This window comes from Gammaproteobacteria bacterium (assembly GCA_019911805.1).
GTDB lineage: Bacteria > Pseudomonadota > Gammaproteobacteria > Thiohalobacterales > Thiohalobacteraceae > JAHJQQ01.
Genome location: JAIOJV010000077.1, coordinates 1 through 57,671, shown reverse-complemented (window position 1 = coordinate 57,671; position 57,671 = coordinate 1). Strand labels below are relative to the sequence as shown.

The following is a 57,671-nucleotide window of genomic DNA, read 5'->3' as shown; positions in this document are numbered from 1 at the left end:
TGACTTCCAGGCATCACGCACTTGTGTAGCCTCAAGATTTGCACAAGCATCAAGAGAGTTGAATATTTTCGTCCTCGCCGAAAATGGGGTCATCAAAAACGTGGTACCTTCTCGCGCTGCCAGAGAACAGAGATTCTGGATCAATATAGGCATCAAGTTGCCAACAGGATCTGCAGCTGACAGCGCATTAAGAACTGGTCAAAGTGAGGCGACTGCTGATTCGGACGGATCAATTTGGAGTGCAAGCGACTCCGCCTCCCGTTTTGCGTGCTACGAAGAGGCTATTGTGTTGGAAAAATGGGGGCAAACTTTCTCAATGCTGACGCTGGAAACGATCTATGACACAGGGCGTAACTCCCATCGGGAGTCTTCAGATGAAGATGAACTACTACCCGAACTAACTGGCGAATTGCCATGGCCAAAACGATAAAACGTCGTTGACCACAGTTGCGCCAGCACCTGACACACGATGATACACATCCAAGCACGCACCCATGAGCGCATATTGGCTCATCAAATACTGATACTTCAATTCCCACGATTGCCTGCAATCCGCTCTGCGATAACATAAACCGCCTCAAGCTCGCTGCAGTTCCGCTCACGCATGATGGCGCCACGCTCCGCCTTCTCGTGCTTCTCGGTCATGGCCAGTGCCAATGACAACGGCGGCGGCACGTTGCGAAGCAGGGCTTCGAGATTGTCGGAGAGCACCACACCCTCGACGTATTTACCGGGCTCCTTGCGGGCCGAGAGTAGCAGGCTGCGCTGCACGTCGGTCAGGTCCTTGAAGCGCGCGATCTGCTCGACTTCTTCTTTGGGCATGACCAGACACAGCCACCACTCCATCATGTTGAGCATCTTGCGACTGGCGTCGGGGAAATCCTCGAGGTTCTGGGTGGCGATCCAGAACCAGGCGCCGAGCTTGCGCCACATTTTGGTGATCTTGACCACGTAACGGGCCAGCAAGGGATTGGTAGTGATGATGTGTCCCTCGTCGGTCACCACCAGGGTGGGCCGGGCGTCGTGTTGGTGGCGCTCGACCAGATCGTTGATGTGGCTCATCATGGAAATGTAGGCCACGGTGAGCTGATCCTCGTAACCTTCCCGTGCCAGCATGCCCATTTCCAGGATGGTGACATCGGCCTCGGGCCAGCGGGTGCCTGGCCGGTTGAAGAAATGGCCGGCCAGGCCGGAGCAGAACAGCGCCATGCTGTCGCCCATCTCGATCGCGCGGTTGCGCCGGTGTTCGGGCAGGTTTTGATCGTGTCCGATGGCGTGCAAAGCGGTGACTACATCCTCGGTGATCACTTGATCCCTGCCACTTTCTTTTACTGTCTTCGCAGCCAGGAAAATGGCATTCCGTATCAGTAGCCGATCGGCCCGGCTCATGCGCGCGTCTTCGCGCTCGTCCCCGCCGGTGATCATGATCCGGGCGGCGATTTCCATTTCACCTAAAATATCCCGACCGCCACCTTCACTTTCGAGCTCATCGTCGTCATCGATCAGCTCCTCCGGATCCTTGGGAATGTGTACGCGGCGTTCTTTATCCAACACGCGTAACGCATCCGCGAACGGTGGCAAGCTTACATCTACATTCGGGTTCAAGGTGACCTGGTTGACGGAGACGTCGTGGGCCTGGAAGTGCTGACCCAGTAACGAGAATGAACCACCTGCCTCAATGATGAATATACGTGGGCGGTACATTGCGGCCATCTGTTGCAGCAGATAAACCAGGAGTGCCGATTTGCCCGCCCCGGTGGGACCGAGGATCAGCATATGAGCGTTCTTCTTGCGGTCGGCCCGATGCAACGGATCGAAGGTCAAGGGTTCGGCGCCACGGTTGAAAAAGACCAAGCCTGGATGACCGGTTCCCTTCGATCGGCCATACAGAGGTAACAGATTGGCGGCATGACTGGAGAAGACCAACCGTGAACGGCGACTGGACTTGTCCATCGACACATCATAGGCCATCGGCAAGTTACGCATGTAGCTGTCCAGTGCAAGCAGATCCGCTTCCTGCAGTATCGGTTGCAGGCCATTGGGCAGCAGTAATGCATTCAGCTGATTCACATTGGCGCGCAGTGACTTGGAATGGTCACCGCGCACGTAGAAAGCAATACCCAGTGGATAAAGCTTGTTGCCCTGTGCCATCTCCCGCTCGACGAGTTCTGCATCCTCGCGTGTCAGTGCGGCCTCGGCGGAATCGCCCACGGCGGCACGCTTGACCTGGGCGATGTGGTTGCGGGTGAAATCCTGCGGTTTGACCGTCAAGGTCAGTACCATCACGGTGTGCTCCGGCAGGCGATCGAAAAGCGAGAAGACGTGGTCACCGGCCTGACGTTCGGCAGTCATGTGCCCCACCTCCGGTGCCCGTCGTAATCCCTGGATCGTAACCACGGTGTGCGGCAGACCATCGAACCACCATGTCGAGGTTTCGTTATCCGAACGCGGCATTGTGAGTGTGAGCCGCTCGGCCAGGTCATAGCCAAACGGGAGGTCCTCGTCGCCGGGATACGGGGCGACCTCTAACAGCTTGTCGGGATCACCGTCTGCGATCGCGGGTTTTGGATTGAACCACTTGAGCAACCATTCGTAGAGATCCTTGCCGGTACTCCGTCGCACGCGAATGCCAGCCGAGGCCAGTGAGGCGACCCACTTGGTCGCCACATCGTTCATTGCTTCTTCGACTTCGATAGCTGGAGGCAGCTTTCCCTTTGTTTTCAAGCGGCGATAGAGTGTCGCGCGTACCCGGCGTACTTGTCCACGCCAGTGGGTACCCGTTACGGCGGTATCCTCGAACAGGCCGCCGGCACGGGTTATCCGATCCAGGTGCTGCGAGAACGCGTCCTGAAAATGCCGGGTGAATACCGTGCCCTTGGCACCCGGCTGTGCATAGGCCGCGACTTCTTTCTGAAAACCTTGCAGGCTCGGTTCGTCCTGCACATAGACCTGTAAAATCCAGGGGGCATCATCGTCTTCGGGAATGGCATCGGTGAGTGCCGTCTGGATGGCATCGCGCAGTTGCGTCATGAACTGGGGTGTACGGGCCTCGGTACCGACGGGAAGGATCTCGAACAAGGCGCCCACGCTGACGCCGTCTTCCAGCAGAAAGGTGCGACTGTCCGGGTCGTACTCGACCCAGGGCAAGAGATCAGTAAAGGACGGTGGACGATCATAAAGACGCTTGACCGACGCCGTGGTGACGGGCGCTTCCGCGGGATCGTGAGCCTGCTTCGATGATGCGCGTGACAGAAACTTTGCCATACTCACTGCCGTAGCCGTTGGCTCGGCACTTCACCGGGCAGTGCGTACTCGACCCGCTCATACATCGGGAACGTCGTGACGTAGCCGGGTACCGGCACCTGCTCGTTGCCCGCCAGATGTGGAAACACATACATCACCAGGCTCGGGTTCGGCACTCTGGGGAAGGTGGTGTCGATCTCATTGTAGGCCTCTCGGGTATAGCCATGAAGCGCGCCCTCACCGTCGACAACAGGACGATTTCCCAGCGCCTCACGAACCACCAAGGGATCGTGCGCGCCCATCTCCTGGATGTGTTGCTCGTAGATTGCTTTCATCGGAGGACCATCCTGGGGCAACACCGCGTCCTTGGTACTGGCGCAGCCCGACAGTACGAGACTAATCAAGCCGAGTGCGGAGATAGGGGTTAACAGATTTCGCATGATTGAGTTTCCTGCCTTTAAGATCGAGGTCGATGGGAAGTTCACGGTCGACGTGGATGGCGAGTCGGGTGCCGGCCGGCACGAACACGGCGTCGAAGCTCTGGGACTGGCGTTCCAGCAGCCACTTGGCGACTTCGTCGCTGCCACCGGCAATGGTCTTGCCGAGCACATAGGTGCCGACATCACCGGTGACATTATTGGTTGCCGCGCCGGCATCACTGACAACCGAGGTGGTCTCGGCCGCGGCCGCCGCATCGGCCGCCGCCTGAACGGCCATGACACCAATGCGCTGGGTAAGAAACGCCGGTGCGTTGGTCTTGCGATCACCGCTGATGCACGGGATACCCTGTTGGTCCGAGATCCAGCCCAGGGGGCGGTTGCTACCACCCGTCTGGCCACCGCGGTCATCACCGGAAATCGTGCGAATGGTTCCGTCGTCGAAGACGAAAGTGACCGAGTCAAGCCGGCCGGTGACGCAGGACAAGGTCCAGTCGCCGATCGCCGTGCCGCTCCACACCATGCCCTGAACACCGGGCACGCTGAGACCGTTGGCGGCCAGATTGTCCGCCCCTGTGATCACCTTGAACGGCATGGGGTCGCTCACCTGCCCTCGCACCGGCACCCGGCCGACCAGGGCGGTCATCGCCGTCGAACCAATGAGTGTGGCATTGCGCGGGACGGTATACATGGGACGCACGGTCTCCAACTCTCGTGCGAGGTTGCCGGTCTGTTCACGGGCGCTGCTCGCTGCACTACCTGCTGACTGGCTAACCTGATGCAACAGACCGTTCCCATTCGCCGCACCCGCATCCGTATCGATGGCATCCAGCGGATTGATCCAGACCAGTCCGGTGAAAGGTTGTGCACCCGTTCTGCCACCATCGAATCCCAGTCCGACCGGAATATCGCCGGCGCTCTGGGTCGATTTCCCTGATGACAACGATTGCGACAAGGCATCCACCCGCGCCGTCAGTGAAGACAGCACACTCGAATCCATGCGCTGGCGCGCCTCCTGATCGTGCTCGCGCGACAGCAGTTCACGTTTGACGCGCGTCGTGACGTTCTCCTCGATTTGGACACGATTGTTCAGCAGCTGCTTGTTCTCGTTATGAAGCTTGGTGTTGTTCTGCCGCAAGGCTTCGACCTCGGCAGTCATGGCCGCGACATTGGCCGTCAGTGTCTTGATGGTATCCGCCGGTGTATCGGCATCCGGCACCGGCGCCTGCGGCACGGTGTCCATCACGACATGGTCATTTGGCTCATTCGAGCATGACTTGAGGGTGACGAACGCCAGCATGAGCACCACCACGCCGGCGAGAAGGGGTAACAGTCGATTACTGGTTGCTATGGCCATGGATACCCCCTATCGCGAGGCCGCGAACGGCCGTGCCGAAATCAGGTACACGGCCGTGGTGTCTGCCTCACTGCCAGCGGCCAATAGACGATTGTGCTGGAAGGCCGCGGTTAGCCAGGCACCACGCAGGTTGCGCGGATCCAGTGTCTGTGGTTGTTCGCTACGGTTAGTCAATTTGACGGCCGTGACATACAGACCGCCTGCCCGCCACGACACCAATGGCGCGGCATCGACCGCGGCACCGCGTAGCAGGTGGATGGAACCTCGCGCCACCGGCACACGCACGATGCCCGGCCTGTCTTGTACGAGCCGCGCGGGGGCATAGAGTTGTTGGGCCGCGAAACGGGTCAGGGCGACATAGTTGTATTGCGCAGTTGTCTCGTTGCTATCGACGGATAGATTCGTTTGGCCCGATTTGTTCTCACCCACCTCCTTCACGAATACCTGCACGGGATCCGTCTGGCCTCCCTCTTTCGACGCGGACACATCGAAGAGATAGATCTGTCCACCGTCGACTGTGCGCACCAGCACACGGGTGGCGTCAAAGGGCGCGTTGGCGAGTAAGTACACCGTACTGTTGACGCTCTGGGTACGCAGCAATGGTTGCAAGGTTGCAGGCACACCCACCTTCACCGATGCCGGGAAGTGTACCAAGCGTTCGTGGCCCACCTTGAGGTCGAGATGGATGGGCGTTTTTTTCCATTCGATGCGCTCGGTGATTTGAGATTCGGCATACACAAGGGCGTGCACAAACAAAAGACCGAGTCCTATCCAGTACGTCACGCCGCGTTTATTGTTGGTGGTCAACATGTCTTAATCTCTAGTCCGTCAGTTGTCTTTACCGGTTTTATCGCCAATTTCAGATTCACTCAGCCGCCGGGGTCCGCTCGCTGCAAAACCATCCAGCGCCAGGCCCCAGGGATTCGACTCCGGATCGATAGAAAGACGCACGACGCGAAGCGGATAACGGATGGTCGTTTTCTTCACGGTCATTCCTTTCACCGACTCGAACAGGTCAATGTCCAGCCACACCACCCAGACACCGGGTGCAAGCACATCCACCCGCTGTTCCGCATAACCATGACCGGGCACCTCCTGCACGCCACGTACACGGTAGGCCAACTCACCCTGTTTACCTTTCAATTCCATATCGGCGATGAGGTCGGCCCGATAGCGCGGCGTGACATACGGCGAAATACGAAAGATCGCTTTGCCGTAATCCTGCGCGCCGTCTTCCGACCAGTGGTTGAGCTGCTGGAAGATATAAAAGGCGAAGGCGTAGACGTTAGCCGGCGGCACTTCGTCGATGCTCTGCGTTGCACCGGAACGAAGATCCGGCGGGACGTGCACGGTGAGATACCTGGGTGACTGACTCCAGCCAAACCAGAGTGCGAGGATAACGACAATCTGCACACCGATAATGATCCACAGCGAGCGCAGATGAGAACGTACGTTATCGATCTCGTACCGGTAACGTTGCATCCCAGGTCCTCCCGATATACCAGGCGCCACTGCGCCGAACAAATGATGAACGACGCAAGCCATGATCATCCAGCCAAATCATGATCTGTTGCTGATAATAACCGTCCGGTCGGCCACGCTTGAGACGTTGAAACAGACTGGCCGTCACAATGACCGTGGCGACCACACCCACCCCGGCGATGCCGAAGCCCATGGTGACCGCGCCCATCAACCATGCCAGGAGGAGACTGACAGGTAACCAGATGAGCGCAGCCACACCAACAATGACGCCCAGTTCGGACGACGAACAACCCTTGAAGATCGCCGGCTCAACATTGAGCCGGTCAGCCAGAATGTCCCCTCGATGTGCCATCCTTTTAGATGACGCCCGCGGCTTCAGTCAGCAGGTAGCTGGCGAAGATCAGCACAATCGCGCCGACAATGCCCAGCACACCGACCTCGGCCCACTCGGCCTTGCCCTGTCGCGCCTCATTGAACTTCGCGAACCCAAGATAGGCGATCCACAGGAAGCCGAGCACGGCAATGGCCAGCCCCAGCACGAGGCCACCATCCTTGATGTAACCCGAAATGAGTGCGATCCAGTCACCCGCCGCCGGCGCCGTACTGGGTGCCACCGGCGTCGGCAAGGCCGCCCATGCAGACTGATATGTGGATGTCGCCAACAGCCCAATTGCGGCTGCACCTTTTTTAAGTTTTTTCATCATGATTGCTTTTCCTCCGAGGTAACGGGGGCCATTCCCCGAATTATTAATGCAGTGATGGCAAACGCCTCACCGCAGATAAAATCCCAACACCATGAGCACAATGCTTGCGCGCAGTGCACTCCAGATCACATCGAACAAGGCCGCTTGACCGTTCTGCCAGGCCCGAAATGTGCCCAACGTCACCCAGATCACCCAGACAAAGGCGAGTACTAGCACCACGGATGCGATAGCTGTCAGCAGCGTCGGGGCGGTGACTCCGGAACCTGCCTGAAATGCGGTGTTCTGAGCGGGCGTCATGGTCATCCATCACTGGCGATAGTCGCCACGCAATGGCGGGAAAGTTCGTGGCTCTGCCCGAGGCACATCGATGTGTTCCTGAATACCCTGCCGGATTCTGGACAGGTCCTGACGCAACCAGTCGTAGCGGAGCCGAATACGGGCGTCCGGGTTAGCTTGAGCCTCGGCTTCACGGATCAACGGTTCGAGCGCTTCAAGCTCATGAGCAATTCTCGCCAGCGCCGCACGTTCACCATCGGTATCAGCGAAGGCGATTTGAGTCGGTAATGCAGTAGTGAGAAGTCCTGCTATCAGGACATGGGTAATTCGCATCGATGTCTTCCCCGTGTTGTGCATGAAGCGCATGGTGGGGCATCGGGAAAGAACGGGCTACGGAAAATCAATTCCGTGTCGTGCGGGGTTTTAATCGAGGGTGGCGGTGAATATGGATCTTCTTTGTGTGGCACCTTACGGTGAGACCTGAGCCCTGTAATTACGGATTTGCTCCCCAGGTGTAAGACTTGCTTTGGTCTGGTATAAGACTCTTAGTCAGCTACGAGCCTTTTCGTCTCCTGACTGGCTTGCGTTTCTTGCCTAGAAACTTCGAGGCCTGATTCTTCTCCCAGATTTCGTGCATCGTTGGAAATGGATTTCGGGCGGCTAGTCGCGCCACACGCTCCAGCACCTTGATGATAGGACGGTTCTCAATCCTGCGCCGTGAATCCGGCGACATCATATGTTCAATCAGGATCTCGCTTAATTTGATTTTCTGAAGGCCATATTGAGCCTTGTCCTTATAAAGTTTTTGCAGGCTGGAACCCGGGTTAGGATCTTTCTTACAAGCGGTCACTTCAGCAGCGGTAAAACTTGCATATCCCTGTGCCAGCTCGTTCATTGCGGCAGCAATTTCACTGCACGAAAAGTTATCGAACTCGAATGCATCTTTCCATATGCTGATATATTCTGGCCGCGTTACATAACGCTGCTTGCTATGGATGGACTTGGATTTACGTGACTCCTGTTTGAGCCTTTCCGCGTAATTCTCATTGTCGAGTATAAGAAACGTGAATGTCTGATGATGATGCAGATAATCGACGAGCCTAAGGATTGCCCTGAAACGGTCTTCCTTTTTTGACCCGGTCGCCACGTCAACGCTACCAAGCACGATAATCTCGATCCCATATACGCCGGGATGGACGCCGAAATATTTTTCAAAGATCTTTTGCACCGCGACTTCTTCGCTCTGGCCTTCCACAATGAGCGAGAGCTTCGGCTGGGGATTGAGCCCAAAACGGTTGACCACGAAATCAAGATAACGGCGTGGATCTTGGCGGACAGGTAGCTCAGGGATATGGGTAATAATCGTCCCGGTGACTTCGTTCGGGTTTGGCAGTTCATCCTCATATAAATCTTTATAGAGAAGACGCAACATGTGGGCACCGGCGCGTAGCGTCTCAGCCCGTAAAGCATCTCCTTTCAACTTTGCACGCTCACCAACAGCGACAAACTGCGTAAGTTGATACCATCGCTCAAGAGGATCGCAGTGCGCTTGCGCAACCGCGAGACCATTGTAGGCATGGTGCAGCTTTTCACGTGTTACTCCGAATAGTCGCTCCGCTGTCTCCGGGTTCCAATTCTGAATCTCGTCATGCCACTTCCAGTCAAACCCGTTGACGCTGATCCAATGATCCGAATAGTGGCCTCCACCCACCTGTATCGTTCTCTGGTCACCCTGCGTCTTTGGAAAATAACGGTTGGATATAAACTGGCATAGCAGCGCCACGCTACGGCGGTACTCGTGTGTTCGCAGACTCTCCAAACGACTTCCTGCATACTGCATCCAACTTTCGCCATTCTTCTGCCAGTCGATACTCTGCACTTCATTTCGATCCAGATAGGAATCCAGTTGAACCTGAAGTGTCAACTCTTGGAGAACGATATGAAGATAATCGATTTGAAAAATGGAGTAATAGCCTTCCTGCGCCTGATCCTTATGATCGGGGACTTTATAGGCGAGGCGAATGCCGGAAGTATCCCATGCCCATTTCTTGGTAAACCAGTTATTACCCTTGCGGACCGGAATATAAAATGGCGGCGTATCTTTTTTTGGCGTCCTTACCCGGAAAACCGGGGCAAACAAGCCCAGACGTTCGAGCCGTAATAGACGCTCTCGATCAATTGACAGACCACGCTCACGACAAAACTTGATAAATCGATCCGTACCCAGCAGTGGGCAAGCGATGACAGCACCGGCCTCTACAATGGCCCGTCCCGCGTTGACAGGAAGAGTAAGCAGCTTATCGTCAACAGCCCTCTCCTTATTCGCCTGAGATTTCGTCATTGCCATTCCTTCGCCAACATTAAGAAAGAGAAAGCGCCGCCTTCAATTCCTCATGTTCAAAGGCTGATGCCATGCGATCGATCTCGGCTTGCGTCAAACTCAGTCGCGCAGCCTCTTCGCGCCAGGTTGTCACAGCCTTCCCGACCTCGGCGGCGATCACGCGAGCCTTACCTTCATCCAACTCGAAATAACCCACCACACTCATCGCCAGATCCAGCGAAGCTGTGCCGTCATCGAGATCGATGGCCGTTGTCAGAATGCGTGGTTTAATATCCGTGGGTACCGGATTGAGGTCATAGGCCGGGGCCAAGCGCCAACCGTCCGGGCCGGTATAGAGGAAGGCGTGATTACGCAAGTGGTCATCCGTGTTGGAAATCAGAATATTGAAGACGATACGTCGCCACAGCTCATGCATATCCTGTTTCGGGCTGGCGCCATAACGGCGCAGGGCATCGACAAATTCCAGGTAACTGCGTGACTCGTTGTCGCTGGCCCCGAGCATACTCATGGCTGAAAGAAACGGAATGCGCTGCCCTTGTTCCCGGTCGAACCGACGCAGCAACAGCACCGGCTTGTTCAGTACGTGTTCAATTCGCCAGTCGGGCACGGGGATACCCGCCTTTGCCGCAAGCCGAAGCGCAACCGCCTCCCACAGAACCGTATTGATCTCGTCGTCCTTGTGCGGAAACTTGGCGATGGCGAGATGACCGTCCCGGTCGCGAACAGACGCCTTGGGACGCGCACCGCCCAATGATGAGCCGGGGGCCAGCAGCAGACGCAGATCCTCGTCGCTATCCGTGTCACCCACGACATGCTCCGCCGCCGACAGCAATTGAGGCAGATCGATCAGCGGCGGTATGCGAGCGGCTCCATGTTCGGCAAGAAACGGGCCGCCCTCCTGCCTGGCAAAGCGAAGGGCGCCTTGTCGGGCTTCATCATCAACCATGAGCAGATAGTCGAATTCCATCAAGGTGCGCGGCGTCTCTCCCGCGCGCTCTGCCCGTCGCCGTTCAGCCCGGCGCATCAGCACCCGCCCCCAGCGGTCGGGCGCGGAGTCGCCGATGGTACCGAACAGGGGTTTACCTGAAGGCGTATGAAAGGGACCCGGACCCAGCGTCAGAGCCGGTTCCAGGGAGAAACGATCTGCATTCTCAAGCCAGCCCGGATCATATTCGAACGTGGCACTTTCCCTGCCTTTTCGCACGCGCGCCCACAGTCGCCCAGCCAGATGCGGCGTACCAGCAATATCCACATAGACGTACACTTCTGTTTCCATCACGCTTTACTCTTCTGTCCAGACCGAGGCGACTTGCGGATGCGTTGCGGCAAACGCTCCTCTTCAAGCCCAAGACCCACCGTATCCGTCTTGGCATCAGCGAGATCACCCAACCGCTCAGCCATACCCAGGACAAAGAGCACATTGGCATAGTTACCCAGCGAAACGCCGGGGTCGCCCTTTTCTATCTTATTCAGGGTTGTCCGGCTGATAGAAGCCCGTTCAGCCATGACAGCCGTTGAAATACGCCGCCTGAGCCTGGCATCACGGATATCCTGTCCAAGCTTACGCACCGCCCGCCTGACCGGAATCGGCACCATCAAATCTAGTTGGGTTTTGCTCATGTTTCGTCCATCTTTATGGTCACTATCCTATATAGTGTATATAATTATGGACATTATATCAATATATCTACAGTAACCACCCAAATGACAATAATCGTTACGTTCATTATTCTGAACGTAACTTGATTTAACACCCAGAATTGTGAACATTTCCAGGATATTATGGGCCCCTGGCCAGGATCACCTGCATCAGGGAAGTTGCTCCATCCCGACCGTGTTTTTCAAAGGTATTTCTTAAACGTACTCGCGGTCACTGCTACAGCAAATGCAAACAGTGCGGCGAATGGAATCACGATAAAGGTAGGATGCAGGCTGAACGGAAGTGCCAGATACGTTACCCAGGTGATCACTACCAGTGGTAGCACTGCCTTCTTGGCATAGTGGTACACGAATGAACTCTCTCGCCCTCCTCCCCAGCGGCGAAGATCCCGTCGCACCAGACCGTCAACCAAAGCCAGCAGACTGAACAACAGGAACACCGGTGTCGCCAAACTGAGAATCGCTAGGCGTACCGAGAACACCTGGGTCACCTGCATGGCCGCAATTACAAATTCAGCGAGTGGCCGGTAGATCTTGTGCAATGTCGGCCGCATGCCTTGCTCTTCCTGTCGTAGTGGTGGAGAGACCCAATGGATAAAAGCCACGACTCTCGTAACCTCAAACAGGTAGTGATAAGTCCCATCGGCCACCTCTTTGGCGAAACGGGCAGGATCTGATGTCACGACGCTACGGCGGAAGTCGGTGTCCAGATAGCTGATCTCCTTAGCAAGCATTGTGCGACTGTGGTCGAGGCCTTGCTCCGGCCACCAGAGCACCATACCCACCCACTCGACGATGATCGAAAACAACAGGGAGAAAAGCAGCCACAGGATCGCTTGCGAGATCGTTGCCAGACCTCTGGTGAACAAGCCCTGCTGAACAGCTGTTCGCCGCGGATCGGTGGCTGTTTCAGCCATCGACACCATCCGCTGGCTCGCTTGGCTCCGAAACGTCGGCAACGGCCATCCACCACGGCTCCTGCACGCGGTACCACTGGTCGTTGGTGATATAGGTCCGCTCCATCTCGTTGGCGATATCCGCCAGACCCGCCGGCATGGTGAGATCCCCGCGGGTATCCGGGAGTGGCATGCGCAGTTTCCAGAGATGGCCGCCCTCTAACAGCGCAAAGGCCTGGCCTTTGGGCAACGCCACGAGCTCCGCCGGTGTCAGCATGGGGACCTCCGAGACACTGATACGATCCTCGTTGCGGGATTTGAAATCCACCCCGGAACCCGGATCAGACGAATCGTCCACGCCCGATACGCTCATCAGGGTAAACACCTCGACCTTCGGCAGCTGGTCAGTCAGCATCTCGGCGGTGGCCAGCTCCTTGACCCGCAGCATGATCAGCGTATTGAAGTTACCCGCTACCTGCCCGGCTTTGGCGCGACTGCCAATGCGGGCCTCCACGTCGGACCAGGTCTGGGTGTAGGCCGTGACCTGAAAACCGGCACCGCCGGCCTTGTTCAACAGCGGCACGAACTCGTCGCCGATCAGTTCATTGAACTCATCGGCATGCATGGAGATTGTCGGCATGGTGTTTGAGGTAACCTGGGTAGCACTGATCGGATCGACGTCCACGCCGTGTTTGTAAATATGGCCGGCCACCGATACCAGATCGGCAAACATGGAATTGCCCACCGCACTGGCGACGGTGGTATCGGTCAGTGCATCGAGGCCGACATAGACAATAGCCTTGCGACGGATGACATCCATCCACTCGAAGATGGGACGTGAATCGGTCTCGTCCAGATAATCCGGCGATATGAGTTCCGCGATCTTTCCGGTGGTGAGCTTTTCCATCAGCGGTCCGACGGAACTGACGATCTTGTCGAAGTAGGTCTTGTCGTATTTGAAGGCGGACACCAGACCGTCGAGCACGGGATCGTAGAGATCCTGCTCCTGCAGATGCCGCATCAGTGCGATGGCCTCGTTGTTGCGGCCGCGCAGCGAGTTGGGCAGGTTACGTTCCTTGATGTTGGCGGCGATCTCGGCCACCTTCTCCTGCCAATCCTCCGCACCGTGCTGGCGCAGGTGCGCCCGCGCGTACTCAACGAACAGCGGCTCGATGTCGTTGATGTAGCGGCGGACCTGGTTGTAGTCTGGCCGACGACCCAACGCCACCAGGGCGCGGGCGATGATATTGACGAAGCGCCAGGCAAACTCTTTGAAGGCCGCGGAGTTGCCCTCGCTCGGGAGTTGGTTGGCGATGCGGGTTGCCACTTCGGTGATGCGCGAGAAGTTTCCGATGGCATTGTAACGGGCCGAGACTTCGGGGTAACCGAGATGAAACATGTAGAAGTCCTTGGCGCGTCCCGCCCGCTTGGCCTCGGCATATACCCGCCGCAGGAGATCGGCGTCCCCCTTCGGATCGAAGACGATCACCACATCGCCGCGCCGGATATCCTGGGTAATGAGAATCTCGGCAAGCCGGGTCTTGCCGACGCGTGTCGTACCCAACACCAGCGTGTGACCGACGCGCTCACCGATATCCATCCAGACATCCTGCTCGTCGGGTTCCACGGCATGCAGGGCCGGTTTTCCACCGACCGGCGGAAGCGGCGCCAGGGGATTCCACCAACCGCGCGAACGAAGATAGTGGGCCAGTAAATTCAACAGCGGTATCGATTCCCACGCCACTTCCTTGCGACGTGCCCATTGATACAGGCGTCTCGGTTGCACGTAGTGTTGGACCTCGGGCCGGAGGGTGTCCCGCAACCGCTGGGTGTGCTGTTGGGTCCAACGAAAGCCTTTGCCAAGAAACAGTTTATACCGACTGAGCGGGATCTTGTCGGCACGTAGTCGGTAGGTGGGTAACCTGCGCATGTTGCGTTGATACCGCATGACCCTCCAGGCCTGCCTGGCCCGGATCATTCCGATCAGCATGAGCGCCGTACCGGCGCTGTAGGCCACGCCCGGTGGCATCATCAGCGCCCAAGGGGCCAGCATAGCGATGGCCGCCGTTGCGAAAGCCACTAACGTCGACCACAATTCGACCGGAGGGCGCAGCAAGGCCTCGATGGGATGCGTACTCACTGCTCGATGCCTTGTGATGACACCAATACCGGATAGTGCGAGATGTTCAGGGCGGCCGCGATATCAGCCGCGGATGCCGGCATGATGGGTAGCCCACCTGACAAATTGGCAGTGGTCTGCAAATCCTCCCGCGTCTCTGCCTGGACCAACATGCCTACGGCGCCGATCGCCTTGAGGCGTTCCCGGTGGTTGACGAGCCATTGCCTGGACCGGGGATCGGAACCGATGAGAAAGAACGGACGGGCAAACGGTCGATTATGCGCCCGCGATTGCACCGTCCCCGGACTCAGTCCAGGCGAGCGAATCGGCAACAGTGCTTGAATGTCTGCGGCACCGAGCTTGGGGCTGCGGATTGGCTGGCTATTGGTTGCTCGCTCGCTGGACTCAAGTATCTCAAGATACGGTGCCAGCGATCGGGTTTGGCCACTGTCATAGATCACGGTCACCCCTGCCCATGCACCCAACGGGATCATGGCCATTACCACCAGTACGATACTATTCCTTATATATTGGGCCATTGTATTGCCTCGCCATTTGGATGTGTTACCCGTTTACTTCCAGCCGCTGCCAATGACCGACGACCCGTAGTCGGTAGCGTTGCGCACGCACCGAACTCTTAGGGGAGTGATAGCAACCAACGCTGGCCCACCAATCGCGCCGCTGCTTGAAACAGTCCTGTAAGATCACTGCCGCGATCCGCAAGTTGTGATACGGATCCAGCGCCTGCCAGGTGTTGCCCAACTTGTCTTTGTGATACTTCCAGCTGACCTGCATCAGGCCAATATCAATGGATTGCTCACCGCGGGCGAGAAAATAATTGAGAGCATGCCACGCACTTTTGCGCGAAGAATAATAATGTCCGCGTCCGGCGACATTGAGCGTCCATGGCCATGGACGACGAATGCTATTGTCGTTCGAACCCATGCCACTTTCCGCCAGGGCGATGGCGTACAGAACCGAATAGGGAATTTCGTATTCGGCCGCGATTGCGCGGTAACCGTTTGGCACGTTTTCTCCGCTCCACCCGGCTGTCGACCAGACGACCCCGAGCACGGCACCAAGCCAAACGCCCATGGGTCGTGCCCGAACCATAGTCAGAGCTCCGAGGCGTGAAGCACCGACAGGTCCTTCCCCTGCCGTCTTAATATATAAGGTATCTTTCCTTTCCCCTGAGTGAGTCTCTCGAGTACACCCGCCTCGTGGTTGAGGGTGACACGGCGACTGCGCACCCACTCGGGTTTGATCGAATGACCGGCCGCCCAATCTCTCACCGCCTGGTCATCACCGGACTTCACGCCAGCGATATAGATATCGATACCCGTCACCGCATCAATGCGTTTGAGGAGCTTTCCCAGCAATGCATCACAGACAGGGCAATCCGTCCGGGTGAAGAAAAGCACCCGGTCTCCAGGCTGCAACAAACTCGTCTTGTCGGCGCGTGGCAAACGATCGATATCGATCAACTGTTCATTCGGATACAAGCGCTTTCCGGCCTCATCGTACGCACGCTGAAAAGCCAATATCCGGCTCACATCCTCGCGCATGGCGCGTGTCCACAGCTCGGCATAACGACGACGCTCACCCTGGTCACGGGCATGAATTCCCAATACCTCGATGGGTGAGATCGTCGACGGGCTGATGCTGCCGCGAATGCCCTGCATCAATTGTTTGTAGCGACGCCATTCCGTTTCCGACAGTTCCCATAAACGGGAACGTGCCCGCTCCGATGACGTCAATGTATTTTCATCCGTTGCCGAAACACTGTTGTCGGATTCCTTCACCTGGGTGCCGGACACCTCTACGGCGAATGCCGGAACCGATATCACAAGCGCCAGTATCAGACTTGCCAACTTCAATTGATTACTCATCCGGGTACGCTTCCTCACTATCGCTAGCACCTATCGTCGCTGTCTCCTTCTTGTTTTTATATGCAGCGGTTAGATCTCGATAGATAACAAAGTGACGGTCTGCCAAACAGTCTGGTAATTGCGTATGCTCAACACCTCCTGCTTCAGCACCTTTACCTGGCAGGTCTTGTTTCACATTCACCGCCGTAGATATTTCCACGCCTGCAGGATCATCATCCGCATCATCACTGGTTGCAGAACCTATTGAGAAGGCGCCGAAGAACAAAAGAATCGCAACAAACACTTCCATTGGCATTACCTCCGTAACGATGCCGAATAATCCTGTCCTGCAGGACCACGAAACGCGACCTGCCCCTTTGCCCGATCGATATGTGTCACATTCCAACCGGACCGTTGCTCACCTTCACGTAAGAAAGTGACTCGACCGTCCTGGGAGATTGCCACGTAGACAGCGTCGTCCCACAAGTCGATGGCGTCGATGTGAAACGGCGGCTTTGCCGCTGCGGATTTTTGCTTCTTCGCCACCTGTTTTTTCGCTGCGATCTTGAGTCCGCGCACGTCTTTGGCGATGGCCTGTAATCGGGACTGCGCGGCGTCGATGCGTAGTTTGAGATCCTCGTTACCTTTACGCAACTCTGCGACCGACTCATGAATCGCGCTCACAGTATTGGCCAATCCAGATAGCTCCTGATTCATGCTCGAATGATCGGCCCGTAAGGAATCGAACCACTGGCTGATCCGCTCTGTCAGACTTCCGATGCTGCGCTCGATCGTATCGAACGTCCCACCGGTCTGTGGAGGGGTCTTGCCGATGGTCATGCCATCGATATCCGCACCGATGCCACTCGCCATTGTCTTGTCGAGCGCCGCCACACTCTGCCCAACCGCCGCTGCTTCTTTCCGCGGGCTGTCGATCTGGCCCCGCACTATCGCGAGCGCGCCGATCGTGATCACACTGATCACGACGGCTACCAGGATCGTCTTTTTCGATGACCGGGCCGACTTTGCTTGTACTTTGTTCTTCTCGTGCACGGCATTCCGCTCCCGGTTATCCGGCTGCTCCACCTGTGTCTCATTCTCCATCTTGCGGGTCCTCTGTTTTCAAACTGGGATCCGGTTCGTGCGTGGCTGTCCTAACCGGCATGCATAATTCAAATGAGATCAGCCGATGCACCGGATCCTGCACCAGGCGAAACACAGGTCCTACCAGTGTCTCCAATGCTTGCTTCAATAAGATGGGCCCGAGGTTTCGGTGTACGGCGGGCAAAGACAGCGCCAACAAGTCTGCCGTTGCGGGATTCGCTGCGTCGTGGTCCGCCAACCGGTAACCGCTACGCTGCAAGAGGTAGTGCACCGCTTCACCGAGCGTCTGAATGCGTTCTGGAAACCGGATAGTGATGGTCGTAGACAGCAAGTCTGCCTGTGCGACGGTCGGCATGGCGCGCAGCGCCGAATATCTGCCGACCTGTACTTCACTGGCATGCAGTTGCTGGCTAATGGCTACACATGGGCCCATCACACCAAACACAAAGACAAGTGATGACCGGAAATTACGAGGCATGTGGATCTTCATATTCAAATCAGTCTCAATCGTGTGAAAACAAAAATTCTCATTCATATTTGAGCCGCTATCATTGCGCCGCTTACCAAGACTTGAAACGGGAAATCTATTCAGTCATCAGCGCGGTTTCTCGATCGGCCTGTCAACGACCAAGATAGATCGATGTGATCTGCTCGCGTTCGTGTCCCAGTTCCTGGCTGATCGTCAGTCGCGCCTGCCGGTCGATGGTCTTTTGTTCATGGGTCAGTGCCTTGACGGTTGGACCGCCTGCCGCCGGTGCCATCCATCCGGTCAACTCACGGTATCGCTGTTGCGCATAGGCATGTCGCAGGCCGTGCATTTTTGAAAGACCGGCATTGGCGGTATGTCGCTCGTAGATCCGGAGTTGTTGTCGGTAGTTGCGCGAACTGGGGATAAGAGAACCCCTTCCGGCGAGTAAAGCCGCACGGTTAAGCACCGCACGTTGCGCCTCGTTTCGCAGTGGGATCACACGTGATTTTCCTCCCTTGGTCCAGCTCTCCTTGAGTGCAATGTGGTCGCCTCGATCTGCGAAGCTCGGCTGAAACTTCATGGCCTCTTCGCGCCGCAGGCCGAAGGCCTGCTGCAATTCCAGACTCATCCGCACATGCTGATCGCGGACCTTTTCCAGATCCAGTGCTGTCACCGTCTGCGCCTTCGATAGGTTGGTCACGAATTGACGATCCGGGATACCGTAATGATCGTTCGATCGAGCCACGACATTCTGACGATTGACCTTTTGCGCCCACCACCGGATGACGGTCAACCGGTTCTTAATGGCGCCGACCGATAGGTCCCCTTCCTGCCAGTGCTTCACCAATGCTTCAACATGTTTCGGTTTCAACGACTGTGCGTTCATCTTTCGATAACCCAGTGCACGGAGCTGGTTGGCGATCAGCGTCAACTGACGTTCCCGATCCGCCTGTGTTCTGTAACTGCCGTCACGATTCCGCCGGCAGAGTTGTTTGAGTTGGTAGTTCAGTTCTCTCATAGTGTTCTCGTTTTCAGGTAAGTGTTTCTGACCACCCAGGGGCCGTAGCCGTCGGGGTCCGCTAACGCGGAACAGTCATGGGACACCACTCCCATTCGACCTGAATGTGCCTGGTCACAGGCAACGCGGGTTCCCCCTGTTGGGGTTGGTCCGCGTAGACCAACATACCCATAGATGGGCGTTCTTCGATCATGGTTAGATATCACCTCCTTTTAATGAGGCGGAAATACATTTCCGCGGTTTGTGGAATATAAGCGTCGACAACATCACCTTTGGTGGTCGTCTCGGCTCGTTGAGTGGATGCAGGCTGGCGCCTGCGGATAAAGCAGACCTTGCGGTCCGTTCTGGCTGGAAGATGGACCAACGGCAAAAAGCCGTAGCGCGTCTAATGGTCCGGGTGCGCTCAATTGCCACTGTACACGCAGTGGCCACGGTTAAAATCGATCAGAGGGCGGCAGTATAAGAACGCATCACGCGCCCGTCACGCCGAAATCCAGCCGCAAAGCCGCGTCGTTTCCAGGTTTGCCGCCCTCGTCACTACCCCGCTGTGCTCGCTAGTGACGAGGGCGCTTCGCTGCAATTCAAGCTGCCCGCCAGGCTCTCGCCTGTCATGCAGCTTGAAGTTTGTTATTCGCGCAGGCTTTCAGAACGAATTGGCCTGACCCACAGGGGTCCACAGGCGCCGCTGTTCGCGGCCCCGCCCTTGGCTGCGCGAGTGAGAAGCTCGCTACACCGTGGCGGGCAGGACCTGTGGACTCTGTGGACAGCCTCAATTCTGATTCGACGGACGGTGGAGAAGGTAGCGGTAATGTAGCACGCCGGACATTGGCAGGATGGTTACACTGTAACCACCCCCTCTGACAATAGCTCAGGTGTCTCTGCTTGTTACATGGCACAAGGTGTCGCCCTGATGCAAAAGTGCCGGCCTCGTGAACGCGCCTGTCCAAGAACCGATACGATTCAACTGTCTCCTATTCTGAGCAACCGCAAGCTATTTACGATTACGATCAGGCTCGCTCCCATATCGGCAAACACTGCCATCCACAATGTGGCATGCCCAAGCACAGCCAGAACGAGGAAAATCGCCTTTAGACCTAGAGCTATAGTGATGTTCTCCTGGATAACCCGCAATGTCGATCGGGATAAATGGATGGCAAATGGCAGCCGGCTGAGATCGTCACTCATCAACACCAAATCCGCCGTTTCCAGGGCAGCGTCTGATCCAGCCGCACCCATGGCAATACCCGTCGTTGCCGCGGCCATAGCCGGGGCATCATTGACACCGTCGCCGACCATGCCAACCTTTATGTGTTGCGCAACGAGGTCCTTGACTGCCTGCACCTTGTCCTCAGGTAGTAACTCGGCCCTGGCTTCGTCGATACCCAGCTCACCTGCGATGGCCTGTGCGGTGCGCCGGTTGTCGCCAGTCAGCATCACGATGTGTTGAATGCCAAAACGACGTACTCGTTCCAGGCTGCTTTTCGCCTCAGGCCTAGGCTTGTCAGCGATCGCTATGAAACCCATGATCATATTCTGATCGCCCAGGATGACCACGGTTTCTCCCTCGGCCTCGTGCTTGTCCAGTACGGCCTCGACTGCAGGTGAACACAAGCCCCGTTCTTCGAACAGGCGGTGATTTCCCAACAGGTAATCTTGCCCTTGAATACGCCCCTGAACACCACGCCCCGTCAGGGCCTGGAAATTTTCGACCGGTTCCGTATGTACTTCCATAGATTGAGCATGCTCGAGTATTGCCTGTGCTAGGGGGTGCTCGGAACGGGATTCCAGAGTGGCCGCAATGCGAACCAGATCTTCCTCTGCAGTCGCATTGATCACCTCGACATGCCGTACTCGTGGCTTGCCTTCCGTGAGCGTGCCGGTCTTGTCGATGGCAAGCGCTTTTAGATGCCCGACATTCTCCAGGTGTACCCCGCCCTTGATCAACACACCCGCGCGTGCTCCTCGCGCCAACCCGGAAACGATGGCCACCGGCGTGGAGATCACGAGGGCGCAGGGGCAGGCGATGACCAATAGCACCAGGGCACGATAGAACCAATCACCGAAAGGCTGGCCAAACAGTAACGGCGGCAGCAAGGTAATCAGGGCAGCCAGTATCAGCACAATCGGCGTATAGATCCGTGCAAAGCGATCAACAAAGGCCTGGGACGGTGCGCGCGCCGCTTGTGCCTCTTCGATCAGATGAATGATGTGCGCCAGGGTGGTGTCGGCCGCCTTATGCGTCACCCGCACGTCGAGGCTCCCTTCACCATTGATGGACCCCGCGTAAACGCTGTCACCCGGCGCTTTATCCACCGGCACGGACTCGCCGGTGATGGGGGCCTGGTTAATGGCTGAATGACCAATCACAATCTCGCCGTCCAGCGGTACCTTCTCGCCGGGTCGCAATCGGAACAGGTCATCGATCTGGGCCTCGTCCACCGCGACGGTGACCTCCTTGCCTTCACGCAACACGCGCGCCACGGGTGGCGCCAGTTCCATCAGGGCACGCACGGCATGCCGGGCGCGATCCATGGCACGGCCTTCGAGCAGCTGGGCGAGCGCGAACAGGAACACCACCATGGCCGCCTCATCCCACGCATCAATGAACAACGCACCAACCACGGCGACACTCATCAGAAAATTCATATCCAGCGCGCCGTGGCGCGCGGCCGCGACGCCCTTGCGAGCAATGAACCAGCCACCAATCAGGATGGCCAGCGCATATACCAGCTTTTCCCACGGGCTGGCAGGTTGGATGAAATGCAGCGCCAAACCAATGGCGGTGAATACACCCGCTGCGAGGGTTGAGACCAGTCTGCCATAACGTAGCCAGAAGCCGACGACCTCCCTCGACTCACCGAATGGCACCGCCTTGAGGCCCACTCTATCCAAGGCAGCGATCAAATGCCCAGCCGGCAAGATGATGTTGTCATGGACCACGGTTAAACGCTCGGTCATCAGGTTGACCTCAAATCGCTCCAATCCCGGCAATCCGGTTAGTGCCTTTTCCACCAGCGCCGTTTCTTCCGCACAATCCATGCCCTCAACACGCAACACGCTCGTGACCCGATGGGCACCCTCAACGATGCCGTAACCCAATGTGCGCACCGTGTCGCGTACCCGATCTACTCCATCGGGTGAAAGCACCTGTGCCGACAAGGTTTCTCCGGCGAAGTCGACATGGACCTCAGTCACCCCTGGTAACTCACTCACCACCTTCTCGACCTTGGTGGCGCAATCAGGACAATCCATGCCTTCGATGCGGCAATGAAGGACCTCGGGTTGTGATTTGTTGTGGAATTTATTTGCCATAGTGGTGAGCCCTATTGCTATAGAGTCTTCGAAGACGCCGCTTCTCTTCCTTGAATGTACTATATTTCATATTGTTTATTAGCCAACCGAACGAATAAATCTCCGACTTCTCTTATAACGATTCATGGGAATTTGCATAGTGGTGCGTCACCCGGATGGTACTTCCCGATGGCGGAATTTTTCCCAATTTTGTATAAAACTTTGCGTATCGGGACTTGATACTGTGCCTCCGATAACTGGTGTTCATCTGCTCCAGCGTAGTACCTGAGGGATCAAGCACTTCAACATCAATATGCCCCGGGATGGGACCCCGCCCGACTGGCCGGCGTCTCACCTCACCGCGCAGCGTGACCTCATCTCCTTCCTGAATGACACTTACGAATCCAATTGTGCCACGTGCAGAAGAGACCTTTTCGATTTTCACGGTATGGTCACGGATGAGATCACTGCCCATCGTGGCACAACCCGTGAGTATGCTGAAAGTAATTAGAGCGACTATCGTTGCCAGCGTGTTATTGTAGCTATTCATCCTGTATCTCCTGTTTTGAAATCTTGTTCGATTATTCATACATGCTGTCTTGCGGTGAGCCTGCCAATCCCAGACGTTCAATACGTCCGCGGGAAAAGGTGGTGTACAATGCTGGCAACACGAACAGCGTCAATAACGTCGAGGACACCAGTCCGCCGACCACGACCGTCGCCAACGGCCGCTGCACCTCCGAGCCCACGCCACTAGCCAGCAACATGGGGATGAGACCCAGGGCGGCGATGGAGGCCGTCATCAGTACCGGCCTGAGACGAGACAACGCGCCGGCAAATACCGCTTCACCGAGCACCAGCCCACCTTCGATCCGTTGATTGATGGCGTTTACCATGACGACGCCGTTGAGCACCGCCACACCGAACAAGGCGATAAAGCCGATAGAACCAGGCACGGAAAGATATTGGCCTGAGAAGAACAGCGCGGCGATACCCCCGATCAATGCCAGGGGCACATTCAACATGATTAGCATGGCCTGTCCCACTGAGTTAAAGGCGAAGTACAACAACAAAAAGATCAGCCCCAATGATAAAGGCACAACAATCATTAACCTTGCTTGCGCGCGTTGCTGGTTTTCAAATTGCCCGCCGAAGACCACACTGTAACCAGCTGGTAAATCGATTTCCGAGCGAATGCGTTGATCGATCTCGGCCACCAGTCCACCCATATCCCGACCTTCAACATTAGTTTGAATCACCACGCGCCGTTGTACATCATCGCGGCGGATTTGCGGCGGTCCCGATTCGATCCCGACTTTTGCGACGTCACCAAGGCGCACCCAGGCACCGTCTGCCGCCTGCAGGATTAAATTGCGAATAGCTTCGGTGCTGTTGCGATATTGTTTGGCCAAGCGCACATAGATGTCATAACGTTCATTACCGCGAATAACCTGGCCGGCTTCCTGTCCACCAATAGCGTCACTGACCAGACTCATCACCTGATCAACGGGTATGCCATAACGAGCCAGTTTGTCGCGGTCCGGGCGCACCACCAGTTGTGCTTCGCCCTCTGTTTGTTCCAACGCGACACCACGCGTGCCCTCGACCTTTTTCACCAGGGACTCGATCTCTTTGCCCTTGGCGACGAGCACATCCAGATCCGCACCAAACAATTTGATTGCAAGTTGGGCCTTGACTCCAGACAGCAATTCATCCACCCGTGTGGCGATAGGCTGGGAAAAGTTAAACAACAGACCTGGCATCACCGACATTTTTTCTTCCATTAAGGCCTGGAGTGATTGGCGGTCCGCAGCAGATTCCCATTCATCGACCGGTTTCAGGCCAATAAAGATTTCGATATTGGAAACCGGTTCCGGATCACCACCGACCTCGGCACGCCCGACACGACTGGACGCGTATAACACTTCCGGGAATGCCATTAATTGTTGTTCCAGTATTTCTGCCACACCAAGTGCCGTATCTAAACTGGATGAAGGTGCTAAGGTAATGCGTACATTGATGGTACCTTCTTCCAGTTCCGGCACGAACTCGGTACCCAAAAAGGGCACCAGAACTAGTGACGCGACGAATAACCCGATAGCGGTTGTTACCACCCATGATTTTCTTGCCAGCGCCTGTCTTAAACGCAGACGGTATTGTTTTTCGATGGGTCGCAACACCGGACTCGTTTTTTCAAGCACGCCTTGTTTGAAAACATAAGAGGCCAGAGCCGGTATGACCATCAGCGCCACTAACAGGGAAGCAAACATCGCCAGCACGATCGAGATCGCCATCGGCTGGAACAATTTGCCTTCCACACCTTCCAGACTGAACAGTGGTGCAAAGACGATGGCGATGATCAGTACCGCAAAGAAAACCGGACGTCCCACTTCCTTGGCCGCTTCCTGAATGCGTAGCGCTATACCATGGCGATCACTGGCGGCATCGTAAGGATGCTCATCACCGGGCGCGAGTTCCTGTTGAGCATGTGCGTGATGCTCTCTGTCAGGTGTGGTCAGGTGACTGAAGATATGTTCCATCATGACCACCGAACCGTCCACCATCATACCGATGGCGATGGCCAGTCCTCCCAGTGACATCAGGTTGGCCGAGATCCCCCAATAGGCCATGGCCATCAGTGCAAGTCCGATCGAAATGGGGATGGACAACAACACCAACAGGGTCGCGCGAATATTCATCAGGAATAACAGCAAGACGATGATGATCAGGACAAAGGCTTCCAGCAGGGCCTTGCTCACGGTATTCACCGCTTTACTGACCAGATCGGACTGATCATAAAAAGGATCCAGGATCACACCCTTGGGTAAGGCTTGTTGAATCGCGGGCAGGCGTTCCTTGATGCCATCAATCGTTGCCTTGGTGTTGGCACCCATACGTTTCATGACGATCCCCACCACGACTTCACCCAACTGCTGTGGCTTACCCTGGCCATCTCGCAGAGTCATGGTCACCGCACCCTGACGGATCTCTGCACCAAAGCGTACGCTGGCGACATCGCTGACCTTGACCACGTTACCGTCGTCCTGTTTCAGCGGGATATTGCCGATATCACGCAGGCCGTCATCGCCGCTGCGAACCCAGCCCACACCACGAATAATCAATTGTTCATTACCACGGTCCATATACCAGCCACCGGCATTGCGATTGTTGGCTTCCAGTGCCTCAGCGACATCCCGTGGTGTCAGGTTAAAACTCAACAAGCGCTGTGGGTCGAGTTGTACCTGGTATTGGCGGACTTCACCGCCGAAGGACAGGACTTCGGTAACACCGTCTACGGGCATAAGCAATAACTTCACCACCCAATCGTTCAAACTGCGTAAGGTGAGCGCGTCATATTGACCGGGTTTTTCCGAACGGATCATGTACTGGTATACCTGACCCAGACCCGAGGTGTTCGGCCCCATGGCGGGGATGCCGACACCGGCGGGAATTTGTTCACGTGCCGCCTGCAATCGTTCGAAGACCAGTTGCCGTGCAAAATAAATGTCCGTGCCTTCTTTGAACACAACGGTCACGCCCGACAGGCCTGTCTTGGAAATGGAGCGCACTTCTTCCACATCGGGCAGGCTGTACATCACCGCCTCAATTGGGAAAGTGATCAACTGTTCCAGTTCTTCAGCGGCCAACCCCGGCGCCTCAGTATTCACCGTGACCTGTACGTTGGTTACATCGGGAAAGGCGTCAAGATTCAGCTGGGGTAAAATCAAAGAGGCACCGAACAGCATGGCGATCAGGGTAAGCACCACCAACAGGCGGCTGCCAACGGCAATATCAATTAATTTATTTAACATATCGAGCCACCCTTAATGGTTGTGGATATCAAAGCCGCCTTTCGCCAGTTCGGACTGGACGAAAAACGCACCCTGGGTGACAACACGGGCACCGGGTTTGATGCCTTCAATGATGACCTTGCCATCACTGACACTTTTTACTTCAACTTCAACGGCTTTAAATTCACCTGCTTCATCCTGTTCCACCATGACTTGCCAGTCGCCATCTGCGCTGCGCAATACCGCCGCTTCCGGTACCTGTAATGCCTGAGCCTGGTTACGTGTTGTGATCAGTGCTGTCACAAACATGCCAGCATGAAGCTGGTCATTAACATTACCGACTTCAAGACGAACAGCGGAGGTACGAGTGGTTTCGTCTAGCGTGTGGTGAAGCTGAACAACTTTGGCCGGGATGCGCTGCTCGTCAAGCATGACCTCGGCAGTATTGCCAATATCAATTTGCCCTGCGATGGCCGGGTTGACCCGTGCCTCGACCCACATGACAGACTCATCAGCAATCACCATAAGCTCATACCCGGCTTCAACGCGCTCACCGATGATGAATTTATCATGCAGGATACGCCCGGCCTGTTGTGCCACCAGTTTGAATGAACCGTCAGCGCTACGCTTTTGCGCGAGCAGGGCCTTGATTTCCGTTTCACTCATGCCAAAGGCCTTCGCATTGGCATAGGCCTTTTCGTAATCCACTTGTGTGGTAATGTAACGGCGCTCTGACACCACCTTGCGACCGAGTTCCTTTACCCGTTTCCATTCCTTGTCGGCAAGAAGGAGTTGACCCTGCGCCTCGGCCATTTCCACGCTGGACAAGGTCAACAGTCCCTGACCTTTTTCAACGTTATCACCAAGGCGCGCATGACGCGCCACGACTTGCGCTGCAATTCGCGAGGTAACTTTTACTGTTTGGTATTCATTGAGCTTTACTTCACCTGGCGCACGTATCATCGCACCCACTTCACGCAATTCAAGCGAGGTGACTTTTATACCAGCAGTTTGAAGTTGTTGAGGGCTGAGCTTAACGATACCGGCTTCTTCCTCATGATTATCGCCTTTATGGTCATCGCCATGTTCGTCTTCAACCTTTTTATCGTGGCCGTGGTCATCACCTTCACGATGTTCCGTACGCGATTCGGCGGTGGTCTTTTCATGAGTCTCATTTTCGTCACTACAACCGCCCAATAGCAGAGTTGCCAGGAGTGTTATTAAAAGTATTTTCATGTTCATCTCAATTCTTCCCCGTTACGTTGATATCCAACCAGGTGTTGATTTGGGCTGTTTCGTAGAGCCAGTTAAAGCCGCTTTTCCACGAACGACCGCGCAGTTCGATGCCTGCCGCTTGGGTATCAATGGCCTGTTTTAGTTGCACCAGATATTCGGCGGTACTCATATCACCAGCACGCCACAAGCGCTTGATGAGTTCCAGTTGCCGGCTGACACTGGTCCGGCCATTGGTACGCCAGTTATCCCAGGCCTTTTGCAATAATTTGAATTCTTCTGTGCTGGCCAGAATACGGCCACGGTGATCACGATAAAGTTGTAGAGCCGACTGTTCACTTTCGATTAGATCCTGCTGCGCGGCATCCACTTCTGCGCTGAAGGTATTCCTGACATTCAGGGGTATTGTCAATGTCAAACCAACGAGACTTTCCCTGTCTTCCTTACCACCGCGTAATGCGATCGTCGGATCCCAGGCACGTTCACTCTTTCGTAACGCAACGGTGTACCGGCTTGCCGCGACCTGCGCTTGTTGTGCGCGCATGGCGGGTAACTGTGATAACCAGGATTCGATATCGCTTGGTAGCCTGGGCGTGGGCAAGGATTCTGGTAGTGCGGGTAAAACATTGGGTAAATATCTAAAAAGGGCGCGTAATCGCTCCTTTGCAGCCGCCGCTTCGGCCAGTGCCTGGGCATGACGCGTTAGTGTTTCGCTGTAGGCCAGGCGGGCCAAATTGAGCTCGACCTGGTTAAGGTCCCCGGCCTTGTGACGTTGCTCAGCAACATCGGCGAACTCTTGCATCAGCTTGAGACTGTCTTCGACCAGCGATGCCAGTTTCCCTTGCGTGTCATTATTGGCCAGTGCAACCAGCAAATCCCGCGATAATCCCTGAATCGCTAATTCATATTCTGCGTTCGCTTTGCTGAACTCGGCTTGTGCAACAGATGTGCGTGAACCACGCTGATCACCCCAATCAATTTTCTGACTAAGTTGCATGGTCGAGGTACGGATATTGGTGTCTTCGGTGTCCAGTTCCAATTCCGGGTTATAGACCGCTTTATCCGCCGCCTTCAATCGAGCTCGCACCGCCTTGAGGTTGGCTTTTGCAGCCTGCATTTGAGGATGTTCAGTTAAACTACTCTGAATAAACTGGCGCAATGAGGCTGGCGCTGGTTCACCAAGATTCGTCAACGTGCGATCTTGATTGGGGTTACTCCATGTCGGGTTTGCCGATCCACTTTCAGCGGCAGCCCATGGAGATATGATCAGCAGCCAGCCCCACAGGGCGAACTGCATAATTGTTGTTGCTTGTTTCATGCACAAAATCCTTTAACCACGATAAAACACACGCCACACACGAGCGCGGCGTACCAATAACATTGGGTGGTAAAGAATTTAGGCTTTCGGAGGTTGGGTAGGGGGCGAGAGAATCAAAGAGTGGTGTGTGTTGGTGTTACGTAACGCCTTTTGGATTTTCCTGTCACAAGTCATGACTGACTCAGCTATCGGAAAGCCCACATAGTGGGCACTGCCATGACAACAGTGATCACAGGTATCAACACCATTACCTGTATCAGGCTGATTATCTGCGCCTTGCGACCATTCCGCCCCATGCCCGAAATACGCCTCGGCATGCGTGTCCGCTGCCCATGCTACGCCGGCGTATAATATGGAAATGATGAGGCACTGTGAAATTAATCGTCGCATTGGGGCATATATTGCGTCAGATCAAGCCATTGTGCAAGCTGCTGTTAGGAAATCACACTAAATTGGCGCATTTAGAGAATCGGCACGATCTTAATTGAACTAAAGTTTTGTACCGCTTCCCATTATATTAGTCATGGCTTTAGAATGGGTACCACTTTAACCCAAGTGGCCAGGGGCAAGATGCCGGTGGATTCCGGCGCATTCAATCCTCGTCAGGTAAAAGGATGGTGATCACGGGCTCGCCCTGATCACCCGGCCCGACGATCAGCTTCAGCGTGGTCAATTCCGCTTCCATCGACTGCCCATCGCGGCGCACCCGGTAGAGTTGGAATAGCAGCCGGTCACCGGAACCTGAGGCGGTTCGGATGGCATGGGACGCCATGAAGAGCACGTCCCATAACCGGCCGGACTGATCCTGATGTACCTGTCCTTCACTGTCGCCTTCCGACCAGGCCACACAATCGGCCCAGACATCGGACGTCAGGGCTACCGGCCATTTAAAACCGGCTTCCTGTGCCATGGCACCCGCATCGATCAATACCCCATCCTCAATGGCCTGGGCGCGGGTATACGTGGATATGACGTTGCCGAAAAACGAATCGGCTGTTTGTTCATTTGAAGAGTTGGACATCGTGTTTCTCCTTTGTGGAAGTAACACCGGGTCACACCTCCTTCCCTGCCGGGAAAGAGAATGCTTTCCCGGTAGGGTTTGTGAAAAGTAATGGATGTCAGAGCAAACCACGTTCAGCGAACGACACGCTCTCACCACCCGACACCACGAAGTGGTCAAGCACGCGCACATCAACCAGTGCGAGTGCCTCTTTCAGTCGGCGGGTGATCATCTCATCCGCACGACTGGGTTCAGCGACACCCGATGGATGGTTGTGGAAAAAGACCATGGCGGCAGCGTTCGCCTCCAGGGCCTGTTGCACGACAACGCGAGGATGAATCGAGGCGCCATCGATGGTGCCCTGAAACAACTCACGCACAGCGATGATTCGATGCCGGTTGTCCAGGAACAAACTCCCGAATACCTCGTTGCGGTAATCGGCCAAGCGAAGACGCAGAAAATTCCGTGTCTCCTCTGGACTGCTCAAGGCCCTCCCGGCTCGATGCTTAACTGCCAATAATTTCATTGCCAGCATCACCACTGATTGCTTTTCCTCGTCGTTAAGCTCCGACAGCTTTAGACCGGTAAACCGGTCCTCCGTATTTTTCATGACTGATCTCCTCGAATTGACGGGGAGACCAGACCCACGGGGGAATGATTCCCCGATGGGTTGGAAGGTGGCCGGGTAACGAAGTTACCCGGCCGGTTGTGGATCTACGCAGCGGTCTCTTGCTCCGTAACGAACGGCTGGCCGTCGACCTTGGCCCACGCAATGCTAAGCAGACGGGCCTTCAGACTGACACCGGTTTCGCCGGCCTTGTCACCGTTCTTGTAGGTAAAGGATTCCGCATACAAATCACTGAGCGTGAATCCGATGAGCACCTTCAACTTGCCCTCAACGGCCGACTTGAGTTGACGCACAATCTCCTGCGCCTTCTTGCCGGACACGTGACACTCGAAATACGTGTACTGGACGTTGTCGACACTACCGCGCAAAGCGGCAATGGTGACACTCAGAAAAGGTGTACCCTCTTCCGGCGTCACTTCCCGGACGCGGTTTAGATAACCCATACCGTTGGTGTGAAGATCGAAATACTTGGTCGTTTCGTTGTTAGACATAACACTGACTCCTTCTGGTTGGTTTCGTCCGGAGCAAGCGCATCCCTGACGGGATAGCTTCCCCGGCAGGGTTTGTGAAAAACGGAAACAATGATGTTTCCTTAAAGCTGGACCGAGGCTTTCGCCACGGCGCCTGTTGCACGATCCTAAGGCACCTTGTTTGTCACTGAGACCGCAGTGACCACGTATAAAACCATTTTCAGGCCACGTCTGACTCTTCGCAGACGTATTGCAGATACTTCAGCATTCCGCGCGCGTTGGCGAAGGCCGGGTGTTCGGCAATGGCCTGATTAGGAAACCAGTCGGTAATATGTTCCACCAGCGCGACGGTGCCGCCTCCAACGAACAACACTCGATCCAGCTCTACACCCAGGCCGAGTTGTCGGCGGGTCTCCGCATAGAGCCGTTCGACGAGCTCCCGTTTGGCGGCATCGACCAGTTCCGCTACGTTATGATTCTTCCCGTGGAGACGCACGACACCGCGGTCGACGGCGTGTGACACAATCTGCTCCCCCACGCTTTCCATGTCGAAGCGTTCTTGTATGCCGTCAGCGACACTTTGTTTCACGTCCAACATGCCGCCCTGCAGGGAGCCCGACGACGTGTGAATAACGCCCTGATCCTTAACGACCACGTAGTCTGTAGTTCGCCCACCGATGTCCACGATGGCGATCGGTACCGACAACCGTTCTTCGTCGAGGATGACTTCATCCCCTTTAGCAACGATGACATAGTCGTACCATGCGGCCAGCGCCTCCGGGATCACATCAACGAATGCGATGCCGGCTGGCAATCGCTCCATCATCGGTTGAACGGCCTGCTTCAGGCTGCGGCACTTTTTCTCGATCGTGTCACGACGCTGCTCGCCGTTTTTCTTGTAAAAAGCACTAACAGGTAGCCCCGATACCGTGTGAACAGATCGGCCTGCCAAACCTGCTTCCTGGAGGGCATGCTGAACGATGGCGCGGTTCATGCCTGAGGTGGGATAACCTTCGAAATGAGTCGGTGCGCCGTCGACGGCGCCCACCGAGTACACCGCTCCTTCAGTTTCGTACTCGAAGATGCGTTGCTGGCCGTCGTGGATCCAGGTCACACCAGATTTACCGACTCTTGCCCGCGACGGTATGGCAATCAACCGTCCGTCCGGCAGGGCCACTTTTGTAAACGCATAACCATCATCGAGACCCACCTGAATGGGCGTCATCGTATTGGAATCCGACATTATTTCTCCTCCATTTTTTTGATACCGCTTTGTTTATCTATGCGATCAATCTCATCCGATCACCTTTCTCAGTCCTGCGAATGGCTTACCCTGGCTACCAGGTCTGTGTTCTTCGACCATCACGGGATTTGTTTTGGTCGCCGTGTCTGCTCGAGACGCGGGCTCCGCCAACCAGGTGGCGAATGCGAATCTCGGTTTACTCGTTGACACACCCCGTCCCTGTGGTCGCTCTATCTGCAGCGGATCGATCTCGTCCTGCGCCACCCGCAGCGTTTGGCATTCATAGCGGAATCCCTGCACCAGGAGCCCACGCAACCACTCTTGACGCCGGCCTTCAGGGATTCGCTCCAGCCGGTTCAGGATAAGGGACTCAAACGTCACCCGTGGATCGAGCTGGAGTACGACGCGTTTTCCTCCCGCTGCTTTAGCCATACTTTATCGACCCTACCGTCATGTTCCGTGTTGTCACTGGATTATGGCGACGAAGGGACTGCATACCAGTGAAAACTAAGTCCCACCGATGTCGTCGTTTACCGACTCCGGAATATCTGCCTTTGATACTGACTCAGCAGGTTTAAGGTGGATGTGTTTGGCCGCCTCATCAGGGAATCGGACCTTACGGGGCGTAAGCGGTGCACAGTGCGCACCGCTCAACACGTCTTCCGGCACTTCACCCATGATTTGACGGGCGCGGCTTGCGTTGGCAGTGCCTTGCTTCAGTGACTCGCGATCGATACCGAGAAACTGATAGCCCTGCGGCACCGCGAAAGCACCTCGAATCCTGCGCGCACAGGTATTGAGCAAACCCTCCGTCGATGAACCGTTCAGGAGTCCCACATGGTGGGCGGTCAATAGTGTGCGTACGAACTTGTCGTATTCGGCGATCATCTGTGCACCCCGATAGGCGTAGGGATTGGCGAACTGCAATGCGATCCGGTACGGCTTCATCGACTCCGCCACCGTCACTTCCAGGGCGGTGAGCTGTTCGAGCCGAGCGTCTAGCGTCACCTGTTCGCTCTTGACCAGATTGCGAATCCGTTCGAGCACCTCATGAACCTTGATCAGCCACCAATCGGCATAGGGATCGTCATTGCGTGACGCCTGCCAGATTACGCGCAGTCGATCGGCAAATCCCACCAGACCAATAATCGCTGGTTTGTCGGCACTGCCGTTACGACCACGGATCAACCGCTGCGCCTGTCGGGTCTGGACCGTTAGCCAGACCTGCCCACGGAGCGCACCGGGACCGGCATCGACAGCTGCTTCTTCAGAATTCAGTTCTATTCGCTGTTCTGGATCTGATTTACCGGAAATCATGTGGCATACCCTTCATTCTGATGATATTGAACAATCCCACTATCAATCCATGAGCGGTGCCGACAGACAAGAACTTATTCATACGCGCTTCGACGTGGTTGGTTTAGCGAAGTGATAATCGGTGAATGCTGAGGCTGGTTACACTGTGACCACTAGATCCATCCCTCCTCCAAATATTTGGCACGTCTCATATTTCCTACACTCCGTGTGGTCCTTGACACCATAGGACGTATGTCCTACTCTAAGTCCCATCCTAGGACATGCGTCCTATACTAACCGAGACAGACCCAAGGAGATCAATATGTCCGCTGATTTGTTCGAGCCGTTTCAACTAGGTGACCTGACACTCGCCAACCGTATTGTCATGGCACCTATGACACGCAATCGCGCCGACGAAAACGGTATCGTGACGTCCATGATGGTGACCTACTACCAACAACGCGCCAGCGCCGGTCTGATCGTTACCGAGTCCGCCCCAGTCTCACCGGAAGGCGTAGGCTATCCCTTTACGCCGGGGATTTACACGAATGCCCAGGCTGCCAGCTGGCAACCTGTCACCGATGCAGTGCACGCAGCCGGTGGCCGCATTTTCATTCAGCTGCAGCACTGTGGCAGGATTTCCCATCCGAGCATGCTGCCTAACAACGCCATACCTGTCGGTCCATCGGCGCTGCGGCCGGCGGGACAGGCCGTCACCTATACTGGCATGCAAGACTTCGTGATACCACGCGCACTCGAGACCGATGAAATTCCGGACATAGTGGCGCAATTCCGACGTGGCGCCGAAATGGCCAAGCACGCGGGTTTCGACGGCGTGGAAGTACACGGCGCCAACGGCTATATCATCGACCAGTTTCTGCGCAACGGCAGCAACCTCCGCAGCGATGCATACGGTGGCAACAAGCAGAACCGCATGCGTCTGTTGAACGAAATCCTCGATGCTGTTTGCGCGGTGTGGCCAGCGCAGCGCGTGGGCGTGCGTCTGAGCCCCGAGAACAGTTTTAATGAGATGTCGGATTCCGACCCGCAATCACACTTTGGTTATTTCATCGAACAGTTAACTCCGCGTGGCTTGGCCTATGTGCATGTGCTCGAAGGCGACATGATGACAAAGTCCAGCACCTTGGATTATGGCGCCTTGCGCTCGAACTTTGCGGGCCCCTATATCGCCAACAACGGCTATAACCTCGATCGTGCCCAATCGGCTCTACGTAGCGGAGCCGCGGATTTAGTCGCCTTCGGCATTCCATTCCTTGCTAATCCGGACCTGGTGCGCCGCTATCGGGAAGACTTGCCATTAGCCGAAGCCGATCCAAACACCTTCTACGGTGGCGGCGAGGCAGGCTACACTGACTATCCCCTTTATCATGGCGAAGAAATTTACGCGAACTGACCCTTGAGGTACGGTTGGCCGGGAGGTCTCTATCATGAGTGACAAGACTACACGCGATCACATTGTTGAAGCCGCCGATCAGCTCTTCTATCGGCAAGGCTACGAGCATACCTCGTTTGCTGACATTGCCAATGCCGTACATATCTCGCGCGGGAATTTTTACTATCACTTCAAAACCAAGGATGACATTCTGGATGCCGTGATCGATCAGCGTCTGGCGAATACCAGAATGATGTTGGAGCGCTGGGAAAGTGAAGAAGACCATCCGGCTGATCGGATCAAGCGCTATATCCATATCCTGCTCACCAATTGGTCCAAAATAAATTATTTCGGTTGCCCCGTAGGGACACTGTGTACCGAACTTGCCAAGCTGAATCACACCTCGCAAGAAGAAGCGAGCAAGGTCTTCACCCTTTTTCGCACCTGGTTACGCCAGCAATTCATCTTGCTTGGTCGCAAGAAAGATGCAGATGCATTGGCAATGCATGTTCTTGCCTGGAGCCAGGGTGTCGCCACGCTCGCAAGCACCTTTCATGATGAGAAATTCGTGAGAAAAGAAGTCAAGCAGATTTGCGAGTGGCTGGAATCGACCACACTAACTGATGACTCACACAAATAAAATCGACAGGAGAAAAGAAGTGTTTATAGTTCTGCTTAAATTTTCTGGCAACAAGGGCCAGGCCGGTCAATTCATGGAAGGCCACAACGAATGGATAAAACACGGTTTTGATGACAGCATATTTTTGTTGGCCGGCAGTGTTCAACCCAATGCAGGTGGCGCGATCGTGGCGCACAATACAACATTGTCAGACCTTCAAAAAAGAGTAAATGAGGATCCGTTTGTCGCGGAAAATGTGGTGAGCGCGGACATCCTGGAAATCACACAGGGAAAAGCCGATGAGCGGCTACAGTTTCTTCTCGACTGATTGTTCTTCCTGTGCCATTTTTTTATGAAGGACAATATATGAACAAGACGACAAAAGGTCCTGACGGCAAACCACGCTGCCAGTGGTGCAGTGCCGCACCGGAGTTTCTCGCCTATCACGATACGGAATGGGGTTTCCCGGTAAGTGACGATCATCGCTTGTTCGAGAAATTGTGTCTGGAAGGTTTTCAATCCGGCTTGAGCTGGCGCACCATCCTCGCTAAACGCGAAAACTTCCGCGCTGCATTCCACGATTTCGATTTTAACAGGATAGCCCGCTTCACCCAGCGTGACGTTAATCGATTGCTCAAAGATGAAGGCATCGTCCGTCACCGCGGCAAGATCGAGGCGGTCATCAACAATGCACTAAGGGCGCAGGAACTCGTCAAACAAGAAGGCTCGCTTGCTGCCTTCATCTGGCGTTACGAACCTGACATAAAGCAGCTTGCAACGCCTCAGACCGTCTCGACGTCTGACGAATCGACCGCCCTGTCGAAAGACCTGAAAAAGCAAGGCTGGAAGTTTGTCGGACCGACCACCGTGTATGCCTTTATGCAGGCAATGGGGTTGATCAACGATCATGTTGAGGGCTGCGTAATCAGAGTTAAAGTTGAACGCGCGCGCAAAACTTTCCGGCGACCAGAGCGCTGAGAAATGGTGCATTTAATTGGGAATTTATCACCCTATCCGGTACTACCTGAAAAGAGTTTATTCCTGCTTGGCTCGATGTAGTTGATATCAGGAGATTGAAACGGATAAAGACGAGTGGATGGTGGTTACACTGTAACCGCTTCGTTTCAGATCCGTCGTCAACCAGACTCGTCGTCTGACTGTACCCGTGCCGACATGTGAAGGGACTTGCGTATCTCGGCCAGCCGTTGTTGACCGGATTCATGCGACCTGTTTTCTTCTCTGCGTTTTGCTTCCGCCAGGCTGTCTTCTTGTTGCTTCAGATACCTCAGCCGCGCCTTCTCCCGTTCGATGCGTTCATCGCGCACCTTGATGCCAAGATTGGGGACGAATTCACCCTTGTTCGCGGCTCGACACAAGAAGTGCAGGAAGCGCATTTCATCATACACAGGGCTCATACCCTTCTGCTCCGAACGCAATCGCCCTTCCAACTCATCAAGGATGGATTGGCGTTCGTCCGCAGAAACGGTGTTCAAATAACGATCCGCCAATGCACGCTGGTTCTCTGACAGCCGCTTCGGATAGATCAGGGATGGGTTCCCATCCGTGCCAGTGAAAATTTTATTCTCTTCTGTTTTTTTTGTAGTAGTAGTTTTATTTATATAACTACTACTACAACTACCCGGCTTCAAATTTTGTGGGCTCGAAATTTGTGGGTCCTTAACTTGAACATAGGTTTCGCCCGGCTTTGAATTTTGGTCCCGGTGATCTGAACCATTTTCCTCGACTACGTTTCGCAGTCGGGTCATCACCTTCGCGCTGAACGCAAAATAGCGACGCGGTGAATCCTGCTGGATTGCTTCCACGGCTTGCATTCGACGTTCGATCGGATGCCCCTGGGCACAGATATCAATACCCTCATGGATGTCCTCGTCAATCGTATCCAACACTCCTTTGGCGACCAGACGCACGCGGGCATGGTGATGCGTGAGCGACTGCCGCAGGAAATTCATGTAGTCGGGGTCCAGATGCAGGGCATCGACTAACGGCAGCGGTTCATCGTGCAACGCGTAGACATTGCCGCGGAAACGACCGCTCGCCTCGCGTAGACGGGCACACAAGGTCAGCCAGCGGGTAGTGCGTAGAATAGCGATGGCCCTGGAGATGGTTGAAGTGGAGGAAACATTGGTTTTCTTGGCGAGATACTCATAGCTGGGAAACGCTGTGCTACCGCCGGTCTCCTGCGCCTGCAACATGATGACCATCCACACCAGTTTGTCCACGGGTTCGAGCACGGGATCTTGCACCACCAGCGTGGGGAACGATTGATGCCGGTTCCCCATGAACAGCATGGTGTCGGCATGTGTATTACCCGATTCCCGTTGTACGCGTTCTATGGTCGCCTGTATCAGTGCATCCAGTGCGTGGGTTTCGGGTCGTAGGCCACGAGAACCTTCACCCATCCGAACACGCTCGCTCCGAGGGGTCGTGACCGCTTCGTCCTGTCAGATCACCGTATTGATTCCAGCGTTGCGTCAAGTTCCATATGGCCCGCATCGAGATACCGGTGTCACGATGGATGACAAGATACTCATTCGGTGCAAGTGGACCGTCGTCTTCACGGTCCGCCCGTTGCACCCAGGCGTTCCAAAGTTTATGCGTACTCTCTTCATCGGGTTCTGCCGGCCGGCCGACGGAAGGATCTACAGTTAACATTCGACGAAGTCGTGTGTATTCGCGGGACCCCAAACCGAACAGCGTCTGCATCATCTCCAATGGCGCATCCGCAGCAATCAACACCTGTTGTAGTTCCTCGGACTCACGCTGCCGGCGCAGGTGATCGATCATCGGCCAGTACACGTCCCGATTGAGGTCGATCTCCAGACAATGTGCACGCAGCGACTCGACCCGATAGAGATCGGCAAGGTTCATTTCGCGCAACGCCTCGATTTCGCGCGGCCCGAAGTTCATATTGCGTAGTGCAGCCTGGTCCCCTTCGGCCAGGCAACGGATCGCGTACATCAGCACGGCCGTGATCAGATCGGATTCTTTGGTCCCGTCCATCGCGACTATTCCCAGAGTTGAGTCTGGGAATCCTCCGCGACACGGTGAATGTGGCGGTAGGTATCCATCAGGCTGAGAAGATCCCGCCAGTCCTGTTCACTAAGTTGACGCCAGAGTCGATAGCCGGTGTGCCCCGGATCCAGCGTCCAGACACTATTGAAGAGTAGACCGGCATCCTGATTCTCAAGCGCCTGTCGAAGAATCGAGTCATCGGACAAGGTGGCGACGACGGCTTCTAGCGGTGCCACGGTCATCTCCGCACAGGCGGCTAGATGCCACCACAGCATGGAGATTTGGCCGAGCGTGTCGGCGTCTAACTGATCGGCCAACGACGAATCCGGCACGTCGCAGAGAATGAATCCAAGCCCCTTGCCGGACAGTGGTGTAACCAGCTCGCCGATGCCGTTGCGTTGCGCGAGGCGCGCGGCCAGTGTCCAGGCCCGGGCACGTAAGGATTTGAGATCTGTGAGGCCGGGCTCGCCAATAGTGATCGATTGCGTTTCCAAACTTTGTATCGAACGGTCTGGTGATTCGATCGGAGTGTTTTGAGGATCATTTGAATCTTTCTCAGATACCTTGGGCGCATTATCGCGTGATGATCCTTGAACAACAGGAGTCTTATCATCAGGTACTGCCTTCGTGCTGTCGCCCTGGTGCTCACCAGAAGTTTGAATGTCGGCAACGCCTTTTACTTTCACGGGAGTTGCTCTCGGAGAAGAATCCGCTTCGCCCGATGTAACGGTATCGTATTCGCCATCAGGCATTGAAAGATCAATATCGCGTCCAACAAGGCGTGCATCCAGTTCAACTCGAATGGTATGGATGCTTACTTCGGCCTCTTCCGCAATCTCCGTCTCAATAGCACTGCGCAACAATTCAAGATCCCACTCCGGTCCGTCGTATCGCCCACATAAAGCCGCGAGCACTGCATCGAAGGTTTCGTCATCACCCAGATCCCGTTTCTTCCAGATCCCACGCGCGGCTCGGTCCAGGGCGCGAATCCGTTCCACCTGTGGTCTTCCCAAACCCGACTGCAAGGCCCGCGGAATGACCGGAAGCAAAGTGTGAACCGCGTATCCCATTTGAGAGATCAGCCCGTGACTCAAGCTGTAGCCGCGTTCTCTGAGTATCGTTTCAAGGCGCCTTTGCGAAAGGCTATCGATAGCCATTTCCTCTTCGAGCAGTTGCTTGGCATCTAATACGGCCTGCGCCTTGTCGATAAAACTCAAGCCACCACGCAGATCATTTTCCCGCAGATGTGCCAGGAGCACGTCCGATTCGTGATTCCACGGCCTGTACAGACAATGAACCCGATAGAATGCCTCGTCGCCGGTTTCCTCATACAATTCCTGCAGGATCCGCAGGCGGGTGTTGCCGCCGGCGTGGACCACATAATCGGTTTCACCGGGACGGCAGGTGATAACCAGTGGCTGATCCATGCCGTCGGCGTGAATCGACGCCTTAATGCGATCGTATTCCGGATTATCGCTACGCCGCGGATTGCGGTCGTAGGCTTTTATGCGCGTAATTTCCACCTGCATCGGTATGGTCGTGTCAGGCACTCCTGCCTGCCCAGTTTTGGGTGGAGACGTGGACGATTCCGGTATATTGTCTGCGCCGCGCTTACTCATTTGACGTGTCATATTCAGCCGGTTCCTCACCCACACCGACGAATATCTCCGGATACCTGACCAAGCTCTCCCGCAACACCGCTTTCAGCCGGCCCTTGGTCCCAAGGGCGACTTTCCGGGTCCTTTGCTCGATCCGGGTCGCCAGCAATGCGCTGGCATATCGGTGTTTTCCTGCCAGTTGGTACAAATACGAGACAGAATCATTACAGACGACGGCCAAATCAGCGCGTTCCCGCTTGGTTGCTGCTTTTAAGAATTGTTTTAGCTCCATGATGATAAACATTAGCACTGAGCTAATTCTCTGGCAATCTACAAGTGTTTATCTTAGTGCTAAATTTTTTACTAAATTAGTGCTATATTATTTCGCATGAAGCGAAAACAAGAGCACACCCGTCTCCAGAATCTTGAGCTGCTCATCGCCGAGGCAGGCTCGGCCGCCAAGCTTGCTCGCATCGTTGGCACCAATAGTTCATACATCAGCCAGGTCCGCCATCAAATGCCCACCAAAAAGGGCACCCCAAGGGGACTGGGGGATGATCTCGCCGGAAAGCTGGAACGTGGGATGGCAAAGCCCGAGGGCTGGATGGATGAACCCCATGAGAACAGTCAAGAACAACCTGTCGCCTGCAAAGAAGTGAACGCCCATGGCGGGCCGGTTGTTCGCAGTCTGCACCCACTCATTTCCTGGGTACAGGCGGGTGAGTGGACTGAAATCTCCGAGGGCTATGTACCGCAGTACGAAAGTGAATTACTGCCCTGCCCTGTAAGATGCAGCGAGGAAACCTTCGTTTTACGTGTTCACGGTGTCAGCATGGAACCCAGGTTCCATGAGGGTGACCTGATTTTTGTGGATCCCGACGCCACCCCGGTTCACGGTAAATACGTGGTCGTACAGCTCGATGAATCGAATGAGGCTACCTTCAAGCAGCTGATCGTCGAGGGGGACCGACAATACCTTAAAGCACTCAATCCTGACTGGCCGAACCGCATCATCGAAGTCAACGCAACAGCCACGATTTGTGGTGTCGTGGTGTTCAAGGGAGAAGTAGTGTGAACGTACTCTCCTATGTAGAAATCTGGGGCAGAAAGACCTAGAACACCGTAGCTTGATATCAATTTCGGTGATGCAACGACCATAACGTGTTCCCCTGAACCATCCCTATCGCCCATCCACAGACCCTTATTTGGCAAAGAGTTTATCACTTTGCTAAACATTCTCTTTTGCCAGAAAGATTTGCACCATGCTAATGTTTAAGGCGTTGCACAACCCTAACCCCGGGATTTGCATTGCCGGGACAGAGAGAATAACGATGGACGATGAATACCGAACCCTGCAGGGTAAAACACTGATCAACCGAAAGACTTTACTAGCTATGATCCCGCTGTCGGAACGCGTCATCTTCAATATGGAGAAACGCGGGGACTTCCCACGCCGGATCGTACTCACAAGTCGTAACGTCGCCTGGGACTTGGCAGAGGTAGAGGAATGGATCGAGTCGAGAAAACGATCAGGAGAACAGGCTGAACGCCCTGGCGTTACTGTCGTTGCTTGATAGCCCACTCGTCGATCATGTCAGCCCAGTCTTGCAACATCGCTGTACGTTGCTCTCGGTACTCGGCCTTGTTATAGACGGCCCTCACTCCCCTCTGTTCATGGGCAAGACACTTCTCGATCCAGTCCGTGTTGTAACCGGCTTCATGCAGTAGTGTACTAGCGGTTCGGCGCAAGTCGTGCGGACCAAATTTCCCAAGCTGCTCACCATCTTTCTGGGCAGCCTTATACGTCGAAGCGAGAACACGATTCAACGTTGCAGCACTCATAGGCAAGTCCGAGTCATACCGAGAGGGAAGCACATAGTCAGACCCACCCGCAAAGGTTTTCAGTGCGATGAATATATCGAGTGCCTGACGAGACAGGTACACCAGATGCGGAGTTCTTCGTTTCATCCGTTCTTTCGGAATCGTCCAAAGCGCCTCGCTGAAATTGATCTCTGACCACGTTGCATTGGACAGCTCCGATTTTCTCACCATCGTCAGTAGTAGCAGCTTGATAGCAGCCCGGTATTGCGGTGATGTTCCCACCCGGTCCATGTACCGATACATCAGGCCGATCTCTACTGGTGCCAACGCACGGTCACGCGGCTCGAATCTGGCGATGGTGGTCGGACGCACCTTTTCCGCCGGATTCTCCACGTTCTGCCCGCGTTCGATTGCCCAACGATAGACCTGTAACACCACTTCACGGGCATGCACTGCCGTGGCAGGTGCTCCCCTTTCGACGATAGCATCGGTCAAAGCACGCAAATCCTCATGCGTGATTTCACTCAGCTTTTGACTTCCAAACCGCTTTTTCAGTTCACGGGTGTATACCGACTTGCGCATGTCGCGCGTCGAGTCAGCCATCTGATATCCACGCAGCCATTTTTCGGCCCATGCACCGAACGTCTCAGCATTCTTCACACGCTTCTTGTCACGTGCCTTTTCCTTGGCCGGTGATTTCCCGGCCGCGATCATCTTCTTTGCTTCGCTGAGTCGTTCCCGTGCTTCTGCAAGCGTGACGCCACGCTTGCCATACCGGCCTATCGTCAAGGTCTCCTGTCGACCGCTGATCGAGTAGTTGTATCTGAAGGAGATGCCTCCTGCTGGTGTCACCGCCACATAGAGCCCATCGCGGTCGTTCACCTTGTAGAGTTTGTCCTGGGGCTTCAAATTTCGCAGCTTGGTATCCGTCAGCATCACAAGTCCTCCCCTAGGGGTAAAAATACCATGATATTTCATGGCATGTTTTTCTGATGATTCTTGTTTTTTATCAATGACTTGACGATTTTTAATACCATGAATGCACTGAATAACATGGCATGGTATTTTGTCGCAGCCCTGATCCTGTGGGCGACGATACCATGATTTATACCATTAAAAAAGTTTGCTTGGCGGTGCCTGCCAGTGCCAGCAGGTGCCAGATAGAAATGAGGATTTTCTAGTTAATACAATGCGTTACGTGTTGTCTGATGCCCGTAGGTGCCTGCCAGTGCCAGACGTGGAATCATTCCCACTCGATCGTGCCCGGCGGCTTGCCGGTGATGTCGTAAGTGACGCGGGAGATGCGCGGGATTTCGTTGATGATGCGTCGCGAACAGTGGTCGAGAAACTCGTAGGGCAGGTGCGCCCAGCGGGCGGTCATGAAGTCGATGGTCTCGACGGCGCGCAGTGCGATGACGTAGTCGTAGCGGCGGCCGTCGCCGGTGACGCCGACGGACTTCACCGGCAGGAACACGGCGAAGGCCTGCGAGACCTTGTCGTAGAGGTCATGCTTGCGCAGCTCTTCGATGAAGATGTGATCGGCCAGGCGCAGGGTGTCGGCGTATTCCTTCTTCACGGCACCGAGGATGCGTACGCCCAGGCCCGGACCGGGGAACGGGTGACGGTAGACCATGTCATAAGGCAGGCCGAGTTCCACGCCGAGGCGCCGCACCTCGTCCTTGAACAGCTCGCGCAGCGGTTCGAGCAGCGTGAGGTTCATGTGCTCGGGCAGGCCACCGACGTTGTGGTGCGACTTGATGAGATGCGCCTTGCCGGTCTTGGCACCGGCCGACTCGATGACGTCGGGATAGATCGTGCCCTGGGCCAGCCACTTCACATTCCTGAGCTTGGCGGCCTCCTCCTCGAACACCTCGATGAACAGATTACCGATGAGTTTGCGTTTGCGCTCGGGGTCGTCGATGCCGTGCAGTGCCTCGAGGAAGCGCGCCTCGGCATCGACGCGGATCACCTGCACGCCCATGTGTTCGGCGAAGGTGGCCATGACCTGATCGCCTTCCTTGTGGCGCAGCAGACCGTTGTCGACGAACACGCAGGTGAGCTGATCACCGATGGCGCGGTGCAGCAGCGCGGCGACCACCGAGGAATCGACACCGCCGGAAAGCCCCAGCAGCACCCTGTCGGTGCCGACCTGGTCACGAATGGCGGCGATGCTGTCCTCGACGATGTTGCCGGCGGTCCACAGCGCGTCGCAGCCGCAGATGTCGCGGATGAAACGTTCGAGGATGCGCCCGCCCTGACGGGTATGGGTCACCTCGGGGTGGAACTGCACACCGTAGAAGCCACGCGCGTCGTCGGCCATGGCGGCGATGGGTGCGCTGTCGGTACTCGCCATCAGTTTGAAGCCGGGCGGCAGCTCGCTGACACGGTCGCCGTGACTCATCCACACGTCCAGCAGGCCGTAGCCCTCTTCGCTGGTGTGGTCCTCGATGTCCTTCAGCAGGCGGGTATGCCCCCGGGCGCGCACCTGTGCGTAGCCGTATTCGTGCTGCGCGGCGGCTTCCACTTTGCCCCCCAGCTGCACGACCATGGTCTGCATGCCATAGCAGATACCAAGTATCGGTACGCCCAGCTCGAACACCTGCTGCGGCGCACGCGGGGTATGCTCGGCCGTGACCGTCTCCGGCCCACCAGAAAGGATCACGCCCCTGGGCTCGAACCTGCGGATGTCCTGCGCCTCCAGGTCCCAGGGATGGATCTCGCAGTAGACGCCGATCTCGCGCACACGGCGGGCGATGAGCTGGGTGTACTGCGAGCCGAAGTCGAGGATCAGGATACGGTGGGCATGGATGTCGGCGTGGGGGTTCAAGGCGGTAGCTCGGGATTCGGGATTCGGGATTCGGGATTCGGGATTCGGGATTCGGGATTCGGGATTCGGGATTCGGGAAGGAATGTGGCGGTCCCGGTTGTGGTGTCAATACCCTGAACCCCGAATCCCAGCTGCTGAATCCCGGTCTTTCACACGCGGTAGTTCGGTGCTTCCTTGATGATCTGCACGTCGTGCACGTGGCTCTCCGCCATACCGGCACCGGTGACCCGCACGAAGCGCGGTTTGGTGCGCATTTCCTCAATGGTCGCACAACCGGTGTAGCCCATGCTGGAGCGCAGGCCGCCGAGCAGCTGATGGATCACCGGACCCATCGGCCCCTTGTAGGGCACGCGGCCCTCGATGCCCTCGGGTACCAGCTTCTCGGCGGAATTGTCTTCCTGGAAGTAGCGGTCCGAGGAACCCTGCTGCCCGGACATCGCGCCCAGCGAACCCATGCCGCGGTAGGACTTGTAAGACCGACCCTGGAACAGCTCGACCTCGCCCGGTGCCTCTTCGGTACCGGCCAACATGCCGCCCACCATGATGGAATGCGCGCCGGCGGCGATGGCCTTGGCCATGTCGCCGGAGTACCGGATACCGCCGTCGGCGATCAGTGGCACGCCGCTGTCCCTGAGCGCCGCCGCGACGTTCGCCACGGCACTGATCTGCGGCACGCCGACGCCGGCGACGATGCGCGTGGTGCAGATCGAGCCCGGGCCGATGCCGACCTTGACGCCGTCGGCGCCGGCCTTGACCAGCGCCAGCGCGGCCTCGGCGGTGGCGATGTTACCGCCGATCACCTGCAGGTCGGGGAACTGCTTCTTCACCCAGGCGACGCGCTCGAGCACGCCCCTGGAATGACCGTGCGCGGTATCGACGACGATCACGTCGACGCCCGCCGCCACCAGCCCGGCGACACGCTCGTCGGTACCGGCACCGACGCCCACCGCCGCGCCCACACGCAGCCGGCCCTGATCGTCCTTGCAGGCGTTGGGCTTGTCGGTGGCCTTCTGGATGTCCTTCACCGTGACCAGGCCGCGCAGCTCGAAACCGTCGTCGACCACCAGCACCTTCTCGATGCGGTGGGCGTGCAGCAGGCGGATGATCTCGTCCTTGCTGGTGCCCTCCTTCACCGTGATCAGGCGATCCTTCGGCGTCATCACCGCGGACACGGGCTCGTCGAAGCGGTGCTCGAAACGCAGGTCGCGGTTGGTGACGATGCCGACCAGCTCCTCGCCGTCGACCACCGGCACGCCGGAGATGTCGTGGGCGCGGGTCAGGTCGAGCACTTCGCGGATGCTGGTGGTCGGGCTCACCGTGAACGGCTCCTTGATGACGCCGCTCTCGAACTTTTTCACCGCACGTACATGCTGGGCCTGCTGCTCGGCCGTCATGTTCTTGTGGATGATGCCGATGCCGCCCTCCTGCGCCAGCGCGATCGCCAGCCGTGCCTCGGTGACGGTGTCCATGGCCGCCGCCAGCAGCGGGATGTTCAGACCGATACCGCGGGTCAGGCGGGTCTGGAGCTGGACGTCCTTGGGCAGGACAGCGGAGTAGTCGGGCAGCAGGAGGACGTCATCGAATGTGAAGGCTTCTTCGGCAATGCGCAGCATAAGGGGGGTCCGGTACCTAAAGTCTTGAAGTGAAGCGTGCAATTATAGGTTCAGGAGGGCCACCGGGTAAACCGCGCCCGGGGGACGGTACCCCGGACCACACCTCGCTGGGTCTTCGACACGCACTTGAACCATGCTTGGCCACGGAATCCACGGAACGACACGAGAAACACTGATTGTAAACGCCTGAAAACCAGACCGTGGGGGATGATCCCGGGTCTGCACAGTGTCCATTTCTCGTGTCATTCCGGGTGCTTCCATGGCCATCCCACGGTTCTGAGCTGCGGCCCGCCCACCCCTGGACCCGGCAAGGGCTTCCGGTATCATCCCGCCCATGTCCACGCCCGCCGACAGCCCCGACCGCAACATCTACAGCGTCGGTCGCCTCAATGCCGAGGCCCGTGCCCTGCTGGAAGGTGCCTTCCCCCTGATCTGGGTCGAGGGCGAACTGTCCAACGTCTCCCGCCCCGCCTCCGGGCACCTGTACTTCACCCTGAAGGACAGCGGTGCCCAGGTGCGCTGCGCCATGTTCCGGGGCAACAACCGCTTTCTGACGTTCCGCCCGGCCGACGGTCTGCAGGTCCTGGTACGCGCCAACCTGTCGTTGTACGAGGCGCGCGGTGACTATCAGCTCATCGTGCAGTCCATGGAAGAGGCCGGCGACGGCGCCCTGCAGCGGGCTTTCGAGGCGCTCAAGCGGAAGCTCGCCGCCGAAGGCCTGTTCGATCCTGCCCGCAAGCAGGATCTGCCGGCCCTGCCCCGGTGCATCGGCGTGGTGACCTCGCCGACCGGGGCGGCGCTGCGTGACATCCTGAGCGTGCTACGGCGGCGCTTTCCGGCCATCCCGGTGCTGCTCTATCCCGTGCCGGTGCAGGGCACCGGCGCCGGCGCCGAGATCGCCGCCGCCATCCGCAGCGCCGACCGGCGTCGCGACTGCGACGTGCTGATCGTCGCGCGCGGCGGCGGCTCGCTGGAGGACCTGTGGGCCTTCAATGAAGAACCGGTCGCACGCGCCATCTACGACTGCGGCATCCCCGTGGTCAGCGGTGTAGGCCACGAGGTCGACTTCACCATCACCGATTTCGTCGCCGACCGGCGCGCCCCGACCCCCTCGGTCGCCGCGGAGATGGTCAGCCCCGACCAGGTGGAGTGGCTGGGTCAGTTGCGCGCTCTGGACCGCGAACTCTACAAGCACCTGCAGCGCCGGCTGCAGCGTCTGGACGAGCGGCTCGGCTGGCTCGATAAGCGCCTGCAGCAGCGGCATCCGGGCCAGCATCTGCGCCAGCGCGCCCAGCGCCTCGACGAACTCGACCAGCGCCTGCGGCGTGCGCTGCGCGCCCGCATGAGCCAACCCCGCGAACGCCTCGCCACCCTGGAGGCGCAGCTGCAGCGCCACCACCCCGGCCCACGCCTGCAACGCCTGCGCGATCTGGAGACCACCCTGGCACGGCGACTGCGTAGCGCCATCCAGACTCAGCTGCAGCAGTCCCGCCAGCGCCTCACCGCCCTCGGCCGCACCCTGGACACCGTCAGCCCGCTCGCCACCCTGGAACGCGGCTACGCCATCGTCACCACCGGCGACGGCCGCGTGCTGCAGGACGCCCGCACTGCGCGCCCCGGCGACCACATCCACGCCCGCCTGGCCCACGGCCACCTGCACGCCACAGTGGACGACATCGAGGAGTGACCCGCGTCGGTCATTTGAACCACGTCGGGTATTTGAACCGCCAAGACGCCAAGAATGCTGTGTGAACCGCCAAGGCGCCAAGACGCCAAGAAAACCGAAATAAATGGAAAGGCGATTTGGGTTTTTCCATGTATCCGCCTTGACGTTCTTGGCGCCTTGGCGTCCTTGGCGGTTCCCAATATCTTCTTGGCGTCTTGGCGTTCTTGGCGGTTCAAAAAGCGTTCTTGGCGTTCTTGGCGTCTTGGCGGTTCTCACTATCTTCCTGTCGCGCCTCGGCGGTTCAATCAGCCCCGTAATCGCGTTAGGATGCACAGCATGCTGCATAGACTTTCCCTTCTGCTGATCGCGTTGCTCCTACCCGCGCTGACCGTCGCGCTGCCGCGCAGCGAGGCGGTGCCGGGCGGGGTCGTGGTGATCGCGCTGGGTGCATCCACCCCGGCGTCCCAACCGCCCCAGGTGCACTATGGGGATAAGCGCGTGCTGGTGGCCGAGGACGAGGGCCAGTGGCATGCCGTGGTCGGCATCCCGCTGGGCACGAAACCCGGCGCACACACCCTGTCGGTGCGCCGCGCGGGGAAGATGGAGAAACTACGTTTCGAGGTACGCGACAAGGCCTACGAGACGCAGCGTCTGGTCATCAAGGAAAAGCGCAAGGTCGAACCGAACGCCAGGGACATGGAGCGGATCCGCCAGGAGACGCCGCGTATCCAGCAGGCGCTGCGCCACTTCAGCGAGCGTGAGGCAGTGGTCACCGACTTCATCTGGCCGGCCGACGGCCCGACCAGCAGCCCCTTCGGCCTGCGACGCTTCTTCAACGACCAGCCGCGCCAGCCGCACAGCGGCCTGGACATCGCCGGACCGCTGGGGGCGGCCATCCGCGCGCCGGCCGCCGGCCGCGTGCTCGATACCGGCGACTTCTTCTTCAACGGCAACACGGTGTTCATCGACCACGGCCAGGGCCTGGTCACCATGTATTGCCACATGAGCCGCATCGATGTGCAGGCCGGTGATGAAGTCGAGGTCGGTGAGGTCATCGGCGCCATCGGCAAGACCGGCCGCGTCACCGGGCCTCACCTGCACTGGGGTGTGAGTCTCAACAACGCGCGTGTCGATCCCCTGCTGTTCCTGCCGGCACGCCCCGCACCCGCCGCCCGCTGAAGGTGCGCGCCGCCCCCAGCGCGTCGCCCTGACCCATCACCCTCATCAACCCGGCAGGGACAGCGCGCGTCCCCAGTCGATCGCCCACCCGGCCGCGCCTGCGGCGATGACGTCACAGCCGAGTCTGGCGATGCGCGGTTCCTGGTGCAGTCCGGCGAGCTTACCCAGAACGCCCCAGCGGGACTGTCCGGTCACGATATAGCAGGCGTGGCGCTGCCCGGCCAGCGTCGCGACGCCGTCCCGCAGGTCACCTGCGGTCACGACGATCTCGGCCCCGTGGATCCCGAGATGATGCAGGAGGCCCACCAGCCAGCCCCGGGCCGTGCGTGTCATGCCCTCCCTGACCTCGCCGGCCGAGGCGAAGGGTGCATACCCGCTCTCCGCGCTGTAGTGGTCGACCACGTGGGTCACGATCAGGCCCGCCCGGTGCAGGCGCGCGAGTCCGGATGCGCAGTGCACGACGTGCTCCGCCTTGCGGTCGAGATCGACCGGCGCGATGACCGTCCGTTGCATGCCAACGCCCTCCTTCAGTGGGGCAAACCGATACCGTGCGCAACCGGCAGATGTGCGGAGGATCGCGGCGGCGACGAATCGTGCCGGCGGCCGGCGCCGATCGCGCGCCCCTGCGCCGGGGCGTGTCCTCGCAGCGCCGCCCACGACGGGAAGGCACCGCCGTCGGCAGCATCTGTGCTTGCCTGCGGCTCATCGGGCGACGCGGCCGACAGCGAAATGCCACCGTCCACGCCCCAGCGGTGCGTCGGGTTGAGACGCTGCGCGCGCCAAGCCCGACGCAGGCGGCGGATACGCAGCACGACCGTGCCGGCGAGCACGGTGAGCACGGCAACCACGGGCAGAAATCCAGGCATCCAACCGCTCCAACTCGGCGCTGCGGGTCGCGCGGCGTGCGGCGGGTGCCTGATCAGCTGCGGACCGATGTGCGAAGTGGTAAGGACGATAGCAAGGTCGGGCTCAAGTCCCGGTCAAGCGCGGATCAAGACCTTGTGAAGGCGCCGCCTGCGGGCGGATGCCGCAGCAGCGGTTCAGGAACGGGCGCCAAAGCCCAGCCGGAAGAGCGCACCGCCCTCGGGACGATTCTGCACCGCGACGACCCAGCCCTGGCGGTCAGCGATGCGCTTGACCAGCGGCAGGCCGATGCCCGCCCCGCGGGTGGCGCGTCGGGAACGGTCACTGTGCTCGAACAGGTGGTTCAGATCCTGTGGCGCTACGCCCGGGCCGGTGTCGGCGACGCTGAGCACACCGCCCTCCAGGGTGATGGTCACGCTGCCCGACGCCGTATAGGTGAAGGCGTTGCGCACCAGATTCCCCATGGCAATGGCGAGCAGGGGCCGCTCCACGGTAAGCGCCAGCGGCTCGCGGACATCCACTGTGACCAACACCTGCTTGTGATCCAGGAGATGCCGGTGCTGCCCGACCACCTCGCGCAGGACTTCCTCCACGGGACAGTCGGCGGTCGTCGCGGCATCGCTGCGCTGTTCGCGTGCCAGCATCAGCAAGGTGGCGGTGAGATCCGCCATGTCGCGTTCCGCGCGGGCGATGCGGTCGATGCGGGCGCGGGTCAGCCGGTCGAGATCGCCCTGGCCCTGCAGCACCTCGACCGCGCCCTGGATGACGGTCAGCGGCGTGCGCAGCTCATGGCTGGCATCGGTGGCGAAGGCGCGCTCGCGCTCGACGAAGGCGCGCATGCGCGCCAGGTAGCGCTCGAAGGCATGGGCGAGTTCGCCCACCTCGTCGTGTGGCAGCCCCTCTGCGAAGGGCGTGTCCAGATCGCTCGGCGGGCGTTCGCGCACGCGGCGCGCCAGTTCGCGGACCGGGGCGATGACCCGGCCCGCCAGCCACCAGCCCCAGGCGGCGGCGAGCAGGCTGGTCGCGGCGATACCGACCAGGATCGCGGCGAGCAGCCGCCGTTCGCGCCGCTCCACGGCGGAGTTGTCATGCAGCATGTACAGGGTTGCGTCGCCGGCGCGCACCACGGCGACGCGGTACGTGACCCCGCCCACGCGGACCGGAGAGCGTCCCTCCGGCAGGCCACGCAACTCCGGCGGGCGTTCATCGGGGCGATCGTCGCGCAGCAGGTAGCCGCGGACGGTGGCCGTCATCGGCGGCAGCGAGGCGGGATTGCGCGCCAGGCGGGCACGATAGTCCTGGACCTCCGCCGTCAGCGCCTCGTCGATCAGCCGCCGCTCCAGATCCTGGAAGGTGAGGTAGACCCAGCCCCCGAGGACGAGACTGGCGCTGCCACTGATCAGCGCGAAGCCGACCATCACGCGCAGCCGCAAGCCGAGGTTGAACATCACGGCTCGGCGGTGAGGCGGTAGCCGAAGCCACGCACGGTGTGCAGCAGCGGTCTGGCGAAGGGCTTGTCGATGATCGTCCGCAGCTGGTGCAGATGGCTGCGCAGCGCGTCGCTGTCGGGCGGCGAATCACCCCAGATGCAGCGCTCCAGTTCGGCCCGGCCGACCACCTGCGGCGAACGCTCCAGCAGACGCTGGAGCAGCTTGAGCGGGATCGGCGGGAGATCGAGGGGCTGACCGGCGCGTGTGGCCTGCCAGGTGGCGGTGTCGAGGACCAGGTCGTCCACCTGCAGGCGGCCGCCGCGTGCCCCCCGGGGCCCGCGCCGCACCAGGGCCTGGAGCCTGGCCTCCAGCTCCAGCAGCGCGAAGGGCTTGACCAGATAGTCGTCGGCACCGCTGGCAAAACCCTCCAGCTTGTCTTCCAGACTGTCCCGGGCGGTGAGCATGAGGACGGGCGGCGACCGGTCGGTGGCCCACAGTCTGGTGCACACCTCGAGACCGTCGATGCCGGGCAGCATCAGATCGAGGACGATGGCGTCGTAGTCGTTTTCCAGCGCGAAGCCGAGCGCCGTGTAGCCGTTGTAGGCAATGTCCACGGTATGGCCACGCCCTTCCAGGAACTCGGCCAGGTTCGCCACCAGGTCGGGGTTGTCCTCGACTATCAGGATGTTCATACCAGGACCGCCGTTCATCACCCGATTAGTATGTCAGGCGCGACCCATGCGGTCACGCCATCGGCCGCACGTACTTGCCTGCCGGCCCCGCTTGCCGTATTTAGTCTCCCCACCTCCGCACAAGCCGACCGAGAACCACACCGGTGAAAGGGAATCTGTTCCTCACTACCTGTCTGATCCTGCTGCTGCCCATCCCCGCCCTGGCCGCCGGGGGCGATACCCCGTTGGACCTGACACACCACCCGGTCGGCTACGCGGCCCTGGTCATCTTCGTGATCGCCTACCTGCTGGTGATGGCCGAGGAGTTCACCCACCTGCGCAAATCCAAGCCGGTGATCCTGGCCGCCGGCATCATCTGGGCGCTGATCGCCGCGGTCTATGCCAATGACGGGCTCACCCACGCGGCGGAACGGGCGGTACGCTACGACCTGCGGGAATACGCCGAGCTGCTGCTGTTCCTGCTGGTGGCGATGACCTACATCAACGCCATGGAGGAGCGACGGATATTCGATACGCTGCGCTCCTGGCTCATCCGCCGGGGCTTCGGCTTCCGTGCCCTGTTCTGGATGACCGGTACGCTCGCCTTCTTCATCTCGCCGGTGGCCGACAACCTCACCACGGCCCTGCTGATGTGTGCGGTGGTCATGGCGGTAGGCGGCGACAACGGTCGCTTCATCTCGCTCGCCTGCATCAATATCGTGGTCGCCGCCAATGCCGGCGGTGCCTTCAGCCCGTTCGGTGACATCACGACACTGATGGTATGGCAGAAGGACCGGGTCGATTTCTGGACCTTCTTCGTCCTGTTCGTCCCGGCGCTGATCAACTTCCTGGTGCCCGCGGCCCTGATGCACTTCGCCGTGCCGCAGGGGCAGCCGCTCGCCTCCGACCGGCAGGTCGTCATGAAGCGCGGCGCCAGGCGCATCATCCTGCTGTTTGTGCTCACCATCGCGACTGCCGTGAGTTTTCACAACTTCCTGCTCCTGCCGCCGGTCATCGGTATGCTGACCGGTCTGTCCTATCTGCAGTTGCTCGGCTATTACCTGAAGAGGACCTCGCACCGGGATCGCCGTGGCCGACGGGAGGATCCGGACACGGCGGGGCGCATGGGCGATGTGGTCTCGTTCGACGTATTCCAGTCAGTGGCGCGCGCCGAATGGGATACGCTGTTGTTCTTCTATGGCGTGGTACTGTGCGTCGGCGGGCTGGGCTTCATCGGCTACCTCGCCCTCGCCTCCGAGGTGATGTACGTCCAATGGGGTGCCACTGCCGCCAACATCAGCGTGGGTGTACTGTCCGCCATCATCGACAACATCCCCATCATGTTCGCGGTACTGACCATGAACCCGGACATGTCCACCGGTCAGTGGCTGCTGGTGACACTGACCGCCGGCGTCGGCGGCAGTCTGCTCTCCATCGGGTCGGCGGCGGGCGTGGCCCTGATGGGACAGGCGCGGGGCCACTACACCTTCTTCGGCCATCTGAGATGGACGCCCGCCATCGCCCTCGGCTATGCGGCCAGCATCGCGACCCACATCTGGATCAATGCCGGCCACTTCTGACGCTGCGTGGACCGGCGGACTGCCACCGCCGCCCGGACAGGAACGACGAACGCACCGGAAAACTGTGACGGCCCACGCAACCCGCCCGATGGGGACGCTGGCAGACTGACGCAAACAACAACCTCGATCCGGAGAACACCGCCATGTCCCATTCCCGTTCGTTCAAACCGCGCGTCCACCTGCTGGCCGGTATCCTCGCGACCGCCCTACTGCCCGCCTGCGGGGGCGGCGGCAGTTCCGGCAGCGCCACCGGCACGCTGAACCTGTCCGTCACAGATGCGCCCGTCGACTACGCTGAGCACGTCTGGGTCGAGTTCAGCGGCGTGGAGATCAAGGCCGCCGGCGGCAGCGTCGTCGACATCATCTACGACACGCCGCGCCGGATCGACCTGCTGGCCCTGACCGGCGGCATCGCCGAGGTCATCGTCGACAATCAGGTCCTGCCCGCTGGCCAAGTCCAATGGCTCCGCCTGAAGGTCAACGCCAGCCAGGGTGGTGACCCGGCGGACGACAGCTACATCGTGATCGACGGCGTTTCCTACGAACTGCGCATTCCCAGCGGCGACGAGCGCGGCCTGCAGCTGAACCGCCCGATCACCATCCCGGAAGGCGGCGTCGCCACCTTCACCATCGATTTCGATCTGCGCAAGTCGGTGCACGCGCGTTCCGGCGGCGTCTACCATCTGCGGCCGACGCTGCGCCTGGTCGACAACAGCACGGTCGGCGCGCTGGCCGGTACGGTCGACGCCGCCACGCTGGCCGCCGCCGGCTGCGAAAGCGGCGACCCGGCGGCGGTCTATGTGTTCGAAGGTACCGTGATCCCAGACGACGTCGACGGCACCGACCCGGATCCGGTGTCCACTGCCAGTGTCGACTGGGAGGCCGGCGACACCACCTACACCGTCGCCTTCCTCGCGGCCGGCGACTACACCGCGGCCTTCACCTGCGACGCGGGCCTCGACGACCCGGCCGCCAGCGACGCCAGCGTGAGTTTCACCGGCGCCGCCCCGGTGACCGTCGTCGCCGGCCGGACCGCCACCCAGGATTTCTGAATCCCCCCGTCCGACCCGTCCGGCATCCACGGGGCGGGCCCTGTCTGCGCCGACATGGCATCGCAAAAAACCTTTGTGGCCACGGAACCACACGGAAAGACCCATTGTTGAAAACCCAATGAAGCCATCCGTAGGGTGCGTCGAGGCGCAGCCTGACGCACCGGGTTTCACGCCACGGTGCGTCGCTGGCGCCGACGCACCCTACACGCCCGATCCCTTGCTGGCGCGGGGCGAGCCGGGAATCTGCCACGGAAGCACACGAAAATACACGGAAGATCTCGGGGTACCGGGCGTTGCATTCCGTGTGCTTCCGTAGCCAACAACGATAAATGCAGCCAACGCCCGGCTCCAGGCGCACCCGCGACACTTTACTATGAATGCGAATCATTGTATTTTACGTTAGCCGTCGAGACTGCCCCACTGCGAGGTTCGCCCATGAAGCGCCTGTCACTGCCCCTGCTGTTCCTGTTCGCCCTGGTCGGCCCCGCCGCCGCCATGCCGGACCTGCCCAAGCTGGTGCAGCTGATCGACTATGTCGGCGTCGACTATCCGGAGGCCGTCGCCGCCGGCGAGATCATCAACGAGGCGGAATATGCCGAGATGCTCGACTTCACGGCGGCCATCCGCGAGCAGAGCGCACAACTGCCCGACAGCGGCGCTGCAGCGGACTTCGCCACGACGGCACGGCAGCTCGAGACCCTGGTGCACGAGCGCGCGGCGCCGGCGACCGTCGCCGCCACGGCCGCGCAGCTGCGGCACGCCCTGATCGACCACTTCGACATCGTCGTCGTGCCGCGCAAGGCACCCGATTTCGTCCGTGCGCGCCAGTTGTACGCGAACAACTGTGCCTCCTGCCACGGCGCCGACGGCCACGGCGACGGGTTCGACGCGCGCGGCATGGAGCCACCGGCCACCGATTTCCACGACAGCGCGCGCTGGGGGCAGCGCACCCTCTACGGCCTCTACAGCACCATCACCGCCGGCGTCGGCGGCACCGGCATGCGCGCCTTCGACGAACTCAGCGAGGACGAACGCTGGGATCTGGCCTTCCTGGTCGGCGGCATGGCCGTGACCGACAGTGCGGCGGCCGCGGGCAAGGCGGTCTGGTCCGGCAAGACCAAGGCCCGTGACCTCGCCGAGCTGCGGCGCGCCACCGTCACCACGCCGGCCGAGGCGGCCGCACGCTTCGGACCGGAGGGGCGCGATCTCATGGCCTTCCTGCGCACCCAACCGCAGGTGCTGTTTGCCAACGCCTCACCGCTGGAGTTCGCGCGTCACACGCTCGCGGCCAGCCTCGAGGCCTACCGCGCCGGTCAGCGCGCCGATGCCTACAAGCTGGCGGTGACCGCCTACCTCGATGGCTTCGAGCTGGTCGAACGCGGTCTCGATGCCATCGATCCCAAACTGCGTCTGCAGATCGAAACGGAGATGGTTGCCTATCGCAATCTGCTGCGCAATGACAACCAGCTGGCCCCGGTCGAGGCCAAGGCCGCCGAAGTGCAGGCGCTGCTCGGCACTGCCGCCGAGCGCCTGCGCAGTACCACGCTGTCGACCGGGGCGGCCTTCGTCAGCGCCTTCGTCATTCTGCTGCGCGAAGGTCTGGAGGCGATCCTGGTGGTGGCCGCGCTGGCGGCCTTCCTGATCAAGACCGAGCGCCGCGATGCCCTGCCCTATCTGCATGTGGGCTGGGTCGGCGCGCTGGTGCTCGGCGGCGCGACCTGGGTGGCCGCGGCCTACTTCATCGACTTCAGTGGTGCGAACCGCGAGATCACCGAGGGCGTCGCCGCCCTGGTCGCCATGGCGGTGCTGTTCTACGTCGGCTTCTGGATGCACAGCAAGACCAGTGCGCGGCAGTGGAAGCGTTTCATCGACGATTCGGTGAAGAAGACGCTGTCGACCGGCACCTTGTGGGGCCTCGCCGGGCTGTCGTTCATTGCGGTCTACCGCGAGGTGTTCGAGACCATCCTGTTCTACCAGGCGCTGTGGGCACAGGCCGAAGGCCCCGCCCAGGGCATGCTGCTGTCCGGCTTCGGCGTCGGCGCGGTGGTGCTGGCAGTGATCGGCTGGCTGATCCTGCGCTACAGCCAGCGCCTGCCGCTGCGCCAGTTCTTCTCCGTCACCAGCATCTTCATGCTCGTGCTGGCCGTGGTGTTCGCCGGCAAGGGCATCGCGGCGCTGCAGGAGGCGGGCCTGCTGCCCATCGATCCGGTGAACTTCCCGCGCATCGATCTGCTCGGCATCTATCCGAACCTGCAGGGGCTCGCCGTGCAGGCCGGGCTGGTGCTGCTGGCGGCGCTGCTCCTCTGGGGCGGCACGCTGCGGCGCCACCACGCGCCGGCCTGATATTCGCCTGAATCCGACCGGCCCCTACGCGTCGAAACCGCGCAGCACCGCGCGGTAGGTGCGCAGGCCGTACAGCAGGTTCAGCCACAGCAGCCCGCAGGCGGCGGCGAACGTCAGGGCCGCCGGCCAGAGCAACAGGTACGGCCACAGCGCCGCGCCCGTCAGCAGCAGCAGCGCCAACGCGTGCAGCACGAACTGCGGACGCGCCCGGCGGTCCGGGATGATCGCCTTCGTATTCGGGATACGGCGCCGCGCCTCGCGGCTGCCGGCGTGCGTCTGCAGGTGCAGCCACACCAGGAACGGCAGGATCTTGTACAGCATCCCGCTGACGATGGAGACAGCGAAACCCGGGATCAGCAGCATGCCCAACAGCAGTGGATAGCGCACCTCACCCCATGCACCACCGTACAGCTGCCGTGCCGCCCACAGCAATGCGCCGGCGAGCAGGCACAGCATCGCCAGCCGCCAGAACCACAGCGTGATGTCCGGCAGGCGCCGGCGACGGCGCGCCTGCACGTACAGGGTCCAGACCGCGAACAGCACGAAGCCTGCAGCCAGGCCGACCTCGGCGACCGTACGCAGTACCGTGACGGCGTACTGGCCGGGAAGCACCGGCGCCACCGACAGCAGCAGCAACGCGGCGAACAGTCCCGGCACCAGCCAGCGCCGCAGCGCCGCGGGATACTCCGGCGTCATCTGGAACATGGGCACGACCTGGTAGGCCACACCCACCCCCAGC

General features: G+C 58.4%; 55 protein-coding genes (1 of these 55 running past the window's edge). 12 read left to right on the top strand and 43 right to left on the bottom strand.

Features of this window, described 5'->3' with window-relative positions; translation table 11 throughout:
• Positions 1 to 430 carry the 3' end of an ImmA/IrrE family metallo-endopeptidase gene (locus tag K8I04_09435; GenBank protein ID MBZ0071931.1) on the top strand. The gene continues 434 nt to the left of window position 1, outside the view, so only the last 430 of its 864 coding nucleotides appear in the window; its start codon lies off the left edge, out of view; it ends in the stop codon at positions 428 to 430.
• Between the two features lie 98 nt (positions 431 to 528).
• Here the strand turns inward: K8I04_09435 and K8I04_09430 are convergent, their stop codons facing one another.
• The 31 genes from K8I04_09430 to K8I04_09280 all read right to left on the bottom strand — a co-directional run bounded on the left by K8I04_09430 (position 529) and on the right by K8I04_09280 (position 33,264).
• On the bottom strand, positions 529 to 3,264 hold the full coding sequence (locus K8I04_09430) for a conjugative transfer ATPase (protein ID MBZ0071930.1): 2,736 nt from the start codon (positions 3,262 to 3,264) through the stop codon (positions 529 to 531).
• Positions 3,265 to 3,266: 2 nt separating this feature from the next.
• Positions 3,267 to 3,683: a TIGR03751 family conjugal transfer lipoprotein gene (locus tag K8I04_09425; protein MBZ0071929.1), complete on the bottom strand. Its 417-nt coding sequence runs from the start codon at positions 3,681 to 3,683 to the stop codon at positions 3,267 to 3,269.
• Positions 3,640 to 5,037, bottom strand: a complete 1,398-nt coding sequence (locus K8I04_09420; GenBank protein ID MBZ0071928.1) for a TIGR03752 family integrating conjugative element protein — start codon at positions 5,035 to 5,037, stop codon at positions 3,640 to 3,642. Before K8I04_09420 ends, K8I04_09425 begins: the two co-directional genes overlap by 44 nt.
• A gap of 9 nt (positions 5,038 to 5,046) precedes the next feature.
• Complete coding sequence (locus K8I04_09415; GenBank protein MBZ0071927.1) at positions 5,047 to 5,847, bottom strand: TIGR03749 family integrating conjugative element protein; 801 nt, start codon at positions 5,845 to 5,847, stop codon at positions 5,047 to 5,049.
• An 18-nt stretch (positions 5,848 to 5,865) separates the two neighbouring features.
• The gene (locus K8I04_09410) at positions 5,866 to 6,519 is read right to left on the bottom strand and encodes a TIGR03746 family integrating conjugative element protein (protein MBZ0071926.1); all 654 of its coding nucleotides are present in this window, start codon (positions 6,517 to 6,519) and stop codon (positions 5,866 to 5,868) included.
• The gene (locus tag K8I04_09405; protein MBZ0071925.1) at positions 6,491 to 6,871 is read right to left on the bottom strand and encodes a TIGR03750 family conjugal transfer protein; all 381 of its coding nucleotides are present in this window, start codon (positions 6,869 to 6,871) and stop codon (positions 6,491 to 6,493) included. The genes K8I04_09410 and K8I04_09405 overlap by 29 nt, the downstream gene beginning before the upstream one ends.
• Positions 6,872 to 6,875: 4 nt before the next feature.
• Positions 6,876 to 7,223, bottom strand: a complete 348-nt coding sequence (locus K8I04_09400; protein MBZ0071924.1) for a TIGR03745 family integrating conjugative element membrane protein — start codon at positions 7,221 to 7,223, stop codon at positions 6,876 to 6,878.
• Between the two features lie 66 nt (positions 7,224 to 7,289).
• Positions 7,290 to 7,520: a TIGR03758 family integrating conjugative element protein gene (locus tag K8I04_09395; protein MBZ0071923.1), complete on the bottom strand. Its 231-nt coding sequence runs from the start codon at positions 7,518 to 7,520 to the stop codon at positions 7,290 to 7,292.
• Between the two features lie 9 nt (positions 7,521 to 7,529).
• Complete coding sequence (locus K8I04_09390; protein ID MBZ0071922.1) at positions 7,530 to 7,832, bottom strand: conjugal transfer protein; 303 nt, start codon at positions 7,830 to 7,832, stop codon at positions 7,530 to 7,532.
• Positions 7,833 to 8,052: 220 nt separating this feature from the next.
• Positions 8,053 to 9,840, bottom strand: a complete 1,788-nt coding sequence (locus tag K8I04_09385; GenBank protein MBZ0071921.1) for a hypothetical protein — start codon at positions 9,838 to 9,840, stop codon at positions 8,053 to 8,055.
• A gap of 19 nt (positions 9,841 to 9,859) precedes the next feature.
• Complete coding sequence (locus K8I04_09380; protein MBZ0071920.1) at positions 9,860 to 11,116, bottom strand: type II toxin-antitoxin system HipA family toxin; 1,257 nt, start codon at positions 11,114 to 11,116, stop codon at positions 9,860 to 9,862.
• Positions 11,116 to 11,436, bottom strand: coding sequence for a helix-turn-helix domain-containing protein (locus K8I04_09375; GenBank protein MBZ0071919.1), 321 nt, complete (start codon positions 11,434 to 11,436; stop codon positions 11,116 to 11,118). The genes K8I04_09380 and K8I04_09375 overlap by 1 nt, the downstream gene beginning before the upstream one ends.
• Positions 11,437 to 11,681: 245 nt before the next feature.
• On the bottom strand, positions 11,682 to 12,416 hold the full coding sequence (locus K8I04_09370) for a TIGR03747 family integrating conjugative element membrane protein (protein ID MBZ0071918.1): 735 nt from the start codon (positions 12,414 to 12,416) through the stop codon (positions 11,682 to 11,684).
• Positions 12,409 to 14,535, bottom strand: coding sequence for a type IV conjugative transfer system coupling protein TraD (gene traD / locus K8I04_09365; GenBank protein ID MBZ0071917.1), 2,127 nt, complete (start codon positions 14,533 to 14,535; stop codon positions 12,409 to 12,411). The genes K8I04_09370 and traD overlap by 8 nt, the downstream gene beginning before the upstream one ends.
• Positions 14,532 to 15,014 carry an integrating conjugative element protein gene (locus K8I04_09360; GenBank protein ID MBZ0071916.1) on the bottom strand — a complete coding sequence of 161 codons (483 nt, stop codon included), beginning with the start codon at positions 15,012 to 15,014 and terminating at the stop codon, positions 14,532 to 14,534. Before K8I04_09360 ends, traD begins: the two co-directional genes overlap by 4 nt.
• A 64-nt stretch (positions 15,015 to 15,078) precedes the next feature.
• Positions 15,079 to 15,543, bottom strand: coding sequence for a transglycosylase SLT domain-containing protein (locus K8I04_09355; GenBank protein MBZ0071915.1), 465 nt, complete (start codon positions 15,541 to 15,543; stop codon positions 15,079 to 15,081).
• Positions 15,544 to 15,629: 86 nt separating this feature from the next.
• Positions 15,630 to 16,403, bottom strand: coding sequence for a TIGR03759 family integrating conjugative element protein (locus K8I04_09350; protein ID MBZ0071914.1), 774 nt, complete (start codon positions 16,401 to 16,403; stop codon positions 15,630 to 15,632).
• Positions 16,396 to 16,692 (bottom strand): hypothetical protein, encoded by a 297-nt coding sequence (locus K8I04_09345; protein ID MBZ0071913.1) that lies wholly within the window; start codon positions 16,690 to 16,692, stop codon positions 16,396 to 16,398. Before K8I04_09345 ends, K8I04_09350 begins: the two co-directional genes overlap by 8 nt.
• A gap of 5 nt (positions 16,693 to 16,697) precedes the next feature.
• Positions 16,698 to 17,486 (bottom strand): hypothetical protein, encoded by a 789-nt coding sequence (locus tag K8I04_09340; protein ID MBZ0071912.1) that lies wholly within the window; start codon positions 17,484 to 17,486, stop codon positions 16,698 to 16,700.
• The gene (locus K8I04_09335) at positions 17,476 to 18,021 is read right to left on the bottom strand and encodes a pili assembly chaperone (protein MBZ0071911.1); all 546 of its coding nucleotides are present in this window, start codon (positions 18,019 to 18,021) and stop codon (positions 17,476 to 17,478) included. Before K8I04_09335 ends, K8I04_09340 begins: the two co-directional genes overlap by 11 nt.
• An 85-nt stretch (positions 18,022 to 18,106) precedes the next feature.
• Entirely contained in the window at positions 18,107 to 18,973 is an 867-nt protein-coding gene (locus K8I04_09330) for an integrase domain-containing protein (protein ID MBZ0071910.1), read from the bottom strand.
• 960 nt (positions 18,974 to 19,933) lie between these two features.
• On the bottom strand, positions 19,934 to 22,225 hold the full coding sequence (gene cadA / locus K8I04_09325; protein ID MBZ0071909.1) for a cadmium-translocating P-type ATPase: 2,292 nt from the start codon (positions 22,223 to 22,225) through the stop codon (positions 19,934 to 19,936).
• Positions 22,226 to 22,397: 172 nt separating this feature from the next.
• A complete protein-coding gene (locus K8I04_09320; GenBank protein MBZ0071908.1) occupies positions 22,398 to 22,814 on the bottom strand; it encodes a hypothetical protein in 417 nt (138 codons plus the stop codon).
• Positions 22,815 to 22,845: 31 nt separating this feature from the next.
• Positions 22,846 to 26,076, bottom strand: a complete 3,231-nt coding sequence (locus K8I04_09315; GenBank protein ID MBZ0071907.1) for a CusA/CzcA family heavy metal efflux RND transporter — start codon at positions 26,074 to 26,076, stop codon at positions 22,846 to 22,848.
• A 12-nt stretch (positions 26,077 to 26,088) separates the two neighbouring features.
• On the bottom strand, positions 26,089 to 27,291 hold the full coding sequence (locus K8I04_09310) for an efflux RND transporter periplasmic adaptor subunit (protein MBZ0071906.1): 1,203 nt from the start codon (positions 27,289 to 27,291) through the stop codon (positions 26,089 to 26,091).
• 7 nt (positions 27,292 to 27,298) lie between these two features.
• Positions 27,299 to 28,606 (bottom strand): TolC family protein, encoded by a 1,308-nt coding sequence (locus K8I04_09305; GenBank protein MBZ0071905.1) that lies wholly within the window; start codon positions 28,604 to 28,606, stop codon positions 27,299 to 27,301.
• A 592-nt stretch (positions 28,607 to 29,198) separates the two neighbouring features.
• The gene (locus tag K8I04_09300) at positions 29,199 to 29,627 is read right to left on the bottom strand and encodes a hypothetical protein (protein MBZ0071904.1); all 429 of its coding nucleotides are present in this window, start codon (positions 29,625 to 29,627) and stop codon (positions 29,199 to 29,201) included.
• Positions 29,628 to 29,724: 97 nt separating this feature from the next.
• Positions 29,725 to 30,216, bottom strand: coding sequence for a DNA repair protein RadC (radC, locus tag K8I04_09295; protein ID MBZ0071903.1), 492 nt, complete (start codon positions 30,214 to 30,216; stop codon positions 29,725 to 29,727).
• A gap of 104 nt (positions 30,217 to 30,320) precedes the next feature.
• Positions 30,321 to 30,725 carry a DUF3577 domain-containing protein gene (locus K8I04_09290; GenBank protein ID MBZ0071902.1) on the bottom strand — a complete coding sequence of 135 codons (405 nt, stop codon included), beginning with the start codon at positions 30,723 to 30,725 and terminating at the stop codon, positions 30,321 to 30,323.
• A 199-nt stretch (positions 30,726 to 30,924) separates the two neighbouring features.
• A complete protein-coding gene (locus K8I04_09285) occupies positions 30,925 to 31,929 on the bottom strand; it encodes a ParM/StbA family protein (protein MBZ0071901.1) in 1,005 nt (334 codons plus the stop codon).
• Positions 31,930 to 32,454: 525 nt separating this feature from the next.
• Positions 32,455 to 33,264: a TIGR03761 family integrating conjugative element protein gene (locus tag K8I04_09280; protein MBZ0071900.1), complete on the bottom strand. Its 810-nt coding sequence runs from the start codon at positions 33,262 to 33,264 to the stop codon at positions 32,455 to 32,457.
• Between the two features lie 301 nt (positions 33,265 to 33,565).
• On the opposite strand from K8I04_09280, the gene K8I04_09275 reads away from it, so the two are divergent.
• From K8I04_09275 to K8I04_09260, 4 genes are read left to right on the top strand one after another with little or no spacing between them, the layout of a single operon-like run.
• On the top strand, positions 33,566 to 34,657 hold the full coding sequence (locus K8I04_09275; GenBank protein MBZ0071899.1) for an alkene reductase: 1,092 nt from the start codon (positions 33,566 to 33,568) through the stop codon (positions 34,655 to 34,657).
• 34 nt (positions 34,658 to 34,691) lie between these two features.
• Complete coding sequence (locus K8I04_09270) at positions 34,692 to 35,276, top strand: TetR/AcrR family transcriptional regulator (protein ID MBZ0071898.1); 585 nt, start codon at positions 34,692 to 34,694, stop codon at positions 35,274 to 35,276.
• Between the two features lie 19 nt (positions 35,277 to 35,295).
• A complete protein-coding gene (locus K8I04_09265; GenBank protein MBZ0071897.1) occupies positions 35,296 to 35,583 on the top strand; it encodes a hypothetical protein in 288 nt (95 codons plus the stop codon).
• Positions 35,584 to 35,621: 38 nt separating this feature from the next.
• Complete coding sequence (locus K8I04_09260; protein ID MBZ0071896.1) at positions 35,622 to 36,233, top strand: DNA-3-methyladenine glycosylase I; 612 nt, start codon at positions 35,622 to 35,624, stop codon at positions 36,231 to 36,233.
• Positions 36,234 to 36,391: 158 nt separating this feature from the next.
• Here K8I04_09260 and K8I04_09255 read toward each other — a convergent pair whose 3' ends face one another.
• Genes K8I04_09255 through K8I04_09240 form a run of 4 tightly spaced genes read right to left on the bottom strand, consistent with a single transcriptional unit; the run spans position 36,392 to position 40,190 of the window.
• Positions 36,392 to 37,675 (bottom strand): helix-turn-helix domain-containing protein, encoded by a 1,284-nt coding sequence (locus K8I04_09255; GenBank protein ID MBZ0071895.1) that lies wholly within the window; start codon positions 37,673 to 37,675, stop codon positions 36,392 to 36,394.
• Entirely contained in the window at positions 37,668 to 38,276 is a 609-nt protein-coding gene (locus K8I04_09250) for a DUF2857 domain-containing protein (GenBank protein MBZ0071894.1), read from the bottom strand. The genes K8I04_09255 and K8I04_09250 overlap by 8 nt, the downstream gene beginning before the upstream one ends.
• Positions 38,277 to 38,281: 5 nt before the next feature.
• A complete protein-coding gene (locus K8I04_09245) occupies positions 38,282 to 39,907 on the bottom strand; it encodes a ParB N-terminal domain-containing protein (protein MBZ0071893.1) in 1,626 nt (541 codons plus the stop codon).
• On the bottom strand, positions 39,900 to 40,190 hold the full coding sequence (locus tag K8I04_09240) for a hypothetical protein (GenBank protein MBZ0071892.1): 291 nt from the start codon (positions 40,188 to 40,190) through the stop codon (positions 39,900 to 39,902). The genes K8I04_09245 and K8I04_09240 overlap by 8 nt, the downstream gene beginning before the upstream one ends.
• A gap of 84 nt (positions 40,191 to 40,274) precedes the next feature.
• Here K8I04_09240 and K8I04_09235 point away from each other — a divergent pair, with 84 nt between their 5' ends.
• A complete protein-coding gene (locus tag K8I04_09235) occupies positions 40,275 to 40,961 on the top strand; it encodes a S24 family peptidase (GenBank protein ID MBZ0071891.1) in 687 nt (228 codons plus the stop codon).
• Positions 40,962 to 41,217: 256 nt separating this feature from the next.
• A complete protein-coding gene (locus K8I04_09230; GenBank protein MBZ0071890.1) occupies positions 41,218 to 41,460 on the top strand; it encodes an AlpA family phage regulatory protein in 243 nt (80 codons plus the stop codon).
• Here K8I04_09230 and K8I04_09225 read toward each other — a convergent pair.
• From K8I04_09225 to guaB, 3 genes are all read right to left on the bottom strand, one after another.
• A complete protein-coding gene (locus K8I04_09225) occupies positions 41,444 to 42,643 on the bottom strand; it encodes a tyrosine-type recombinase/integrase (GenBank protein ID MBZ0071889.1) in 1,200 nt (399 codons plus the stop codon). The genes K8I04_09230 and K8I04_09225 overlap by 17 nt on opposite strands.
• A gap of 307 nt (positions 42,644 to 42,950) precedes the next feature.
• Positions 42,951 to 44,534 carry a glutamine-hydrolyzing GMP synthase gene (guaA, locus tag K8I04_09220; protein ID MBZ0071888.1) on the bottom strand — a complete coding sequence of 528 codons (1,584 nt, stop codon included), beginning with the start codon at positions 44,532 to 44,534 and terminating at the stop codon, positions 42,951 to 42,953.
• Between the two features lie 149 nt (positions 44,535 to 44,683).
• Entirely contained in the window at positions 44,684 to 46,147 is a 1,464-nt protein-coding gene (guaB, locus tag K8I04_09215; protein MBZ0071887.1) for an IMP dehydrogenase, read from the bottom strand.
• Between the two features lie 334 nt (positions 46,148 to 46,481).
• On the opposite strand from guaB, the gene xseA reads away from it, so the two are divergent.
• Both xseA and K8I04_09205 read left to right on the top strand, forming a co-directional pair.
• Positions 46,482 to 47,834 (top strand): exodeoxyribonuclease VII large subunit, encoded by a 1,353-nt coding sequence (gene xseA, locus K8I04_09210; protein MBZ0071886.1) that lies wholly within the window; start codon positions 46,482 to 46,484, stop codon positions 47,832 to 47,834.
• Between the two features lie 315 nt (positions 47,835 to 48,149).
• Positions 48,150 to 48,992, top strand: a complete 843-nt coding sequence (locus tag K8I04_09205; protein MBZ0071885.1) for a peptidoglycan DD-metalloendopeptidase family protein — start codon at positions 48,150 to 48,152, stop codon at positions 48,990 to 48,992.
• Positions 48,993 to 49,037: 45 nt separating this feature from the next.
• Here the strand turns inward: K8I04_09205 and K8I04_09200 are convergent, their stop codons facing one another.
• The 4 genes from K8I04_09200 to K8I04_09185 form a co-directional block, all read right to left on the bottom strand.
• On the bottom strand, positions 49,038 to 49,505 hold the full coding sequence (locus K8I04_09200; protein MBZ0071884.1) for a universal stress protein: 468 nt from the start codon (positions 49,503 to 49,505) through the stop codon (positions 49,038 to 49,040).
• A gap of 14 nt (positions 49,506 to 49,519) precedes the next feature.
• Positions 49,520 to 49,858: a hypothetical protein gene (locus K8I04_09195; protein ID MBZ0071883.1), complete on the bottom strand. Its 339-nt coding sequence runs from the start codon at positions 49,856 to 49,858 to the stop codon at positions 49,520 to 49,522.
• Between the two features lie 174 nt (positions 49,859 to 50,032).
• Complete coding sequence (locus tag K8I04_09190) at positions 50,033 to 51,304, bottom strand: HAMP domain-containing histidine kinase (protein ID MBZ0071882.1); 1,272 nt, start codon at positions 51,302 to 51,304, stop codon at positions 50,033 to 50,035.
• A complete protein-coding gene (locus K8I04_09185) occupies positions 51,304 to 51,978 on the bottom strand; it encodes a response regulator transcription factor (protein MBZ0071881.1) in 675 nt (224 codons plus the stop codon). Before K8I04_09185 ends, K8I04_09190 begins: the two co-directional genes overlap by 1 nt.
• A gap of 143 nt (positions 51,979 to 52,121) precedes the next feature.
• On the opposite strand from K8I04_09185, the gene nhaD reads away from it, so the two are divergent.
• The 3 genes from nhaD (at position 52,122) to K8I04_09170 (ending at position 56,932) form a co-directional block, all read left to right on the top strand.
• Positions 52,122 to 53,537 (top strand): sodium:proton antiporter NhaD, encoded by a 1,416-nt coding sequence (gene nhaD / locus K8I04_09180; GenBank protein ID MBZ0071880.1) that lies wholly within the window; start codon positions 52,122 to 52,124, stop codon positions 53,535 to 53,537.
• A gap of 143 nt (positions 53,538 to 53,680) precedes the next feature.
• A complete protein-coding gene (locus tag K8I04_09175) occupies positions 53,681 to 54,589 on the top strand; it encodes a DUF4382 domain-containing protein (protein ID MBZ0071879.1) in 909 nt (302 codons plus the stop codon).
• A 435-nt stretch (positions 54,590 to 55,024) separates the two neighbouring features.
• The gene (locus tag K8I04_09170) at positions 55,025 to 56,932 is read left to right on the top strand and encodes a cytochrome c/FTR1 family iron permease (GenBank protein ID MBZ0071878.1); all 1,908 of its coding nucleotides are present in this window, start codon (positions 55,025 to 55,027) and stop codon (positions 56,930 to 56,932) included.
• 24 nt (positions 56,933 to 56,956) lie between these two features.
• On the opposite strand, the gene K8I04_09165 is transcribed toward K8I04_09170, so the two are convergent.
• A partial coding sequence (locus K8I04_09165) for a hypothetical protein (GenBank protein ID MBZ0071877.1) occupies positions 56,957 to 57,671 on the bottom strand: 715 nt, incomplete at its 5' end.

Excerpts from the sequence above, each read along its gene's own strand:
- K8I04_09430 (MBZ0071930.1), bottom strand. The coding sequence starts at position 3,264 with ATGGCAAAGTTTCTGTCACGCGCATCATCGAAGCAGGCTCACGATCCC.
- K8I04_09425 (MBZ0071929.1), bottom strand. The coding sequence starts at position 3,683 with ATGCGAAATCTGTTAACCCCTATCTCCGCACTCGGCTTGATTAGTCTC.
- K8I04_09420 (MBZ0071928.1), bottom strand. The coding sequence starts at position 5,037 with ATGGCCATAGCAACCAGTAATCGACTGTTACCCCTTCTCGCCGGCGTG.
- K8I04_09415 (MBZ0071927.1), bottom strand. The coding sequence starts at position 5,847 with ATGTTGACCACCAACAATAAACGCGGCGTGACGTACTGGATAGGACTC.
- K8I04_09410 (MBZ0071926.1), bottom strand. The coding sequence starts at position 6,519 with ATGCAACGTTACCGGTACGAGATCGATAACGTACGTTCTCATCTGCGC.
- K8I04_09405 (MBZ0071925.1), bottom strand. The coding sequence starts at position 6,871 with ATGGCACATCGAGGGGACATTCTGGCTGACCGGCTCAATGTTGAGCCG.
- K8I04_09400 (MBZ0071924.1), bottom strand. The coding sequence starts at position 7,223 with ATGATGAAAAAACTTAAAAAAGGTGCAGCCGCAATTGGGCTGTTGGCG.
- K8I04_09395 (MBZ0071923.1), bottom strand. The coding sequence starts at position 7,520 with ATGACGCCCGCTCAGAACACCGCATTTCAGGCAGGTTCCGGAGTCACC.
- K8I04_09390 (MBZ0071922.1), bottom strand. The coding sequence starts at position 7,832 with ATGCGAATTACCCATGTCCTGATAGCAGGACTTCTCACTACTGCATTA.
- K8I04_09385 (MBZ0071921.1), bottom strand. The coding sequence starts at position 9,840 with ATGACGAAATCTCAGGCGAATAAGGAGAGGGCTGTTGACGATAAGCTG.
- K8I04_09380 (MBZ0071920.1), bottom strand. The coding sequence starts at position 11,116 with ATGGAAACAGAAGTGTACGTCTATGTGGATATTGCTGGTACGCCGCAT.
- K8I04_09375 (MBZ0071919.1), bottom strand. The coding sequence starts at position 11,436 with ATGGTGCCGATTCCGGTCAGGCGGGCGGTGCGTAAGCTTGGACAGGAT.
- K8I04_09370 (MBZ0071918.1), bottom strand. The coding sequence starts at position 12,416 with ATGGCTGAAACAGCCACCGATCCGCGGCGAACAGCTGTTCAGCAGGGC.
- K8I04_09360 (MBZ0071916.1), bottom strand. The coding sequence starts at position 15,014 with ATGGCCATGATCCCGTTGGGTGCATGGGCAGGGGTGACCGTGATCTAT.
- K8I04_09350 (MBZ0071914.1), bottom strand. The coding sequence starts at position 16,403 with ATGAGTAATCAATTGAAGTTGGCAAGTCTGATACTGGCGCTTGTGATA.
- K8I04_09345 (MBZ0071913.1), bottom strand. The coding sequence starts at position 16,692 with ATGGAAGTGTTTGTTGCGATTCTTTTGTTCTTCGGCGCCTTCTCAATA.
- K8I04_09340 (MBZ0071912.1), bottom strand. The coding sequence starts at position 17,486 with ATGGAGAATGAGACACAGGTGGAGCAGCCGGATAACCGGGAGCGGAAT.
- K8I04_09335 (MBZ0071911.1), bottom strand. The coding sequence starts at position 18,021 with ATGAATGAGAATTTTTGTTTTCACACGATTGAGACTGATTTGAATATG.
- K8I04_09330 (MBZ0071910.1), bottom strand. The coding sequence starts at position 18,973 with ATGAGAGAACTGAACTACCAACTCAAACAACTCTGCCGGCGGAATCGT.
- cadA (MBZ0071909.1), bottom strand. The coding sequence starts at position 22,225 with ATGGATTGTCCTGATTGCGCCACCAAGGTCGAGAAGGTGGTGAGTGAG.
- K8I04_09320 (MBZ0071908.1), bottom strand. The coding sequence starts at position 22,814 with ATGAATAGCTACAATAACACGCTGGCAACGATAGTCGCTCTAATTACT.
- K8I04_09315 (MBZ0071907.1), bottom strand. The coding sequence starts at position 26,076 with ATGTTAAATAAATTAATTGATATTGCCGTTGGCAGCCGCCTGTTGGTG.
- K8I04_09310 (MBZ0071906.1), bottom strand. The coding sequence starts at position 27,291 with ATGAAAATACTTTTAATAACACTCCTGGCAACTCTGCTATTGGGCGGT.
- K8I04_09305 (MBZ0071905.1), bottom strand. The coding sequence starts at position 28,606 with ATGAAACAAGCAACAACAATTATGCAGTTCGCCCTGTGGGGCTGGCTG.
- K8I04_09300 (MBZ0071904.1), bottom strand. The coding sequence starts at position 29,627 with ATGTCCAACTCTTCAAATGAACAAACAGCCGATTCGTTTTTCGGCAAC.
- radC (MBZ0071903.1), bottom strand. The coding sequence starts at position 30,216 with ATGAAAAATACGGAGGACCGGTTTACCGGTCTAAAGCTGTCGGAGCTT.
- K8I04_09290 (MBZ0071902.1), bottom strand. The coding sequence starts at position 30,725 with ATGTCTAACAACGAAACGACCAAGTATTTCGATCTTCACACCAACGGT.
- K8I04_09285 (MBZ0071901.1), bottom strand. The coding sequence starts at position 31,929 with ATGACGCCCATTCAGGTGGGTCTCGATGATGGTTATGCGTTTACAAAA.
- K8I04_09280 (MBZ0071900.1), bottom strand. The coding sequence starts at position 33,264 with ATGATTTCCGGTAAATCAGATCCAGAACAGCGAATAGAACTGAATTCT.
- K8I04_09275 (MBZ0071899.1), top strand. The coding sequence starts at position 33,566 with ATGTCCGCTGATTTGTTCGAGCCGTTTCAACTAGGTGACCTGACACTC.
- K8I04_09270 (MBZ0071898.1), top strand. The coding sequence starts at position 34,692 with ATGAGTGACAAGACTACACGCGATCACATTGTTGAAGCCGCCGATCAG.
- K8I04_09260 (MBZ0071896.1), top strand. The coding sequence starts at position 35,622 with ATGAACAAGACGACAAAAGGTCCTGACGGCAAACCACGCTGCCAGTGG.
- K8I04_09255 (MBZ0071895.1), bottom strand. The coding sequence starts at position 37,675 with ATGGGTGAAGGTTCTCGTGGCCTACGACCCGAAACCCACGCACTGGAT.
- K8I04_09250 (MBZ0071894.1), bottom strand. The coding sequence starts at position 38,276 with ATGGACGGGACCAAAGAATCCGATCTGATCACGGCCGTGCTGATGTAC.
- K8I04_09245 (MBZ0071893.1), bottom strand. The coding sequence starts at position 39,907 with ATGAGTAAGCGCGGCGCAGACAATATACCGGAATCGTCCACGTCTCCA.
- K8I04_09240 (MBZ0071892.1), bottom strand. The coding sequence starts at position 40,190 with ATGTTTATCATCATGGAGCTAAAACAATTCTTAAAAGCAGCAACCAAG.
- K8I04_09235 (MBZ0071891.1), top strand. The coding sequence starts at position 40,275 with ATGAAGCGAAAACAAGAGCACACCCGTCTCCAGAATCTTGAGCTGCTC.
- K8I04_09230 (MBZ0071890.1), top strand. The coding sequence starts at position 41,218 with ATGGACGATGAATACCGAACCCTGCAGGGTAAAACACTGATCAACCGA.
- K8I04_09225 (MBZ0071889.1), bottom strand. The coding sequence starts at position 42,643 with ATGCTGACGGATACCAAGCTGCGAAATTTGAAGCCCCAGGACAAACTC.
- guaB (MBZ0071887.1), bottom strand. The coding sequence starts at position 46,147 with ATGCTGCGCATTGCCGAAGAAGCCTTCACATTCGATGACGTCCTCCTG.
- xseA (MBZ0071886.1), top strand. The coding sequence starts at position 46,482 with ATGTCCACGCCCGCCGACAGCCCCGACCGCAACATCTACAGCGTCGGT.
- K8I04_09205 (MBZ0071885.1), top strand. The coding sequence starts at position 48,150 with ATGCTGCATAGACTTTCCCTTCTGCTGATCGCGTTGCTCCTACCCGCG.
- K8I04_09200 (MBZ0071884.1), bottom strand. The coding sequence starts at position 49,505 with ATGCAACGGACGGTCATCGCGCCGGTCGATCTCGACCGCAAGGCGGAG.
- K8I04_09195 (MBZ0071883.1), bottom strand. The coding sequence starts at position 49,858 with ATGCCTGGATTTCTGCCCGTGGTTGCCGTGCTCACCGTGCTCGCCGGC.
- K8I04_09190 (MBZ0071882.1), bottom strand. The coding sequence starts at position 51,304 with ATGTTCAACCTCGGCTTGCGGCTGCGCGTGATGGTCGGCTTCGCGCTG.
- K8I04_09185 (MBZ0071881.1), bottom strand. The coding sequence starts at position 51,978 with ATGAACATCCTGATAGTCGAGGACAACCCCGACCTGGTGGCGAACCTG.
- K8I04_09175 (MBZ0071879.1), top strand. The coding sequence starts at position 53,681 with ATGTCCCATTCCCGTTCGTTCAAACCGCGCGTCCACCTGCTGGCCGGT.
- K8I04_09170 (MBZ0071878.1), top strand. The coding sequence starts at position 55,025 with ATGAAGCGCCTGTCACTGCCCCTGCTGTTCCTGTTCGCCCTGGTCGGC.